This window comes from Streptosporangium canum (assembly GCF_900113865.1).
GTDB lineage: Bacteria > Actinomycetota > Actinomycetes > Streptosporangiales > Streptosporangiaceae > Streptosporangium > Streptosporangium canum.
This window is the reverse complement of sequence record NZ_FOQY01000052.1, coordinates 1-43,014: the sequence shown is the minus strand read 5'-3', so window position 1 is coordinate 43,014 and position 43,014 is coordinate 1. Positions and strand designations below refer to the sequence as shown.

Annotated in this window: 36 protein-coding genes and 2 pseudogenes; 24 read left to right on the top strand and 14 right to left on the bottom strand. The window is 69.2% G+C overall.

Annotated elements, in window-relative coordinates; all coding sequences use genetic code 11:
• Window positions 1-199 (bottom strand): annotated as a pseudogene (locus BM085_RS43975) (IS5/IS1182 family transposase); the annotation flags it as partial.
• A gap of 223 nt (window positions 200-422) precedes the next feature.
• Between BM085_RS43975 and BM085_RS43970 the strand changes: the two are divergent.
• From BM085_RS43970 to BM085_RS40095, 4 genes are all read left to right on the top strand, one after another.
• Window positions 423-623, top strand: a complete 201-nt coding sequence (locus tag BM085_RS43970) for a hypothetical protein (RefSeq protein WP_143121298.1) — start codon at window positions 423-425, stop codon at window positions 621-623.
• Between the two features lie 423 nt (window positions 624-1,046).
• Complete coding sequence (locus BM085_RS40105) at window positions 1,047-2,642, top strand: alkaline phosphatase D family protein (protein ID WP_093891991.1); 1,596 nt, start codon at window positions 1,047-1,049, stop codon at window positions 2,640-2,642.
• A 27-nt stretch (window positions 2,643-2,669) separates the two neighbouring features.
• The gene (locus tag BM085_RS40100) at window positions 2,670-3,047 is read left to right on the top strand and encodes a hypothetical protein (RefSeq protein ID WP_143121297.1); all 378 of its coding nucleotides are present in this window, start codon (window positions 2,670-2,672) and stop codon (window positions 3,045-3,047) included.
• A gap of 34 nt (window positions 3,048-3,081) precedes the next feature.
• Window positions 3,082-3,555 (top strand): galactose-binding domain-containing protein, encoded by a 474-nt coding sequence (locus BM085_RS40095; RefSeq protein ID WP_143121296.1) that lies wholly within the window; start codon window positions 3,082-3,084, stop codon window positions 3,553-3,555.
• A 172-nt stretch (window positions 3,556-3,727) separates the two neighbouring features.
• On the opposite strand, the gene BM085_RS40090 is transcribed toward BM085_RS40095, so the two are convergent.
• Together BM085_RS40090 and BM085_RS40085 are read right to left on the bottom strand one after the other, a co-directional pair.
• Window positions 3,728-3,910 carry a WD40 repeat domain-containing protein gene (locus tag BM085_RS40090; protein WP_093891988.1) on the bottom strand — a complete coding sequence of 61 codons (183 nt, stop codon included), beginning with the start codon at window positions 3,908-3,910 and terminating at the stop codon, window positions 3,728-3,730.
• A complete protein-coding gene (locus BM085_RS40085) occupies window positions 3,907-4,410 on the bottom strand; it encodes an ATP-binding protein (protein ID WP_093891987.1) in 504 nt (167 codons plus the stop codon). Before BM085_RS40085 ends, BM085_RS40090 begins: the two co-directional genes overlap by 4 nt.
• A 364-nt stretch (window positions 4,411-4,774) precedes the next feature.
• On the opposite strand from BM085_RS40085, the gene BM085_RS40080 reads away from it, so the two are divergent.
• Both BM085_RS40080 and BM085_RS40075 read left to right on the top strand, forming a co-directional pair.
• A complete protein-coding gene (locus BM085_RS40080; RefSeq protein WP_093891986.1) occupies window positions 4,775-5,668 on the top strand; it encodes a helix-turn-helix domain-containing protein in 894 nt (297 codons plus the stop codon).
• 14 nt (window positions 5,669-5,682) lie between these two features.
• Window positions 5,683-5,892: a DUF397 domain-containing protein gene (locus BM085_RS40075; RefSeq protein ID WP_093891985.1), complete on the top strand. Its 210-nt coding sequence runs from the start codon at window positions 5,683-5,685 to the stop codon at window positions 5,890-5,892.
• A gap of 167 nt (window positions 5,893-6,059) precedes the next feature.
• Here the strand turns inward: BM085_RS40075 and BM085_RS45575 are convergent, their stop codons facing one another.
• The 3 genes from BM085_RS45575 to BM085_RS43965 form a co-directional block, all read right to left on the bottom strand.
• Window positions 6,060-6,620, bottom strand: coding sequence for a phosphoribosyltransferase (locus BM085_RS45575; protein WP_218158968.1), 561 nt, complete (start codon window positions 6,618-6,620; stop codon window positions 6,060-6,062).
• Between the two features lie 175 nt (window positions 6,621-6,795).
• Window positions 6,796-7,716 carry a DNA-processing protein DprA gene (locus BM085_RS40065; RefSeq protein WP_093891995.1) on the bottom strand — a complete coding sequence of 307 codons (921 nt, stop codon included), beginning with the start codon at window positions 7,714-7,716 and terminating at the stop codon, window positions 6,796-6,798.
• A 120-nt stretch (window positions 7,717-7,836) separates the two neighbouring features.
• Window positions 7,837-8,220 carry a hypothetical protein gene (locus BM085_RS43965; RefSeq protein ID WP_143121295.1) on the bottom strand — a complete coding sequence of 128 codons (384 nt, stop codon included), beginning with the start codon at window positions 8,218-8,220 and terminating at the stop codon, window positions 7,837-7,839.
• A gap of 231 nt (window positions 8,221-8,451) precedes the next feature.
• On the opposite strand from BM085_RS43965, the gene pglX reads away from it, so the two are divergent.
• Window positions 8,452-11,571 (top strand): BREX-2 system adenine-specific DNA-methyltransferase PglX, encoded by a 3,120-nt coding sequence (gene pglX / locus BM085_RS40055; protein WP_093891983.1) that lies wholly within the window; start codon window positions 8,452-8,454, stop codon window positions 11,569-11,571.
• Between the two features lie 208 nt (window positions 11,572-11,779).
• Here pglX and BM085_RS43960 read toward each other — a convergent pair whose 3' ends face one another.
• Complete coding sequence (locus BM085_RS43960; RefSeq protein WP_143121293.1) at window positions 11,780-12,076, bottom strand: hypothetical protein; 297 nt, start codon at window positions 12,074-12,076, stop codon at window positions 11,780-11,782.
• Window positions 12,077-12,274: 198 nt separating this feature from the next.
• Here BM085_RS43960 and BM085_RS40050 point away from each other — a divergent pair, with 198 nt between their 5' ends.
• Window positions 12,275-13,906: a hypothetical protein gene (locus BM085_RS40050; RefSeq protein ID WP_093891982.1), complete on the top strand. Its 1,632-nt coding sequence runs from the start codon at window positions 12,275-12,277 to the stop codon at window positions 13,904-13,906.
• 13 nt (window positions 13,907-13,919) lie between these two features.
• On the opposite strand, the gene BM085_RS47095 is transcribed toward BM085_RS40050, so the two are convergent.
• Entirely contained in the window at window positions 13,920-15,989 is a 2,070-nt protein-coding gene (locus BM085_RS47095; protein WP_281249913.1) for a serine/threonine-protein kinase, read from the bottom strand.
• An 85-nt stretch (window positions 15,990-16,074) separates the two neighbouring features.
• Window positions 16,075-18,021, bottom strand: a pseudogene (locus BM085_RS40045) (protein kinase domain-containing protein); the annotation flags it as partial.
• Window positions 18,022-18,910: 889 nt separating this feature from the next.
• Between BM085_RS40045 and BM085_RS40035 the strand changes: the two are divergent.
• From BM085_RS40035 to BM085_RS40005, 7 genes are all read left to right on the top strand, one after another.
• A complete protein-coding gene (locus BM085_RS40035; protein WP_143121292.1) occupies window positions 18,911-20,329 on the top strand; it encodes a hypothetical protein in 1,419 nt (472 codons plus the stop codon).
• A gap of 126 nt (window positions 20,330-20,455) precedes the next feature.
• The gene (locus BM085_RS40030; RefSeq protein ID WP_093891978.1) at window positions 20,456-21,946 is read left to right on the top strand and encodes a hypothetical protein; all 1,491 of its coding nucleotides are present in this window, start codon (window positions 20,456-20,458) and stop codon (window positions 21,944-21,946) included.
• Between the two features lie 80 nt (window positions 21,947-22,026).
• Entirely contained in the window at window positions 22,027-22,992 is a 966-nt protein-coding gene (locus tag BM085_RS40025; protein ID WP_093891977.1) for a D-isomer specific 2-hydroxyacid dehydrogenase family protein, read from the top strand.
• 293 nt (window positions 22,993-23,285) lie between these two features.
• On the top strand, window positions 23,286-23,705 hold the full coding sequence (locus BM085_RS40020) for a PPOX class F420-dependent oxidoreductase (RefSeq protein ID WP_093891976.1): 420 nt from the start codon (window positions 23,286-23,288) through the stop codon (window positions 23,703-23,705).
• 338 nt (window positions 23,706-24,043) lie between these two features.
• Entirely contained in the window at window positions 24,044-24,451 is a 408-nt protein-coding gene (locus BM085_RS40015; protein WP_093891975.1) for a hypothetical protein, read from the top strand.
• Window positions 24,452-24,706: 255 nt separating this feature from the next.
• Complete coding sequence (locus BM085_RS40010) at window positions 24,707-26,533, top strand: hypothetical protein (RefSeq protein WP_093891974.1); 1,827 nt, start codon at window positions 24,707-24,709, stop codon at window positions 26,531-26,533.
• Window positions 26,530-27,234, top strand: a complete 705-nt coding sequence (locus BM085_RS40005) for a hypothetical protein (protein ID WP_093891973.1) — start codon at window positions 26,530-26,532, stop codon at window positions 27,232-27,234. Before BM085_RS40010 ends, BM085_RS40005 begins: the two co-directional genes overlap by 4 nt.
• Before the next feature lie 98 nt (window positions 27,235-27,332).
• Here the strand turns inward: BM085_RS40005 and BM085_RS40000 are convergent, their stop codons facing one another.
• Both BM085_RS40000 and BM085_RS39995 read right to left on the bottom strand, forming a co-directional pair.
• Entirely contained in the window at window positions 27,333-28,229 is an 897-nt protein-coding gene (locus tag BM085_RS40000) for a class I SAM-dependent methyltransferase (RefSeq protein ID WP_245789975.1), read from the bottom strand.
• A gap of 130 nt (window positions 28,230-28,359) precedes the next feature.
• Window positions 28,360-28,890: an EF-hand domain-containing protein gene (locus tag BM085_RS39995; RefSeq protein ID WP_093891971.1), complete on the bottom strand. Its 531-nt coding sequence runs from the start codon at window positions 28,888-28,890 to the stop codon at window positions 28,360-28,362.
• Between the two features lie 383 nt (window positions 28,891-29,273).
• Here BM085_RS39995 and BM085_RS39990 point away from each other — a divergent pair, with 383 nt between their 5' ends.
• The 6 genes from BM085_RS39990 (at window position 29,274) to BM085_RS39965 (ending at window position 36,473) form a co-directional block, all read left to right on the top strand.
• Entirely contained in the window at window positions 29,274-29,687 is a 414-nt protein-coding gene (locus tag BM085_RS39990) for an ATP-binding protein (RefSeq protein WP_093891970.1), read from the top strand.
• Between the two features lie 193 nt (window positions 29,688-29,880).
• Entirely contained in the window at window positions 29,881-30,648 is a 768-nt protein-coding gene (locus BM085_RS39985; protein ID WP_093891969.1) for a DeoR/GlpR family DNA-binding transcription regulator, read from the top strand.
• Window positions 30,649-30,752: 104 nt separating this feature from the next.
• Complete coding sequence (locus tag BM085_RS39980; protein ID WP_093891968.1) at window positions 30,753-32,333, top strand: amino acid permease; 1,581 nt, start codon at window positions 30,753-30,755, stop codon at window positions 32,331-32,333.
• Window positions 32,330-33,763: an FGGY family carbohydrate kinase gene (locus tag BM085_RS39975; RefSeq protein ID WP_093891967.1), complete on the top strand. Its 1,434-nt coding sequence runs from the start codon at window positions 32,330-32,332 to the stop codon at window positions 33,761-33,763. Before BM085_RS39980 ends, BM085_RS39975 begins: the two co-directional genes overlap by 4 nt.
• Entirely contained in the window at window positions 33,760-35,223 is a 1,464-nt protein-coding gene (locus tag BM085_RS39970) for an NAD(P)/FAD-dependent oxidoreductase (RefSeq protein ID WP_245789974.1), read from the top strand. The genes BM085_RS39975 and BM085_RS39970 overlap by 4 nt, the downstream gene beginning before the upstream one ends.
• Window positions 35,220-36,473 (top strand): NAD(P)/FAD-dependent oxidoreductase, encoded by a 1,254-nt coding sequence (locus BM085_RS39965; RefSeq protein ID WP_093891966.1) that lies wholly within the window; start codon window positions 35,220-35,222, stop codon window positions 36,471-36,473. Before BM085_RS39970 ends, BM085_RS39965 begins: the two co-directional genes overlap by 4 nt.
• 70 nt (window positions 36,474-36,543) lie before the next feature.
• On the opposite strand, the gene BM085_RS39960 is transcribed toward BM085_RS39965, so the two are convergent.
• Window positions 36,544-37,755 carry an amidohydrolase family protein gene (locus BM085_RS39960; protein WP_245789973.1) on the bottom strand — a complete coding sequence of 404 codons (1,212 nt, stop codon included), beginning with the start codon at window positions 37,753-37,755 and terminating at the stop codon, window positions 36,544-36,546.
• A 394-nt stretch (window positions 37,756-38,149) separates the two neighbouring features.
• Here BM085_RS39960 and BM085_RS39955 point away from each other — a divergent pair, with 394 nt between their 5' ends.
• Window positions 38,150-38,986 carry a dioxygenase family protein gene (locus BM085_RS39955; protein WP_093891965.1) on the top strand — a complete coding sequence of 279 codons (837 nt, stop codon included), beginning with the start codon at window positions 38,150-38,152 and terminating at the stop codon, window positions 38,984-38,986.
• Window positions 38,987-39,098: 112 nt separating this feature from the next.
• On the opposite strand, the gene BM085_RS39950 is transcribed toward BM085_RS39955, so the two are convergent.
• Window positions 39,099-39,941, bottom strand: a complete 843-nt coding sequence (locus BM085_RS39950; RefSeq protein ID WP_177245509.1) for an MBL fold metallo-hydrolase — start codon at window positions 39,939-39,941, stop codon at window positions 39,099-39,101.
• 67 nt (window positions 39,942-40,008) lie between these two features.
• Here BM085_RS39950 and BM085_RS39945 point away from each other — a divergent pair, with 67 nt between their 5' ends.
• Entirely contained in the window at window positions 40,009-40,671 is a 663-nt protein-coding gene (locus BM085_RS39945; RefSeq protein ID WP_093891964.1) for a TetR/AcrR family transcriptional regulator, read from the top strand.
• Window positions 40,672-40,760: 89 nt separating this feature from the next.
• Here the strand turns inward: BM085_RS39945 and BM085_RS39940 are convergent, their stop codons facing one another.
• Window positions 40,761-41,717 (bottom strand): TIGR03885 family FMN-dependent LLM class oxidoreductase, encoded by a 957-nt coding sequence (locus tag BM085_RS39940; RefSeq protein WP_093891963.1) that lies wholly within the window; start codon window positions 41,715-41,717, stop codon window positions 40,761-40,763.
• A 569-nt stretch (window positions 41,718-42,286) separates the two neighbouring features.
• Here BM085_RS39940 and BM085_RS45045 point away from each other — a divergent pair.
• Window positions 42,287-43,014, top strand: a 728-nt coding sequence (locus tag BM085_RS45045; protein ID WP_483883308.1) for a lysozyme family protein, incomplete at its 3' end; no start/stop codon positions are given.

Sequence of the window (43,014 nt, the reverse complement as noted above, 5' to 3'; positions counted from 1 at the left end):
AGACGCCGTGGTCGCGGCCGAGGGCGGCCCGGTCGGTACGGTCGCGAAACCAGCGCAGCCCCATCACCGCCTGCGCAAAACAGGTCAGCGCCCGAGAACCCGAGCGGGTGCCCAGGCGGCGGCGTTCGGCCGCCAGTAGCAGGGAGAGATGGCAAACCAGCTCCCGGGGGACGTCGAGCGTGGCACGATAGGTGATCACGTGGGGCTTTCTGGACCGAAGACGGCTTGTGGTGAGACCTCTTCTACCGAAAGCTCCACGCCTATTTCAGGGGCATCGCGATCCATCCCGATTCATGTCCGCCGGCACCCTTGTGACGGCATCAAGAGTAAAATGCCCGAACCGATCTTGCTGAGATCACCTCAATGACACCGCCGCTGTATCCATATCCGAAGGGGATGTAAATCCTCAGCCGGAGGATCTGGTGCCCAACCCGGGGCGCCAGGTGCTGGGGCAGACATTGGCAGAGGTCAGGGTATGGGTCGCCGTCCCGGAGGCCGCGCTCGACCCCGCGCACGGCCGGTTCACCGGACAGCCTGTGCGGGTGGGGCCGACGGTCCGGCGGTTCGCCGAGGACCTCACCGCCCGCCGCGTACGGCTCCGCCATGCGATTCCGAATCGATGACGGAGGGGAAGCAGGCGGATGCCGAGAGTGCCGTTTCCTCTGGAATGCGAAAGTGGCGCCGGACCCCCCGGTGAAATCGGGAGGACCGGCGCTTGCGCTTTCTCCAGCCACGTCTCCGATGCCTCCAGAAAATTGGCACGTTCCACGAACAGCGGCCACCACTGCTGACCTCTGTCCAGCCACTCGGTCACGATCCGCGGCAAGGAACGTTAAAACGATTTTTGTCATATCACCAAGATCTCGATACCCTTTACCGGCGCGTCCGGGAACGATCTTCAGGTCGACGCCAGTGACATGGTGGTCGCCGCCCACAGGCGCACGCGGCCGAAATCCCTTCGGCCGCAACCGCCTTGGACGCGTGTTCACGAACTCGCCTATTCCTATTGGGGATGTGGTCATCAGGTGTCGGTTTCATCTGACTTCATGAGATCAACCCAGGCCGGCCTCGCGGCTGCCGCCGCGACCAGACGCAGGTTCCTGACCGTGACCGGCACGGCCGCCGCCTTGGCCTTGACCGGCGCCCTTCCCGGCATCCGCAGCGCCCACGCGGCATCCGCGGTGAATGTGGACCGTCAACCCCTCTTCACCCTGGGGATCGCGTCCGGCGACCCGCTGCCCGACGCGGTGGTGATCTGGACGCGGCTGGCGCCGGAACCACTGGCGCCGTTCGGCGGGATGGACCAGCGCCCGGTAACGGTCCAGTGGCAGGTGGCCGAGGATGAGGCGTTCCACCGTGTCGTGCGCCGCGGCACTGCGACCGCCCGGCCTGAGTACTCCCACACCGTCCATGTCGATGTCCAGGGCCTGCGTCCGTGGCGGCACTACTTCTACCGTTTCCGGGTCGGGGGGCAGATCAGCCCCGTCGGCCGCACCCGTACCGCTCCGGCCCCCGGCGACGCCATCTCCGCGATGAGCTTCGCCTTCGCGTCCTGCCAGGCGTGGTTCGAGGGCTACTACACCGCCCTCGCCGACATGGCCCGCCGCGACCATGACGTGATCCTCTTTCTCGGTGACTACATCTACGAGTTCGGCGCCGACAAGGGCGTACGCCCCGACTCCGGGGACCCTCACGCCATGCGCCAGACGGTGACACTCGACGACTACCGGGAGCGGTACGCCCTGTACAAGATCGACCCGGATCTGCAGGCCGCGCATGCCGCCGCGCCCTGGATCGTCACGCTCGACGACCACGAAGTCGTCGACAACTGGGCCGACGAGGCGCACCCGAGCGCCCCGCCGGCAAGCTTTCTGGTCCGGCGCGCCAACGCCTTCAGGGCCTACTGGGAACACATGCCGCTGCGCCTGTCACAGCTGCCCAACGGGCCGGACATGCAGCTGTACCGGCGCCTGCGCTATGGCACCTTGGCTGAGTTCAGCATTCTCGACACCCGGCAGTACCGCTCGGACCAGGCGGGCGGCGACGGCGAGAAGCCGCCCAACCCAGGATCGCTGGACCCCAGCCGCACCATCACGGGCGAGGAGCAGGAGCGATGGCTGCTCGACGGGCTGGCCGCCTCCGGAACACGATGGAACGTCATCGGACAGCAGAACGCCATGGCCCAGCTCGACGTCAAGGCCGGGCCGGACATGGTGGTGCCGATGGACACCTGGGACGGTTACGTCGGCTCTCGTAACCGGGTGCTCGGCGGCGCCCACGAACGCGGCGTCAAGAACCTCGTCTCCTTGGGCGGAGACCTCCACCGCAGCGTGGCCTCCGACCTCAAACTCGACTTCGCCGACCCCGCATCGCCCACCGTGGGTACCGAGTTCGTCGGAACCTCCATCACCTCCGGGCTCGACGGTGCCGACCACGACCAGGTCGGCCTGACACTGCTCGCCGAGAACCCGCACATCAAATACCACAACTTCCAGCGAGGCTACGTCACCTGCACCGTGACCGAACAGGAGTGGACCGCGGACTACCGGGTGGCTGACCGTGTCACGACACCCGGAGGCACCGTGACGACCCGTGCGCAGCTCGTCGTCGAAGACGGCCGAGCCGGCATCCAGACCACCTGAGTCTCCGTAATGGACAGGATCTCCATCATGCTGAAGCAGCGCATCGCGCGGACCGCCCTGCCATCCCTGGCTCTGTGCACCGCCATGGTCACCGCGCTGGCCATGGCGTCTCCGGCGAACGGGGCCTCCGGCCGCTCGAAGCCGAAGGACCAGATCACCATGGCGGCCAATCCGGCCGCGCTCGACATCCTCCCGCTGCCATGCTTTTCCGGCAGCTTCCAGGCCACCATGACCAACACCGGACCACAGGCCCAGTTCGCCGATATGACACTGAGCGCCCAAAAGCCGATCACCCTGTCCCGGGACATCTTCTCCAGCTACCTTCCGGCCGCCGATCCCGACCAGCCGGTGAGCACTCCGGTCGAGGTTCGCGCCCCCCCGGGACACTCCACCGGGCACCTATGACGTCCTGCTGGCCATGAACAAGCAGGAGCTCCGCGTGCCGGTTCGGGTACAGGAGCCCCCGGCCAAGGGGCCCGGCGACAACGTGGCGCTGGGAGAGCAGGCATTCGCCTCATCCGCTCACGGTAATTTCCCGGTCTGCGGTGGTGTCGACGGGAACAAGGACCATGCCCAGTGGGGCACCCGCACCGGGTGGAACGACGCCACGCCGACGATCTTTCCCGACAGCTACGGGGTCCGTTTCCCAACGCCGCAGCGGATCGACCAGGTCGAGCTCCTGACCATAGACAGTGCGGGGTCCCCGGCCACTCGCTTCGGGGTGAAGGACTGGGACGTCCAGGTCCTCACGGACGGCCAGTGGCAGACGGTCGCCCAGGTACGTGGCAACACCGCTGGACTCGTGACCTCGCAGTTCGCCGCGACCACCGCCGAGGCCGTACAGGTCGTCATCTACGCCTCGAACGACGCCAGATACTCGCGCATCATGGAGTTGGAGGTCCGCGGAGCGTAACCCCGGGCTCGGCCGATTCAGGATCCTGGTCATACGAGTCCGAGGATTCCCGTCAAGGCCGTCCCGGCCGGCCCGGACCCTGTTCTCGGAATTACCGAGCCGGGTGCTGGGACCGGTCCGTGCCGTGTTCCCGGAAGCCGGTGAGCCGAGGATTTCCGGGAACACTGCCTTCTCAGAACTTCCCCGGATCACCTGGCCCGACCGGCAGGAAGATCGTCTGCTGGCTCTTGCGGGCGGCGGCCACGTCCCACACCAAGCCGACCATGTCCGACGTACTGGCGAGGGTTCTGCCGGCCGGGCTGAACGCCGCCGACCAGTTGATGTCGTCGTGGCCGCGCAGTGTGGCGGTGATCATATGGCTCGACCCTCGGGTGGCACCAGTGGGACCGCCAGGGTGCACCAGACGATCTTTCCGCCCGAGGTCGGGCGGTAGTAGCCCCAGCTCCGGGCGAGCAGGTCGACGAGGCAGAGGCCGCGTCCGCCCTCGTCGTCCGGATCGGGGACCCTGAGGACGGGCGGAGTACGGCAGGCGTCCCAGACGCGCAGCACGACCGCGTCTCCGACCGGGTAGAGATCCAGCCAGATGTGATCCGGACTCGCGTGCGCCACCGCCTCCATGATGGCGGGAGACTCCATCACGGCGGGGGATTCCGTGACGGCGTGCGGCGAGACGTGCGGGACGTGCGCCTTGATCGCGTTGGAGACCAGCTCGGAGACGACGAGCTGGGCCGTCTCGATCAGGTCGTCCCGCCGCCAGCCCTCCAGCACGCGCTGGACGTGCACGCGGGCGTAGTAGGGCGAGGTCGGGAAGACGGAGAGCTCCAGGTGGTGCTTTCCGGTGGTGACGTCGGTCATCGTTCACCCGCTCCTGGTCGGTGCGTCAGGCGTCAGGGCATAGGACCGGCACCGTTCGCAGACGGGGGCGGCTGCTCTCCCCGCACAGGGGGCGGCGGGGCACGGTGCCGGTCCTACGGGAGGTACGACCGGGGAGCGGCAGGGGGCTGCCGGGGGTCGTACCGCTTGCGCCGGGCGGACACCCGACAGGGGTGGGCCGCGTCGGGAGGGAAGCTCATCCGCCCGGCTGACTGGGGAAATCACGCGTTTCGCCATCCGGAAAGAACCCTTTCCGGAAAGCTTGACTCTGAGAGCATGCAGCATCACTCTCAGTGAATGCAAGGGCTACATTCGTAGTGACTACATCGTCCAGAAAGGTACGGAAATGCGGGATGAGCAGGGGATTGGTGGAAGTGTTCCTCGCCTGTCGAATCGGCGCCAGCCTCCCACCGTTCGCCTCCGTCGCCTGGCGGCCGAGCTGCGCCGTCTTCGCCAGCAGGCCGGGCTGTCCCAGGACGACGTCGCGGAGAAGACCAACGTCAACAGCGTCACGCTCTACCGGATCGAGACGGCCAAGACCAAGCCTCAGCTTCGAACCCTTATCGCCCTGCTCGACGCCTACGGGGTCACCGGCACCGAACGCGCCGACCTGGTGGCCTTGCAGAAGGAGGCCAAGCAGCGCGGTTGGCTGCACGGCCTCGAAGCCGACCTTCCCGACAAGTACAGCACCTACATCGGGCTGGAGGCCGAGGCCCGCAAGGCCATCAACTACGAGTCGCTGTTCATCCCCGGCCTGCTACAGACCGAGGACTACGCACGGGCGGTGGTCCGGGGCGTACTGCCGACCGCCACAGAAGCAGAGGTGGAGAGCTTCGTCACCGCGAGAATGCAACGCCAGGGCCTTCTGGAGAACGAGACACCCCTCCGGCTATGGGCGATCATCGACCAGGCGGCGCTGTGTCGAAAGGTTGGCAGCCAGGCCGTCATGCGCGACCAGCTTGCGCACCTCATCCAACAGGCCCAACGTCCGCACGTCACCGTCCAGGTGATCCCATTCACCGCCGGAGCCCACCCAGGCATGCCCGGGAGCTTCATCGTCTTGAAGTTCGACACGGGCGACCTCGACGTTATTCACATTGACAGCATGGCTGGTGATCTGTTTCTTGAGAAGGAGACGGATATCCAGCGTTATAACCAGATTTGCGAGCATCTCTGCGCGATAGCACTGAGCCCTGCCGACACGGTCGCGCTCATTGCATCCATGCGCGAAGATCGCTGAAGGAAGGAAACGGGATGCAGCAACCTGACCTCTCCCATGCGCGCTGGCGCAAGAGCAGCCTCAGCGGCAGCGGCCCGAGCTGTGTCGAAGTGGCGTTCGTCGACGACGCCGTCGCCGTCCGCGACACCAAGGACCGCGAGGGCGGCACACTCGTCTTCCCCCGTGACGAGTGGACGGCTTTCATCGGCGACATCAAGTCCGGCGGCCTCGACGGCCTTTCCTGATCGACAGGCCCTCTCCGGGCCATTGCCACCTTCCGGGAAGTGTCATCGCGTCGCGAAACGTGCACTTCCCGGGAGATGACCTGAGCCTTCTGCTACTTCGGGGATGGGACGTCCGCTTGCGTCTCTGTCGTCATCATCGCTCGAAACATCGTGAACAGTGCCAGCCGTCAATGCTTGTGGACCAAGCAGCTGTCCAACCGGAAGGGATGGTCTTTGATCGCCCGGAGGATCGGATTCCAGCCGTCCCATTCCGGGTTCGCATGCCGGCCCAGCACAACGACCGCGACCCTTTCGGCCCCCGCCCGCTTCAGCGCATACGCCACCGACTGGACGCGGGACCCCGTAGTCCAGGTGTCATCGAGCAAGAGCACGTGACCGCCCCCGAGGTCCCCATCCAACACGCTGAATCGGTCCTTGCGGAGCTCACGCACATGAGAAGGGATGTCCTGGTTGACGGAGAGACCAACCCACGGCAGCCCCGTCCGGTTCCCAAGCAGCGCCCGCAGCGGGTGCTCACCTGGTCGGCCCCGCGTGCTGGGCACCACCGCTACATGACTCCACCTGGTGACGTGAGCCGCCTCCGCGACACAGCCGAGATGGTCCCTGACGAAGAACAGCAGCAGGTTGAGCAGGCTTGTTTGAATCTCCGGCGACGGAACCTTCGCCTTGTAGGCGGCCAGGCCGTACGCGTGCTGGGTCCGCTTGACCGCATAGGAGATGGGCACCACGACATCGGCGACTCTGGCCTGGGCAGTCCTCAGATGTTGTTCACATTGATAGCAGCGGGTCCAGCGGGGATCTGCGGGACCGCAGCAGACGTAGCAGATCAAAGGTGCCGGCCTGAGTGGGTTGCGAAGGTAGTGAGCTTGCTGGGCGACACGTACGCGGACGAGATCCCAGGGGTCAACTGCTCCAGACAAGGTGGGGGGCCTCCGGAAGCGCATCAGGGCCGGTATGCAGATCAGAGATCACATGCTCCACGACCGAGAGTAGCTGGTTGAGGCTGGAAACCACATGAACACCGGGCTTTTGCGCGTATTCCCGCGCCCAGTCGTGCTCCAGAAGCTGATCAGGCATCACGACGGGGCGGCCGTGCTCAAGCGCCAGCCGGGCCTGGATGCGCGCCCCGCTTCTCCAGGGCGCCTCGACCACCACTGTGGCCGCCGCGTAACCGCTCATCACGGCGTTGCGCATCGGGAAACTCTGCTTGCTCGGCGGCGCGTCCGGCCAGAACTGGCTGATCACGGCCCCTTCGCCGGCGATCCGCTCCTGCAGGGCGCGGTTCTCGCTCGGGTAGAACCGGTTGATCCCTGTCCCGATCACGGCCACCGTACGACCACGCGCCTTGAGCGCCGCCGTGTGCGCAGCGGTGTCGATGCCCTTGGCCAGGCCACTGACCACGGTCACCCCGTTCAGGGCCAGCTCTCTGGCCACCGCGGAGGCGATCCGCAGACCCTGCTCGCTCGCCTGACGGGTGCCGACGACGGCGATCGCCCGCTGATCATCGATAAGAGTGCCCCGCGAGAACAGCAGCGGAGGCATCTGGTGAATGCTCCGCAACTGACTTGGATAGCCGGGATCGAAGCAGGCGTGAACATCGATGCCCGCGGCCTCCCATGCCTCCAGCGTCTCCTCCGCGTCCTCGATGGCGGACACCACGGGATCGGACACGGAGAACAACGTCTCCTGCAACCTGAGCCGGGATTCGAGCGCGGCCGTCGCACCGCCGGTTTCCAGCACCTCGAGAGCGATGTCCTGCCACTTGGCCCCGGGACGCTGCAGCAGCGCCACGAGAGCGGCACGTTCGCGCAGTTCCGGAACCATGCTCCCGATGCTACCGGTGAACGGGAGCACGGTCCCAGAACCTCACTTCTTCGGTTTTCAAAACATCTGTTCGAGTTTCAGCCGCCCGCAGGTGCCAAGCTCCCCACGCTCACCGGAGCATCACCCCGTGCCGTAGAAGGAGTTACCCAGGCGGCGCCGCTCGGATTCTGGGATATAGAGGTCAGGGAAGCCGTCGATCGTGATGAACTCGCTGAGCACAGACAGGTCGAGGTCCCAGTGAACGAGCTTTCGCTGCGCGTAAACGCGGTGGGCGCGCGACAGCTCGGCCTCGGCTTGATCTTGAGTCCAGCCGTTCACTTCTCTGAGCTTGGCGATCACCCGGTCGGTCTCGCCGTTGATCTCAGCGAGACCGATGTGCTGCACCCGGTGGCAGTCGGGGCAGAGCGCGATCAGCCGCTCCAGCCGTTGAATGTGGCGGCCTGCACGCGTCTCGAAAACCCACAGCTCATGACAGTCAGGCCGCCGGCTCCGACCATCCTCCATATAACAGAGCGCCTTGCAGACCTCACAGCGATTGCCCGCATGCGTACAGACAGGGATGCGTAGCTGATCCCAGTCAGCCCGGGAAAGGACGCCCCTCAGGTTGGACCCCCACGTGCTGGAAGGCAGCAAGTCAGCGCGGAGCCGCCCCTGCCTCAGGAGGGGGAGTCGCGAACCGGCCGCACGCGCACCGCCAGGATCGGTCGTGTCGAGAGAGGCGAGGCCGAGAGGCATGTGAGCCTCACGGTCGACCTGAAGCCCGTATTCCGCAATGAACCGATTGATGGGCCCCAGCTGGACGGCTTCACTGACCCCGAATGGGGCACAGAATTCCTCGGCGTCCTCTATCAGGACCTGTCCGAGACAGCCAGGAAGTCTTACGCTCTCATCCAGACGCCGATGTTCGTCGAAGAGTTCATCCTCGATCACACCCTTGATCCGGCGATGGAGCAGTTCGGTCTGGAGGGGCTCAGGCTGATCGACCCGGTATGCGGTTCCGGAACCTTCCTGCTCGGAGCATTCCGCCGGCTGCTGAACCGATGGAGGACAGCCGAGCCGAGCACCGACAACTGGGAGTTGATCCGGAGAGTCCTCGCGTCGATTCACGGCGTCGACCGGCACCCCTTCGCAGTGACGATCAGCCGGTTCCGGCTCCTCATCAGCGCGATGAAGGCAGCGGGAGCCGACAGGCTCCCCAACACCCTGGAGCTCCTCATGCCGGTCGCCACTGGCGACTCGCTCCTCGACGGCCGTAACGCGCCCAACCCCCGCCTCATGTCCATGAACGCTTCGGACGACGAGACGTACAGTCATTTCCCATCGGAAATCGGCCTGCTGGATGCTGGCAGCTATCACGTGGTCGTCGGCAACCCGCCATACATAACAGTCAAGAACAAAGCGGAGAACGAACGGTACCGCGAGGCTTACCCAAAGGTCTGTTCCGGGATGTACGCCCTGACAGTGCCGTTCGCGCAGCGGTTCTTCCAGTTCGCGCGCCCTGAGGATTCTTCCGGGCAGGGTGCGGGCTACATCGGCCAGCTGACCGCGAACAGCTTCATGAAGCGCGAGTTCGGCCGGAAACTGATCGAGGACTTCTTCCCGTCGGTCGACCTCACCAACGTGATCGACACCTCAGGGGCCTACATCCCCGGACACGGCACTCCGACCGTCATCCTGCTGGGAAGACAACGCCCCCCGCGCGGCGCCTCCCCTGTTGGCGCCGTCATTGGCATCCGGGGGGAGCCGGAGACTCCCGCAGATCCCGCAAGCGGACATGTGTGGCGGTCCATCGTGGATCAAGCCTCGGACCAGAACGGAAGCAACGGATGGACGCAGTTCCTGTGGCTGGACAGAAGCGTGCTGCGAACCTTCCCATGGAACCTCGCCGCCCCCACCACGACGGAGATCCTGCGGCGGATGGAGGGCGGCAGTCGGCTCGGAGACCGGGTGGCACGGATCGGCTACTTCGCCACCACCGGCTCCGATGACATCTTCACCGCGCCACCGGCCTCCTTCCGGAGAATCCATGTCGAAAAGCAACCCCTCGTCAAAGTGATCACCGGCTCCGAGGTGAGGGACTGGATCGTCCTGCCGGAAAGGGAGGCCTTCTTCCCCCGGCAGGACGCTCGGCAACCGGTGAACATCGAGCGGTTCCCGGAACATCTCGAACGACTCTGGCCCTACCGGACGGTCATGGGACACCGTATGAACCACTCCGGTGGCACCTACTTCAAGGCCGACCGCACGTGGTATGACTGGCATCACGTGACCGAGACGAGGGACGCCCACCCCTGGTCTATCGTCTTCCCCTGGGTCGCCACCCACACCCACTTCACCCTGCTGCGTGACCCTATTTTCCCTCTGCACTCTGCGCCGGTGATCAGGTTGCCGAAGATGGCCTGGGACGTCGACCACCAGCAACTGACCGCGCTACTCAACAGCTCCGCCGTCTGCTTCTGGCTCAAACAACACAGCCAGACCAAGGGACGGCCAGCCTCCGACCAGCCCGGAACAGGAACCGGCGAACCGTGGACCGCTTTCTATGAGTTCACCTCCACGCGCCTGGCGGACCTTCCGCTCCCCACCGACCGATGGTCGGCCGACCGATGGTCGATCCACGCGATGCGGTTGGACGACCTGGCCAACACTCTGATGGTGACCCTCCCTGCTGAGGTCATCCGGACCTGCCCGAAGCTGTCGCGGCAGGTACTGGCTGACGCCCGCGACCGGTGGGTGCGAACGAGAGAGACGATGATCGCGCTTCAGGAGGAGCTGGACTGGGAGATCTACGACCGATACGGCTTGCTGCCTGACACCGGCAAGATGATGACGGATGGAGAGCATGTCCCTCTCGTGAAGGCCGGTGAACGGGCCTTCGAAATCGTTCTGGCGAGAAAGGTCGCCGCGGGCACCGCCGCCACCACATGGTTCACACGCCACAACCTGAATCCGCTGACGGAGGTGCCGGGACACTGGCCATCCGTGTATCAGGAGATCGTGCATAGTCGCATCGACGCGATAGAGGCGGATCCCGCCCTGTGCGCCCTCGAGCAGCCGGAGTACAAGAGACGCTGGGCGAGCGAGGACTGGGACCACCTGCTGTTCGACGCCTTACGTGACTGGTTGCTCGACCGCTGCGAAACGCCCGAACTCTGGTACGAGCAACGGGACGGACTGCCTCACCCGCGCCCACTGACCATTCAGGAGCTATCGGATCTGCTCCAGGAGGATTCCGAGGTGCGTGAGGCCGCAAGCCTTTACGCTCCCGGCAAGCCCCTGAATAAGATCCTTCAGGATCTCGTCAGTGAGCACGAAGTTCCCTATCTCGCGGCGCTCCGCCTACGCGAGTCCGGGCTGCGTAAGCGTGCCGAATGGGAGAAGGTATGGGATCTTCAACGGGATGAGGACGAGCTGCGCCGCACAGGCAATGTCCATGCAGCCGACCAGCAGCGAGACTCCATTCCGGTGCCGCCCAAATATACGGCGAGTGATTTTCTGAAAGTCGCCTACTGGCGGCAACGCGGAAAATTCGACGTCCCCAACGAACGCTTCGTGTCCTACCCGGGGGTCGGCGATCGGGACAGTCCCCTGATCGGCTGGAGCGGATGGGAAAGCAGGGAGCGGGCTCACGTGTTGTGGCGTCTCGCCAACGAGTGGATCCCACCGAACAGTGAAGCCGTCGTCCCTCTCACAGCCGGTCTGTTCGAATTGTCACGCTGGCACAATCGTTCTCATTCCGATGACCAGCACTGGATTAAGACGTTCAACCGCGCCCTGGCTACGACGGATACCGAGGGCTTTCGGACATGGCGCCCGCCGAAGTCGAACCGGGGTCGGCCTCGGAAGAATTCATGATCACGCAGAGGCATCGCCCATCCGCCTCAGCAAGAAGCAGGGCTGGCGGGCAGCCCAACGGGACCTCAGCATCAAGAGCGGCGGCTTCGACGACCTCACCTGACCGGCGGAACCTGCCCACTGAGAAGGCGGCGGCGAGCATCCGCCCGAAGGCGTCGCCCTCGCTGTCGTGACTCAGGTACAACCCGCCGGTGTGTTCGTTGAGCTTCTACAGGTAGTCCTTCAGTTTCTTCTGGTCCTTCGTGTACGGCCCGGTCACCTTCTCGACCGCCGGCCGTGCGGCGGCCGGGTTGTTCCCCCGCGCGTACATCAGTCCGGCTGAGACCTTGCGAGAGTCCGCCATCCCCCATGCCGACGCCACCCCTGCCGGCCACTCGGCGGGGAACTCCCCCGCCGACAGCAAGGGCCCGGCACCAGAGTGGCCGGACGGATCCGGGCTCTGCATCGCGACCTTGATCGCATTCCCGATTAAATCGCCATAGACAAACACAAACTTATGCAACACCGGCTCGGACCCTACGCCGAGAAGAGCCGGGAGACGACGGGACTTCACCGAAATCTCGGTGGATCTCTGCGAGAGCGGGTATATTCGAGGAGTCGCGAAAGCGAGCACAAGCTAATCCGGGGCTTCATGCCCCTGAGGGCGCGGTCTTCGGACCGCGCCCTCTTTTTTCACCTCCCCCCGATCCGAGGTCGCTCCGCAATGAACGCGATCCCCGCCGGGCGTGACCCCCGATCCGGCTACTCCCGGCACGTCACGACCCGCATGCTCGACTTCACCAGCGCCACCACCCCGTGGACCCGCCGGCTGTGGGACGTCAGCTCCCTTCTCGCCTTGGAGGAGCTGCACGAGGCGGGTGTCTGGGTCGACCGCAGGGTCCTGTCGCAGGGGGCGGTCGACTGGCAGCGCCACGCCCTGGAGCGGTTCCTCGGCAACGACCCCGCGCTGGGCAGCCCGGCCTACCGGCGCGAGCTGCGGGAGTGCGTTACGACCACCCTGACGCTGGCCAGCGACGGCCGCCGCAAGCTTCGCCACCTCATCGACGTCGCCCGGCCCGGTTACCTGGACCGCTGGGCCGGCTGCGTCGCCGTCGACGACCCGCCCCGGCCCGAACTCGTCGCCAGAGCCGTCGCCTCCCACCTGCTCGACAGCGGGCACAGCCTCTTCGGGCTGCAGCGGTGGCTCCGCGACGGACGGCAGAGCCTCGCGGCCGTGGACCTGCTGACGGAGGCGGCGACGTTGCTCGCCACGCCCCCACACCGCTGGAGCGTCGTCGTCCCGTTCCACGCGCTGCACCGGCACGAGGAGCTGGCCGGGCACCTGCCCCACTGGCGGACGGCGGACGACACGTGGGCCATGATCGCCGAGGCGGGCCTCAAACCGCCGGAGCGGATCGTGGGCTCGCTGGCCTTCACCGTGGAGGCGCGCGACTCCGTCCGCGCGGTGGAGATCGCCTTCGACCTGGTCGAGCGGATGCAGGCCCGGGCCAGGTTCGCAGCCGGTGGGCCGGTGCTCCCGCTCGGAGAGGCCTACGTCGCCGGAGAGGCCAAGCCCCTCCCGCTGCAGCCGCCCGCCCGGGGAGCCCAGGTCCTCTCGCTGGCCGCCGAGCGCCAGCTCTACGTGGTCGGCGACGAGGTGCAGCGCTTCGGCGAGCACTCCAGGAGCACCGTCGACGACGCCCTGGAGATCGCCTCCGGGCTCAACCAGGGCCCTCTCGCCCCCGCGATCGCCGGAGGCTGGGCGGCACTGGAGTCACTGCTCACCGAGGCCCGCGACCCCGACGAGCGGGAGAAGGTGGTGGCCGCGGCCCGAGCGGCCGCCCTCGTCGCCGCCTCCTGGCCGCGTGCCGAGCTCACCGCGCTCTCCTACCGGATCCGCGAGGTGAAGGACGGTGACCTCGCCGCCCGCCTCGACGCCTGCGCCTCCAACCGGGAGCGGGCCGCGATGATCTCGGCTGAGCTGAGGAGCGGGGGCGCCCTCCCCCTCATCCGGTCCTGGCGGACCGGCAGCGACGCCGCCTGCGTCCTGCGCCTGCGTGAGCTGCTCACCGACGACCGGCGCGTGCTGGAGCGGGTGCGCGGCTACGTGGAGATGTCGCTGCGCCGGCTGTACCGCTGCCGCAACATCGTGCTGCACGGCGGCTCCACCGGGGGCGTCGCGCTCCCCGCCGCCCTCCGGGTGACCGCTCCGCTGGTCGGGGCGGCCCTCGACCGCCTCACCCACGCCCATCTGGTCACCGGGGTCGCGCCCATCGCCCTGGCCTCACGTGCCGAGACCGCCCTGCACATGGTCGGCGACGACCTCGGCCCGGACCTCTGCGACCTGCTCGAATGACCCCTGGCCTGGATTACGAGGCGGCGGAGCGGCGGTGGGCCTCGACCCACTTCGTGGAGATCCGCAGCGCGCCGAGGGCGCCGGGAGAGGGCCGGTCCTCGAGGTGCGGCATACCGCCGTGCTCGACGGGCAGCAGCAGCCACCGGGCGGCGGGCCGTGCGGTCGCCTTGTCCGCCAGGCGCTCCAGCACGCCCAGCCGGTCGTAGCGGGCCAGCGGCGCCGCCTCGACGACCAGCAGCGGCTGCGGATCCATGGCCAGCCGTTCCTCCAGTCCGGCCGCCGCGAGCGCGACGAGCCGCCTCAGGTTCGCGGCGTCCTGCGGGGCCGCGTCCGGGCGGTCGGAGCGGAGCACCAGCGACCAGTCCACGGTGAGCGAGTCGGCGGTCGTCCGCATCGCGGCGAGCAGTTCGGCGGTGACGTCGAGCACCTCGGCGCCGAACCGGGCGCTCAGCGCGGCGATGGCGTCGAGGTAGAGGCGGTAGTTCACGGCGAGCGTGACGAAGCCTCGTTCCCTCGACGACAGCGCCATGCGCCGCTCGAAGTCGGTGAACTCCCGGTCACCCGCGCTCCCGCTCGGGCTCGACCCCACCAGGCTCCTGGAGGAGGGGAGGATGGTGGGGAACATCCTGCGCGGCTCGTAGGTGCCCTGCTCCTGGGCGAAGACCAGTGGGACCCCGGCCTTCTTGAGGAGCGCGTTCAGCTCGGCCGGCTCCTTCCCCGGAGGACTCTCCGGGAACGCGCCGACCCTCGGGTAGCGGGCGCGGACCCGCGCCTTGAGCTGCTCGGGGTTCATGCCGTGGCGGACCACGCCGAGCGAGGACGCCATCTGCTCCAGGGCCAGGCGCGGGTCCAGCCCGTCGGGGTAGATCTCCCCGCGGCCGTTGGCGGCGGCTGTCCGCGAGGCCGCGGCGGCGAGCAGGGCCAGCCGCTCGGCGGGCAGCTCCGCCGCCCCCTGCGGCAGCCGTACCGTACGGAGCCTGGCCTCGGTGCGCGCGGCGGTGGGCAGCGGGGTCTCGGCGGCAAGCTGGTCGGCGGCCTTGCCCAGCCGTACGGCGTAGTCGAGCAGATCGGTGCCCGGCACGGCTTCGGGGTCGGTGGGCTTCTCCAGCGCGACGATCACCGACTCGTGGGAATGCCGCTGGAGGAGCCTGGCCTCCCCGCCGCGCTCGGTCTCGACCTCGACGGCGGCGCGGACCAGGCCGAGGGCCCGGCGCATCCACCGCTCTCCCGCGGCTTCGGGGCTGCGGGAGGCGAGCAGCGCCTCGGCGACGCCGGTCGCGGCGATCACGCCTCCGGCCTCCTCGACGATCTGCACGATCTCGTCGCGGACCTGGGTGAGACTTCTCCTGGGCCGCCACCCCTTGCGCGCCTTGGGAACGATCTGGCCGACTCGGCCCGCGGTGACTCCGGCCGCCCGTGCCAGCTCGGCGTTGCCCGGCCAGTCGGAGGCGGTCTCCTCCAGCCCGAGATAGAGCCGCAGCACCCGCGCCTCGGCGGAATCTCCGCGGAGGCTCTTCGGCACCAGGGAACCGAGCACCAAACCGACACCGCGGTCGGAGTCGCCCTGGAGATCGGCCACCTCGTGGGCCGCGGTGGCCGGTTGGAGCCGGCCGCGCCACTGCTTGGCCCTGCGCCGGATCTCCCGCTTGGTGGGGTCGGCCACTCCGGAGAGCCGGGAGAGCTCGAACGGCGAGCGGGCCAGCAGGTCCCGGACGGTCCTGACGTCGATGCGGTGCAGCGCGTCGACCGCGCGGGGGGTGAGACCCGACGAGGCGACGGCGGTGTCGAGGACCGCTCTGGCCGCCGTCTGGTCGAGCTCCTCGCCCGTCACCGGGTTGACGCTGGTCGGCGTGGCCGCGGCCGGTGGGACGGCCTCGAAAGCCGCCTGCCAGGCGATCCGCATCTCCTCGATCGACTCGTGCCTGGCCTTGACGTCACGCGAGAGCGCGCTGCGGAAGAAGGCGACCGGCCCGTCGCGGGCAGGTCCCGGCTCGAAGTCGCCGGGGTCGATCGTGACGTCTCCGTCGATCACCGCCGGGTGGCTGCCACCGGTGCCGTAGGTGGGGGTCCGGCCGGTGGCCATCTCGTAGAGGGTGACGGCCGCCGCGTAGCGCTCGGCCGCCGCGTCGTAGCGGCCGGTGGATCAGGTCGAAGAACGGGTCGAGGTAGGGCGGGGTGCCGACGCCGGTCTGCTCCAGCGGCGCCCGCGACAGGGAGAAGTCGAAGAGCGAGAGGTGCACCTCGCGGCTCTTGCCCCGCTCGCGGAAGGCGAGGTTGTCGGGCTTGAGGTCGCGGTGGTTGATCCCGGCGAGATCGAGCGCGGCGAGGATCTCCAGCAGGTCCCTGCCCCAGCGGCCGAGGAAGTCGAGCGAGAGCCGCCCCTCCCTGCGGATCATCGCCGCCAGGCTCTCCCGCCCGGCGTCCTCCAGGAGCAGCGCCGTACGGCCGCCGACGACCAGCGGTCCCTCCAGGCCGCGGGCGATTCGCGGCTCACGGGCCAGGTGCAGCACCTCGGACTCGTCCAGCAACCGCCGGCGAGCGCTGTCCTCGTCCAGTGCGACCTTCAGCACGGCCTGGCCGTGCTCGGGATCCCTGACGAGCAGAGCCAGTGCGGTGGACCCCTGACCGAGCCGCTGGACGACCTCGAACCGGCCCGGCTGCTCCCTGGTGCCGATCACCGCGCCGGGGGTCGCGTCCAGCGGGTCGACCCGCTGGGCGACCTCCTCCCGCAGGAGGAACTCCTGGATCAGGCTCTCCAGCTCCTGGACGAACCTCTCCGCCGACTCCGTCCGCAGGTCGACGTCGCCCGCCGTGGCGTTCCTGACCAGGTCGATCAACGTCTGCGACGCGCCGTCCAGCTCGACGCCGACGTCGAGGCCCCGCTCCCGGGTGAGTCGCTGCTGCAGTTCCTCGCCCGTGTCGGCGGGAGCGTTTCCCATGAAGATCAGAAACGACACGGAGCCGAGGCCGAAGACGTCGGCCAGAATCGGATCGGCGCCGGGGTCGTGGAGCGTCTCGGGGGCGAGGTATCCGTGGGCGGCCCGGTCGGTCAGTGCCTCGAGCGTCCGGGTGCCCGCGGCGTAGCTGCCGTATCCGGGAGAGCCCGGAGCCAGGCGCCCGGCGGTGTGCCAGTCGCGGACCCGCACGCCGTACCGGCCGTGGGCGAGGCTTCGCACGAAGACGGACAGCGGACTGAGCCTGCGGTGGACCAGCCTCCGGGAGTGCGCGTAGCGCAGCGTGTTGGCCAGCGTGCGGACCAGACGGATCCGCTGGTCGATGGAGAGCTCTGCCGCCTTCTGCATCAGGAAGTGGTCGAGCCGTACCTCGGTCGCGTCGTGGTCGAACACGACGGCGAGGCCGCGGTCGTGCTCGTAGAACTCGATGGCGCGGGCGATGCCCGGATGGTTGACGTTCTCCAGCGTGACGAACTCGCGCTTGGCGGCGCGGAGGGTCACGGCGCGCTCCTCCTCGGAGACGCTCCGGTCGACGAGGTAGAAGCGGACCCGCCGGACACTGTCCAGCATGGGGTGGCGGGCCAGGTAGTCCTGCCAGCCGGGCCCTTCGGCCAGGGGGGTGTCGGCCAGCTCCAGGTTGCCGACCCTGCGGTGCCGGACGCTGGGACGCACGCCCGCCTTGTCGATCAGCCGCGTCAGCTCGACCGAGCGTCTGCGGTCGACGGCGTTGCGGGGGTTGTCCGGTGTGACGGCCAGCCCGTCCGCGATGAGCTCGTCCAGACCCTCGGGGCCCTGGCCGTCGATCCGGTAGACGCCCTTCCTACCTCGGGCGGTGAGCCTGACCTCGGCCGTCGGCTGGTGGAGGACCACGCCCGCGTGCACGAACGGCAGGTCACGCCCGCCGGCGTCGATGAGGAGCTGCTTGAAGTGCTTGGCCTTGGTGTCGGCGAGGATGCGGGGGCTGTCCTCGGCCCTGCCGTTGTGGACCCAGGTCTGGTGATCGCCGACGATCCGGCCGGACCAGTGCTTGAGCTCCAGCAGGTGGATGCCGCCCTTGCCGATGACGAGGAGGTCGACCTCGTACTGGCGGCCGCTGCGGGTGGTGAAGGTGAAGTTGCTCCACACCCGGTAGGGATCCTCGTCATCGAGTCTGGCCTTGATCGCGGCGAGGCCGCCCCGCTCGAGGGTGTGCTCGGAAGGTGTGACCTCTACCCAGCGCTTGCTACGGACTCCACGCAGCCCTCCGTTCCTCGGCGCAGAGTCTAGTCCCGGAGGCGACTTTCCTTCCCGTGGTAATGCCCCCGGATCGCAACGGCCCGGAACCGGCCCAAGCGGCCGCCCACCGCGTCCCAGACGTTCTCGGCGGCGAGCGAGCCTCGGGCTTTCACGGCGAATATCGCCAGCCTTGATCGTTTACATGAGAAAGTGCCTTCGCAGGGAGCGCCCGCACCTCGGCGCACGGCTGCGCTTCACCGACCCGGGCGGGCACCGCTTCACCTGTTTCGCCACCAACACCAAGCAAGGTCAGCTCGCCGATCCGGCTCCGCATCGCCGCCCGATGGCCCTGGGCCACGCAGCTCATCACCGCCGTCACCCGCCTGCAAGCCCTGCCGGCGCCACCCTGACCAACGTCAAGCCGCCCCACCGACCAGGAAAGGACACCCACGGGTCCGTGGAACCCCGCTCACCCGGCGCGACAGCCGGGCCACCACGCTGACTAGGAAGAGAAATCACGCCTCAGCCAAATGCATTGGCCGACCACACGAAGATCACGAAAGATCGAGGTTAATCAACTGCACCTCGCCGAACAGCCCCCGATCTCACGAAATAGTGAAATACATCTAATATGATCTGAAAACGCTATATTTAGGAATCGAGGGCGTATCCGGGCAGCGCGAGAGTCTCGGTGTGACCAAGTGACACCCTTCACCACATCCCAGCTTCTCCGCTCTCCGCTCCCCGCCCTCCGCGGCATGCTGCATGACGGAGCCCGCAGAGCTGACAATCACCAGATATGACCATATGAAGAAAGATCGATACGGTTCTCGGCGTGTTGTGGAGATTCCGGATCTGGTGGGTGCTCGCCTTTGTCATGCCGGTGTGCGGGTTCGCCTACATGTGGGCTCAGCCCGCGCGCGGGTTCGGGATGTTTGGCTATATCCAGATGTGCCGGGGATATGAGTTCCATGACGCGGTGATGCCCTTCCTCTGGTCGGTCACCGCGCGGGTTCCGATGCTGTGGTACATGGGCCTCCCCGTCGTCGTCCTGAGCTTCGTCGCCTCGCTGGCCGCCGGCTGGTGCGAGCGGCCCCGGTGGGGGCGGGTGACCGGCCGGGTGATGGCCATGCTGCTGCTCGCCGCCTACGGGATCGCACCGGCGGCCTTCGCAGTGGACATGCTGATCGACCGGGGATGTTTCAGGACGTGGGGCGGCCGTGAGGGCGTGGAGATCTTCGTCCTGCCGAACGTGGCCCCGACGCTGACCGCCCTCTGCCTACTGCTGGCGGCCCGTCGGTGGCGGGAGCGCCGCGGAAGGCTCGTGCGCCGGACCGCGGTGGTGCTGGCACCGGCATGCCTGCTGCTGTTCCTGCCCGCCGCCGACCTGTCTCCCGGCCGCCTCACCTCCGCCGCGGAGTGCGGGCCGGCGCCCTCCTCGGCCGGCAGGGCGCGGGAGACCGGGGACCGGGCCTTCCTCTGCGCGGTACGGCGCACGACCCAGAAGCCGTTCAGCCGGATGCCCGACCGGGAACTGCTGGCCTACGGCCACCATCTGTGCGGGGTCCACATCCGCGCCGACGAGGCGGAGACCGCACGCCTCTGGGAGCGGAGCGGTGTCACGGTTCACGCGGTGGCAGGCGCTCTCATGACGATCTGCCCCAGCCTGGTGGCGACCGTACGCACGCAGGAGGAAGCCAGGAAGCTGGAGTCCGTCGTCCGGGAGGTCGAGGAAAGGCGTATGTGCGCGGAGGCGCCGCGGCACCGGCCGCTCGTCCCACCGGTCAAGGTGAGCAGGAAGCGGCTGTGGACCGACTACGGCGTGCTGGAGTCCTACGAGTACGCCGAGGGCGCCGAGGACCCCTTCGAAGACGGTCTGCTGGACATCACGCAGAAGAACGGGCTGGTGGCCACCCTGCCCGGCCACGCGATGGTGCGGGTCCACTCCGACTACCTCACCTGCGCGACCGCGGAGACCTACCGGCGACGGCCACCGGTGGAGACCAGGGGCTGGGATCACGTGGTGGAGGTCGGCTACCACAGCCCCGGCGGTGAGTTCGCGCTCGGCGACGCAATGGGCGGGAGCCGGCTGCCCAACCTGGCGTTCCTCGGCAAGGGCGACTACCGCATCCGGGTCCACTACCACGCGCCTCACTGGGAGGACGACTCCGACGACCCCCAGCAGCTCCTGATCATGGTGTTCCCGGGACGCGACAGCCGGACCGTCGTCCACCGCGAGCGGGTGAGGCGCTGACAGCCGACGCCACGATGCCTGCCAACCCAGAGCGCTTCGGTATCGACCTGAGACCACTTCCGTCTCCGCCATGGCGCCGAGAGGCGTCTCATGAAGTGAGGCCCCGCATCGAGCAGGTGAGGAATCATGGACGTTCTCGTGACGGTGGACGGCGACGACGACGAGCTCTCCCGCCGTCTGCTGGAGGATCTGCGCAGGACTGCCGCACATGAGAACAGGCTTCTGCCGCAGGTCGGCACCGCTGACGAGCAGGGCCGCGTCAGCGCCATGGACCGCACCCGTGAGTCGCTGCTCTTCTCCTTCGATCCCTCCGACATCCCCGCATTCGCTCATGCGATAGTCGTCTGGCTGCGTCATCAGACCGAATCCGGTTCTGCGCGGCCGGAACACGGCGTGGTCGTGAGCGTTTCCGCCAGGGGGAAGGAGATCAAGCTCTCCAGCACCGAGACGGTTTCGATCTCCGAACAGGCCCGGCGCATCGGTCAGCATCTCCGGACAGGGCAGGAAGGCGAACGGGAAGCTCTCTTCGAGAATCGGAAGAACCAGACACTCCAGTTGTATCGGGAGGACCCATCCCTACGGAAGCAGGAGTTGGAGCACTACCTGCTCCGGGCGCAGCAGCGGTATGAGCTGGCAATAGAGCTGGAGCGTGAGAGGGCGATCCAGGAGGAGCGGCAGCATGCGTTAGAGCATGAGCGTGAGAGCGCCGTCCGGGAGCAGCGGCAGCGTGCGTTAAAGCGTGAGAGCGAGCGCGCTGATCTGAGCGACCGGATGGAGATGCTTCGCATCCTCGTGGAGCGGGGACACCTGGACAGCCCCCTCACCGGAGCGGCCGAGGACATGCTCGCCGCCGTTGGGAAAGACTCCCGCGCGGAGGATTCCCTCCGGGAAGCACTGCGCACGCAGGCCGAGGCCATGGACGCGACTGCGGGCGCGGAACCGCCGAGGCAGGCGTGCGCTGTTCATGTGAGCGAGACCCAGGCGGGCCCGGCGGTGCGGGACGCGCTCGTCGACCTGGCCGCCGCGTTCGGATGGACGGCCGGACCCGACTCCAAGCCGATCATCGGATCCTTCTTCCAGCGGCTGACGATGTGGACCAGGGATGTGGCGACCTCGGCCACCACCAAGGAGATCGCCGAGGAGATCCGCCGTGGCGTCGAACTGGCCACCATCCACAGCCAGCAGGCCGACAATGACAGCCGGCAGGCGGAGGCCGTCGTCAAGCTGGTGCAGTCGCTGGAGGGCACCGACAAGGCGGTGATGCTCGTGGGCTCCATCCTGATCATGAAGGATGACGGCCGGCTCTCGGTCAGGACGCTGACCCGGCGGCAGCTCATGTTCCTCGATCGTCATGCCACCAGCGTCACCGACCCCGCCGCGGTCCTCCAGGCGCTGGACGAGTGCGCGCGCTCCCACCGCGCGGAGGCTCTGGAGCCTCCGCCCGTCGCGGCGTTTCGCGCGATCGAAGCCCGTCCGGACGACGATCTGTCTGCGACACCGCGATCCCCGCAGGAGCGGTGTCGGTCCGCACAGCCGCTTCACGCCGACCATCGTGCTCAAAAGGGGCCGACAAGTGTGTGGCCGCATCCGGGGAGTTCTGACGGGCCGGACCCGTGAGAACGGATAGATGCGCTGATGACGGGCACCGCGTACCCGGGTCGACCCCGGGCCGGGCGGTCGCGACAGAATGTGGCCTCATGGAAGCCCGTATCGCGATCGCCCCGTCCGCGGAGATCGGAGCGGCCTACGGCCGCGCCAACTCCCCCGGCCTCGACCTTCTCCGTGCCAACATCGAGAAGGCAGTGGCCGCCGGGGGCGGTGTCATCACGCCTCTGGACGAGGCCGACGGCCTGGTGTGGCTCATCCCCGGGGAGCCGGAGCAGCTCCGGCTGGCGCTGGACGGCCATCCCGGGATCGGGTGGGTGCAGTTCCCCTGGGCGGGGGTGGAGAAGTTCGCGACGGACGGCCTCTTCCGGCGTCCGGTGACCTTCACCTGCGCCAAGGGGTCGTTCGCCGGGCAGGTGAGCGAGCACGCGCTGATGTTGACGCTGGCCTGCCTGCGCAGTGTCGTACGGCAGGCGCGGACGCCGCACTGGTCTCCGGTCGATCCACGGTCCCTGCACGGCCGGCGGGTGACGATCCTGGGCGGCGGCGGCATCGCCACCGAGCTCGTCCGTCTCCTACAGCCTTTCGACTGCCATGTCCGGGTGATCCGCCGCAGGCCGGAGCAGGTCGAGGGCGCCAAGGAGACGCTGCCGCCCACGGCCCTGCACGCCGTACTCCCCGAGACCGACGTCCTGGTGCTGGCCCTCGCCCTCACCCCGGAGACCAGGCACGTCGTCGGCGCCGCCGAGCTGGCCCTGCTGCCGGCGGACGCCGTCGTGGTCAACGTCGCACGCGGCCCGCACATCGACACCGACGCGCTGGTCGAAGCCCTCCGGGACGGGACGATCTCCGCCGCCGGCCTGGACGTGACCGACCCCGAGCCGCTCCCCGAGGGACACCCCCTGTGGAGCGACCCCCGGGCCCTCATCACCTCACACTGCGCCGACTCCGCCGATTACGTCATGCGGATGCTCTGCGAACGGGTCGAACGGAACGTGCGCCACCTGCGGGAGGGCAGGCCGCTGGAAGGCCTGATCGACCCCGCCACGGGCTACTGACCACCCCGCCGGACCAAGAAAAGATCACTTCCGGGACGCGTCGGCTGCGAGCCGCGCCGGGTCGGCGGACCGGGATTCGCTCACGGTCCGAATGCGACCGGCATTCGGACCGGTGCTCCGCCGCGGGGCGACCGGCATTCGGACCTGTGCTCCGCCGTGGGGCGGACGGCGTGCGGAGGGGGTGCGGGGACCGGCGGCCACCCAGGTGTGACACCGTGGATGTACATCTCGCATCCCGTGAACCGCATGCGCCACCCCCACCGCAGGGGACGCCGACGCGAAGAGGAGAGATCATGTCGAAACCGCCGCTTCCCGAGGAAGCAGTCGCCATGCTGAAGAAGCCGAATCCCGCCGTCATCGCGACGCTCCGGTCCGACGGCCGGCCGGTGTCCACGGCCACCTGGTATCTCTGGGACGACGGCCGGATCCTGGTCAACATGGATGAGGGCCGCAAGCGGCTGAGCCACATACGCGACGATCCCCGGGTCACCCTCACCGTGCTCGACAAGGACGACTGGTACACGCACCTCAGCATCATCGGGCGCATCGCCGAAGTCCGCGACGACAAGGATCTGACCGACATCGACAGGCTGGCCCAGCAGTACCTCGGGAAGCCGTACCCGCGGCGGGACCGCGACCGGGTCAGCGCCTGGATCGAGATCGACAGCTGGCACGGCTGGGGCACGCTCAAGGACAACAGCCAGGTCGGCTGACGCCCACGCCCGCCCGACATCGACGGTTGAGATCGTTTCCGGCTGATCGAGGAGATCGGCCGCCGGCACGCCCGCGAGGCAGAGGCTCTGTGGAGCGCCCCGCCGTACGGCCTGGCGCGACAGCCGACCTCCCGGCAGGTCACAACGGATCACCTGACGAGGCTTCATCTTCCCCCTGAACAGGGCGGCCCCCTCGGCGGACCACCCCTCACGCTCACGCTGTTCCAGCCGGGCCTCCGGGGTCGCGCGCGTGCCCTATCTACGCGGAACTCCTCGCGCTGCTACGGTTCAAATGTCTTATTTGATCTTCGTTGAGGAGTGTGATCAGGATGCGAATCGTGAAGCTGGTAATGGCGGCCCTGACTTTGGCGGCCGCGGCGCTCGTGTCGACCGTTTCCGCAAGCCCGGCGCAGGCGGCCGATTGTTCGGGTTCGCTCATCGAGCACCTCCCCGTCGGATCACTCGGCTATCTGGACATCTACTACTCATCGTCGACAGGCAACAACTGCGCCCGTCTCAACTCCACCGGCTCGTCCTACGGCGAGTCCAAGTACATGAGCGTCCGGCTCAACGCCTGTAGCGCGAGCTCGACGTCGGTGTGCAACGTGCTCGACACCGACTCCGACAGCGGCTACTTCGAGTACTACGCCGGCCCCGTGACCGTGTACGGCAAGGGCCGTTGCCTCCGCGCGACCTACCAGATCAAGAGCATCAGCAAGATGACCCCCATCTTCCACTGCGGCTGACGGAATCCCCAGGTGCGGCACCGCGGTGCCGCACCTGGCACGCATCACACCGCACCTCACCACGACACCACCTCACCCAGCCACGCATCGGGGTTGACGACATGACGCCCCCTGGTCTCCACGGACGGGCAGCGCGCACAGGTCTCGTTCGTTGACAGGTGCGCCGGATGTCGAAATGATCACGCTTCCCGGCATATGAATCGGTCCATCCGGATTGCCCAACGACGGCCAGCAGTATCGAGGAGATGACATCGGGTGTCCGTGACGGACCAGGAGCTTGTCGCCGAGCTTCGCGAACTCGCCGACCACCCTCATCTGATGGCTCGCCAGGAGCAGCTACGCGATCTCGCGGACGCGATCGCCGACCCCGGCAAGGCCGAACGCTGGTGTGAGATCGACCTGTTCGCCGCCTTCTCCCCCGATGACACCATCCTCGTGGACGACGGACCGGCGGACACCACGCCCCAGCGGAGGAAACCGGGACGGCGTCGCGGGCTCGGCGCCGCCATCGGTCCCGCCCTCGTCTTCGTACCGATCTTCATCACGTGGCTCGGGCTGATGATGGCCACGGGCGCCTACGGCGACGTCCTCGAAGCCAACGGGATGGAAGCGGCTCGACGGCCTTTCCTCGAAATGTGGCAACAGGGCTTCGACGGCAGGCTGCCCGTGTTCTTCAAGTTCGACAACATCGCGCTCTGCACCCTCGCGGCCATCTTCTGCCTCATCCTCTGGACCGTCTTCGAGAACATCACGAGAAACACCAGAGAAGACGCCTCGGATCGGGACCTGGGGGTTCTCCGGGTCCGCCTCCGCGGGGCGATGACCCAGGCGAGTCTCGTGCTCAGCCAGGTCCGGCTCTCCTCTCCGGTCCGGTTCGGGGCCGAGCTCGGCAAGACGGCGGCCGACATCGGCTCCGTCGGCGCTACGGCGCGCAAGGTGCACACCGAGCTGGTCGAGGCGCTCACCCTGACCTTGGACGCCACGCGGAAGACCACGGACGCCCTGGCCGGCAGCGCGCTCGACGTGCGCGACGCCGTAGAACTCCTCGGCGGACGCCTGGCGACCATCAACAGCACCTGCGACGATCTCACCTCGGCGGTGTCGCGGGTCTCAGCCGTGATCGACAGCGCGGGATCCCGCACCGGCCAGGCCGTGACCAACGTCGGGAACCAGCTGTCGACGACCATCTCGCAGACCACCCTCGACCTGCGCCGTGCGTTCAACGACGAGTTCGTGCGATCCATGCGGTCGGTCCACAGCACCGTCTCCGGCCTGGACACCCAGGTCGGCAAGCTGGCCGACGCGACGGTGAGCATCGGCCACGCGGTCGACCGCGCGGCCGTCTCGATGGATTCCGTCGGCTCGTCGACGGAGAAGGCCGTCGACCTCCTCGGCGGGCGGGTCACCGACACCCTCGCCGGCGCGGCCGAGGATCTCCGCCGGACCTTCGGAAACACCAGTACGGAGATCCGGGAGGCTCTCGGAGACTGGTCGGCCACCGCAGGGGCCCACGCCTCCCGGATCGAACGCGTCTCCGACGCCTCGGGCAGGACGGTCGCCCTCATAGAGCAGACGCGGGACACGCTCGACCGGCTCCCCACCGCGCTCGCGAACGTTCTCGCCGACCTGCCGGCGAAGGATCTCACCGAGGGCGAGGTCACCGGCCTGCAGCAGGCGATCACGCGGCTGCGGCTCGTGGTCGACCGCGCGGCCGATGCCTTCGGGGCCCCTGCCTCCGGCGGCAGCCGCGACGACGGTCCGGCCCGGAGTCTCGGCGACAGCGGCGGCGACGGTCCCGAGGAGGCTCCACGCGGCGGAGGCCGCAGCGGTGAGGAGGCTCCACGCGGCGGAGGCCGCAGCGGTGAGGAGGCTCCACGCGGCGGAGGCCGCAGCGGTGAGGAGGCTCCACGCGGCGGTGGCCGCAGCACTTCCGGCGAGGCTCCATGCAGCGCCGGTGGCGGTTCCGGCGAGGCTCCCGGCGACGGTAGCGGCGGCGGAAACCGTAAAGGTGGAGGAAACCGTAAGGGCGGCGGAAACGGCCTCGGCGACGGCCTGAAGGCCCGTCAGAGGACCCCACGGTGACCCCCCGCCGCAGGACCTCCACCTCGACCCTGCTGGCCGGCTGGCTCTTCGCCGACCTGCTGCTCGGGCTCACGATCATCATGCTGGGAGCGCAGGCACCGCCTCTCTCGCCCGTCCGCCCTCTGGCGGACGCCACCCAGCCCCCGCCTGACCCCACTCAGCCCCGGCCGGAGGCCTCCCGGCCCCCGCCTGACCCCACCCGCCCCCAGCCGTCGGCCTCCCGGCCCCTGGCGGACGCCACCCGGCTCTCACCCGAGCCCGCCCCGTCTCCTGCGGAGGAGAGTCCCACCCCCGCCCGGCCGCCCAGTCCTTCGCCGGCTCCGTCTCCCTGCACCGGCCGTGTCGGAGGCGTCCGGGCGAAGCCGATCACGATCTCGTTCCAGGTCACCCCGGGCGCTCATGACGACATGCTGGCCGCACAGATCCGGCAAGAGCTGCGTAAGCACAGGGACCGCCTGGCCGGACAGCACGCCGGTATGGTTCTCACCTTCGCCGCCGACGGCGGCACCGGAGACGGCGTTCGCCTGGCCACGCGGGTCAACACGGCCATACGCGAGACGTACCCGCGCATTTTCGGGACGGCCGTGACGCGGAACTTCCACGACCTCGACGCACCGAGGGGATCGATCTCCATGGAGATCTACTCCGTGACCTACGGCTGCTCCTCCGGATCCGGAAACCCAGGATCACCTGATGAGTGAGCACCTCTCTTTCTCCGAGCCGAGCCTGCTCCGGCTGTTCACTTCCCCGAGCCCCGCGACGCTCATAACGTCTCCATCGCCGCGGAGGGGACACACCGTCAGATGTGCGTGCCGGGCTTGTTCGCGAACACCCAGCGATTGCTTGCCAGCGCGTCGTTCGGCTCAGGGCGTGGACCGCGACCGTGGTGGCGCGTGAAATCGAAGGGCGTGTGGATCGCGGTGGACCAGCCCCGCCCCCTCAAGTCGCCGACGGAGTCGGGACGCGGCTCCCCATCGAACAGGGCGAGCAGGTCGACGCCGATCTGCTGTCTGGCCGCGACATAGACGGGGCTGGCGCGGACCTCCGGAGACTCCGGCCCGAGCTTGACCTCGAAGGCCAGGGTGCTTCCGTCGGCGCTCAGGCGGTCCACGGTATCGATGAGACGCCGCTCGGCGTCCGGCGGGAGATAGAGCAGCAGCCCTTCGGCCAGCCACGCGGTCGGCACGGTCGGGTCGAAGCCCGTGCTCACCAGCGATCGGATCCAGTCGTCGCGCAGATCGACCGCGATCGGGCGGCGCGTGGCCGTCGGGACGGCGGCGAGGCCGTCGAGCACGTGGTGTTTGAACGCCAGGACGCCGTCGCGGTCGATCTCGTAGATGACCCGGCCCGGCGGCCAGTCGAGCCGGAAGGCTCGCGCGTCAAGGCCCGCGCCGAGCAGCACGACCTGCCGGGCGCCCGCGTGGGCGGAGCGGACGAGGAAGTCGTCGAGCACTCGGGTGCGCAGACCGAAATAGCGCCCCAGCCTGCCCCACAAGGGGTTCGCATCCCCGTCCGGCACCTCCGCCGGGCGGACCGGCCAGGCCGCGGACGCCCCGGCGGCACGCACGAAGTGCTCGGCGTAGGCGTCGCCGGCCAGGGCGTCGGGTCGGTGGGTCTCGATCGCCCGCGCGGCGGCGACCATGAGGGCGGTCAGTCCGACGCCGCCTTCGACACCGGTGTTCTGGGCACCTGGCACGCGTCCTCCTCTCCGGTTGGGGGCGCCCACGAGTCCGGGGCCCGTTCCCAGTCCGACGGCCAGTCCGATGACTGGTTCCATTTATCCTCCTTTGTCGGAGGCCGGACGTGTCAGGCTGCCATGATCCCGATCAGGCCGGCCCTCCAACCAGGTGATCGCCCGGAATTCCCACCTTCTCCGGGCTGTAATAGTCCTTGATGCCGGCGACCCAGACCGAGACCGTGATCTGGTCGGCGTCCGACGGCTCGAACGCGTCGAAGAGCGTGTCGATGTTCGCGCGCTCGAAGCCGATGGCCGTCATGAGCGCCACGAAGGCGCTCCGCTCGATGAGCCCGTCGCCGTCCGGGTCGCCCAGCGCGGCCAGCGCCTCGGCGAAGTCGGTGACCGCCCCGTCGAAACGCTCCGGGGAGAGTACGCACGCGGCGTACTCCTCGAAACTGATGCGGCCGTCGCGGTTGGCGTCCAGGCCGGCGGCCAGAGTCGTCCAATAACGCCGGAAAGCGGCCAGCATGGCGGCTTTGGCCGCGTCGTCGGAATCGGGAGACGCCGCGACGACACGGGTCGCCATGAGTTCGAAGTCCTCGGCTTCGAGATAGCCGGTGCCGTCGACGTCGAACAGGGCGAAGATGAGCTTCACTCGACCGATGGCTGCTTCGTGCATCTTCTATCACCTTTCTTTGGCTGCCGCTCACAATGAGGGCTGAAATAAGGCGTCCGACCGCACAAGATTATGCCAGACCATGACCCGCACACCTGCGACACGATTAACAGTTTGGGGCGACTTAATGCAATCAAGGGAACCAAAAGAATAAATGCCACGAGTCGTTAAATATCTCAATTATTCAGGCTATTTGCGTCGCCGCTCCAGTTGATCGTCCACCATCCTCCGGACGAGGCCGATGTCCTGGTGCGGGCCCTCGTGTCGGGCACGATGTGGCCCCGGCGGCTCGCCCGCGGGTGCGCCGGCACCGTAATCGTGGTGATTTCCTCAAGATTTGTACGGCCTGCGGGCATGGCCCGGCAAATCGTGGGGACGGTGACGCGATGGCATCGGAAATGCTGGGACATGTCGCACTTCCTGGAGACGTCGCGTCCGTTCCGCAGGCCCGGTTATACGTCCGCGACCTGCTGGGCGCCGTCGGTTCCAGCCACTTGGAGGAGGCCCTCCTCCTCGTCACCGAGCTCGTGACCAACTCGGTGCGGCACTCCGACTCCGGCCGCCGCCCCGACGGGCAGGTGGCGGTGGTCGTCACCGAGCGCGCCGAGGTGGTCCATGTCGATGTGATCGACCAGGGGTCGGCCAGCCGTACTCCCCGGGTCCACCAGGACGTCGACACGGACAGCGGCGGAGGCCGGGGGCTGTGGCTGGTGCGGGAGCTGGCCTCGGCGTGGGGATGGCACGACGATCCGGCGGGACGCGTGGTCTGGTTCCAGATGGCGAAACAGCCACCGGCGTGACCTGGGGTGCTTCACCGTCCCGGCTCCCCCGCGCAACCTCCACCGGGACACCCCGCGCCACCACCCCACCGTGAACTTGGTGAAGATTTGAGTAAAAAGTCCGGTTACCGCAGTCCGACATATTGACGCTCTAATCAACAGCCACGCATACTTCCCCTCATGGAAGCACAGAAGTCCACAGAAACGGGCAAGCATGCTGCCCGCTGAGCGGCATTCGCGGATCGGGGAGGCGCTGCGGGCCTCCCGTGTGGTCAGCACCGACGACCTCGCACGCGAGCTCGCCGTGTCGGCGGAGACGATCCGCCGTGACTTCGTCCTGCTCGAACGCCGGGGAAAGCTGGTGCGCGTCCATGGAGGCGCGACGATCGCGCTCGGGCAGGCCACCGGGGAGGAGACCCCGTTCGTCGAGCGGACCGGGACCGCCGCGGAGGCGAAGAAGCGCATCGGCCGCGCCGCGGCGGCGCTCCTCCATCCGGGCCAGACGATCGTGATCGATGTGGGGACCACCGCCGTCGACGTGGCCCGCGCCCTGCCGCTGGACTTCTCCGGGACCGTGGCCACCTGCTCCCTCCTGGTCGCGGCCGAGCTCTCCGAGCGGGCCGACGTCGAGATCCTCGTCTGCGGGGGCAGGCTCCGGGGAGGGGACCTCGCGCTCTCGAACTCGGTCGCCCAGGCGTTCTTCGCGGACCTGAACCCGGACATCGCGTTCCTCGGGTCCGGCGGCGTCGACGCCGTGGCCGGTCTGACCGACTACTACCTGGACGAGATCGCCGTGCGCAAAACGATCCTCAGGAACGCGGCCCGCTCGTACGTGCTCGCCGACTCCAGCAAGTTCGGCCGGGTCGCCCGCCATCGCGTCGCCGGCATGGACGAGTTCGACGGCCTCATCACGGAGGCCGAGCCTCCACCGAGCATCCGGGACGCCGTCACGGGCGAGGGCGGGGTGATCGTCCTGCCCTGAGGGACCCCCGATGGTTCGAGGAGCCGGGCGGCGCGGCAACGCCACCCGGCTCAGACCCCCCAGCCGATGCGCCATCTGACAGGAAACATAGGAGTTGGGAATCCATGTCCCAGTATTCACCACCCACCCCCGGCAATGAGAGCACCGCGGGCGTCGAGGAGTTCGGCTACAAGCAGGCGATGAAGCGCGGCACCGGCCGCTTCGCCTCGTTCGCCGTCGCGTTCGCCTTCGTCTCGATCGCCACCGGCATCTTCACCACCTACGGTTCGGTGCTGAACAGCTCCGGGCCGGCCGGCATCTGGACCTGGCCGATCGTGATCGTCGGCCAGCTGGCCGTCGCGTTCATCTTCGGGTCCCTGGCCGCGCGCATCCCGGTGACCGGATACTCCTACCAGTGGATGTCCCGGCTGGCGAACCCGGTGCTCGGGTGGATCATCGGCTGGATCTCGTTCACGTTCCTGGCGATCGTGGTCGTCGCGGTGGACTACACCATCGCCTCCACCGTGCTGCCCGTGCTGCTGCAGTACGAGGGGACGGCGCTGAACGCGTGGGTGATCACAGGGGTGGTCATCCTCTTCCAGGCCGTCCTGGTGGCGTTCTCCACCAAGTGGACCGAGCGGGTCAACAACTTCGCCGTGACCGCGGAGCTCATCGGCATGATCGCCCTCGTCCTGCTCCTGCTCGGCGTGGGGTTCGTCGCGAAGGAGGTCAACTTCGCGAACCTGTTCAGCACCGGAGCCGTCCCGGCCGACGGCTACCTCAGCTTCGGGACGCTCACCTCGGCGGGCCCGTGGATGCTGGGCTTCCTGCTCGGCGCGTTCACGATCGTCGGCTTCGAGTCGGCGGCCAACCTCGCGGAGGAGACGAAGGACCCGGCCCGCGTCGTCCCCCGCGCCATGTGGCAGGCGGTTCTCGCCTCCGGCGTGCTCGGGTTCCTGTTCCTCGTCGCCGTCACCCTGCTCGCCGGTGACCCGGTCGAGCTGGCGAAGTCGGCGACGCCGATCGCCGATGTGATCACCCGGGTGCTGGGCCCCGTCGTGGGTACGGCGCTGCTGGTGCTGGTGGTGATCGCGATCTTCGCCTGCGGCATGGTGATCCTCATGACCGGGGTGCGCCTGGTGTGGGCGATGTCCCGCGACGAGCGCTTCCCCGGCTGGCAGGCCTGGCGGAAGGTCTCGCCGCGGTTCGGCACGCCGCTGAACGCCACCGTGTTCATGTTCGTCATCGGCGAGCTGATCCTGGCGATCTTCTCCACCCGGACCGACGCCCTGTTCGGGCTGTTCGCCGCCGCCACCCTGCTGCCCGCGATCATCTACACGGGGACCGTCGTCATGTACGTGGTCAAGCGGAAGGCGCTGCCGCCGAGCAGGGGATTCGACCTGGGCCGGTGGGAGATCCCGGTGATCGTCGTCGCGATGGTCTGGCTGGTGTTCGAGCTGCTGCTCTTCCGCGACGCCTCGTTCGTGGACCCGTGGACCTACGTGCTGATCATGCTTGTCCTGGGCGCCGCCTACCTGGTGTACCTCCTGGTCACCCGCGGCGGGGCCAGGGGGCTGGCGATGCCGGACATGCATTCCATCGACGCGGAGCTGAACGCCGACGCCGCCAAGGGCGCCGGCGCGGCCACCGACGCCGCCAGGAGCACGGGGGCCGTCAACGACACGGACGGAGCGCACAGGCGGTGACGACGGTACTGGCGATAGACCAGGGGACATCCGGCACCAAGGCGGTCGTCGTCGACGGTGACGGCGGGGTGCTCGGCATCGCCGAGCTCCCCGTCCGCCCCACCTACCTGCCCGGAGGAGGAGTCGAGCAGAACCCCCGCGAACTGCTCGACTCGGTCCTCGACGCCGGCCGCGAGGCCGTCGCGCGGGCCGGTGCGCGGATCGACGCCGTCACGCTGGCGAACCAGGGCGAGACCGTGCTGGCGTGGGACCCCGTCACGGGCGACCCCCTCTCCCCCGCCATCGTGTGGCAGGATCGCCGGTCGGAGGGCATCTGCGCGGAGCTGGACGGGTTCAGGGACCGGATCGCCGACACCACCGGGCTGGTCCTGGACCCGTACTTCTCCGCCCCCAAGATGGCGTGGCTGCGCCGGAACGTGACGGGCGCAGGGGTGGTCACCACCTCGGACTCCTGGCTCGTCCACCATCTGACCGGGGAGTTCGTCACCGACGTCTCCACGGCCAGCCGATCGCTGGTGACGCGGCTCGGCGACGTCGAGTGGGACGCGGAGCTGCTCGAACTGTTCCAGCTCGGCGAGGAGCGCCTGCCCCGCATCGTCTCGTGCGACGAGGTGGTCGGCGGCACCTCCGCGTTCGGCGGGCACGTTCCCGTCGCCGGGCTCGTGGTCGACCAGCAGGCGGCGCTGCTCGCGGAGAACTGCCTGAGGGCCGGCGAGGCGAAATGCACCTTCGGCACCGGCGCGTTCCTGCTGGCCAACACCGGCACCTCCGCCACCCGCTCCACGGCGGGACTGGCCGCGTCGGTCGCCTGGCGCGTCCGGGGGGAGACCTCCTACTGCTTCGACGGCCAGGTCTACACGGCCGCCTCCGCCGTGCGGTGGCTGCAGGACCTCGGCTTCGTCCAGAGCGCGGCGGACCTCGACGCCGTCGCGGCCACGGACGCCGAAGGGGTGCTGTGCGTCCCGGCGCTGGCCGGCCTGGCCGCCCCCTGGTGGCGTCCCGACGCCAAGGCCGCGTTCACCGGGATGACGCTCTCCACCGGCCCGCGCCACCTCGTGCTCGCCGTACTGCAGGGGATCGCGGCGCAGGTCGCCGAGGTCGGCGAGCTCGTCGCCGCCGACCTCGGGCAGCCGTTGACCATGCTCCGCGTGGACGGCGGGCTCACCCGCAGCCGCGTTCTCATGCAGGCGGTCGCCGATCTGATGCAGATCCGGATCGACGTCTACCCCTCCCAGCACGCCACCCCGCTGGGTGCGGTGGCACTGGCCCGCGCCTCGCTCGACCCGTCGCTCTCCCTTGAGGACGCGGTGGACGCGTGGGAGCCCAGCACGACCTACGAACCTCGATGGTCTGCGGATCAGGCAGCCGACTTCCGTTCCCGCTGGGGAGAGGCCGTCGCCGCTGCCGTGACACGGGAAGGAGAGCGGTGAGCACCACGGGGGAGACGGCGGTGAGCACCACGGGGGAGACGATGGGCACCACGTTCGACGTGGCGGTGATCGGTGCCGGCATCGTCGGCTCGGCCATCGCCCGGAAACTGGCCGGATACGAGCTGAACGTCGCGCTGCTGGACGCGCGCGGCGACGTCGGCGACGGCACGAGCAAGGCGAACACCGCCATTCTGCACACCGGTTTCGACGCGACACCCGGCACGCTCGAATCCCGCCTGGTCCGTGAGGGTTACCGCCTGCTCTCCGACTACGCGGAGCGGACCGGCATCCCGGTCGAACACACCGGGGCCCTGCTGGTGGCCTGGACCGAGGAGGAGCTCGACGCCCTGCCGGCCCTGAAGGAGAAGGCGGAGCGGAACGGGTACGACAGGACGCGGATCGTCGGCCGCGACGAGGTGTACCGGCAGGTCCCCCACCTCGGGGAAGGGGCTCTGGGCGGGCTGACCGTTCCCGACGAGTCCATCATCTGCACCTGGACCACCAACCTCGCCCTGGCCACGGAAGCCGTGCTGCGCGGCGTGACGCTGCTGCTGAACCGGCGGGTGCGGTCGGTCGAGGAGCGCGGCGGCCGTACCGTGCTGCGCACCTCCGGCGGGGAGGTGAACGCCCGCTGGGTCGTCAACGCGGCCGGACTCGGCGCCGACGTCATCGACCGGCTGTTCGGCCACGACCGTTTCACCGTCACGCCGCGACGCGGCGAGCTGCTGGTCTACGACAAGCTCGCCCGCCCGCTGGTCGACAAGATCGTCCTTCCCGTGCCCACCGCACGGGGCAAGGGTGTCCTGATCAGTCCCACCGTCTACGGCAACGTCCTGCTCGGCCCCACCGCCGAGGACCTCACCGACCGCACCGACACCGGCACCTCGGAGAAGGGGCTGGAGTTCCTGCTGGGCAAGGGGGAGAAGCTGATGCCCGCCCTCCTGCGGGAGGAGGTCACGGCGGCCTACGCCGGCCTGCGGGCGGCGAGCGACCATCCGGACTACCTCATCGAGGCCGACGCGGGGCGACGCTACGTCCTGGTCGGCGGGATCCGCTCGACCGGTCTCACCTCCGGCATCGCCGTCGGCGAGCATGTCGCCGAGCTGATCGGGGAAGCCGGCCTGGCGCTCACGCCACGGAAGGACCTGCCGGAGCCGCCGCACATGCCCAACCTCGGGGAGGCCGGCCTCCGGCCGTACCAGGACGCCGCCCGGATCGCCGGCGACCCCGCCTACGGCAGGGTGGTCTGCTTCTGCGAGCGGGTGACCGCCGGCGAGATCCGCGACACCTTCCGGTCGCCGATCCCCCCGTCCGGCCTGGAGGGGCTCCGCCGCCGCACCCGGGCGATGAACGGGCGCTGCCAGGGATTCTTCTGCGGCGCCGAGGTCGGGAACCTGATGGACACCAAGGGCGGGAGCGCCTGCGAACAGCGCCACCCGTCGCCGGAGGCACAGCGATGACAACCGACATCACCACCCTCACCCCGGACGTCGTCATCGTCGGCGCGGGGCCGTCCGGGCTGAGCGCCGCCCGTGCGCTCGCGCCGAAGCTCGGCGGCGGCGTCCTCGTCCTCGACCGGGAGAGCACCGCCGGGGGCATCCCCCGGCACAGCGACCATCCCGGCTACGGGATCAGGGACATGCGGCGCTTCATGAGCGGGCCCGCCTACGCCCGGAGGCTCGTCGAGCAGGCCGAGGCCGCCGGTGCGACGATCCGTACGAACGCCACCGTGACGGGCTGGGCCGGTGATCGCGCGATCGAGGCCACCACCCCGGAGGGCCGCATCCGGGTCGAGGCGCGGGCCGTCGTCCTGGCCACCGGCGCCCGTGAGCGCCCACGCCCCGCCCGCCTCATCCCCGGCGACCGCGCCCGCGGCGTCTACACCACCGGGCACCTGCAGAACCTCGTCCACCTGCGGCACGGGAAGGTCGGCAGGAGGGCCGTCATCGTCGGCGCGGAGCTGGTCAGCTGGTCGGCCGCGCTGACCCTGCGCGAGGCCGGTTGCAGGACCGTCCTGATGACCACCGAGTATCCCCGGCCGGACTCCTACGCCCTCTTCAGCGTCCCCGGCAGGATCCTCTTCCGGACCAGGGTCGCCACCCGCACCCGCGTGAGGCGGATCATCGGCCGGCCGGAGCTCGAAGCGGTCGAGGTCGAGAACATCGACACCGGTGAGCGACGGGTCGTCGAGTGCGACACCCTCATCCTCACCGGCGACTGGATCCCCGACCACGAGCTCGCGCGTGCCGCGGGGATCACCCTGGACCCCGGCACGAAGGGCCCGCTGGTCGACAGCGCGCTCCGTACGGACCGGCCCGGCGTGTTCGCCGTGGGCAACATGCTGCACCCGGTCGACACCGCCGACATCGCGGCGATCGACGGCGCCCACGTGGCCCGTTCCGTCATCGCGTGGCTGAACGGCGAGAGCGTGCCGGCCGGGCAGGTGCGTCTCGTCGCCGACGCGCCCTTCCGGTGGGTGTCGCCGGAGATCCTGCGTCCCGGCGACCCCGTCCCGTCCCGGCGCCGCCTGCTGCTGTGGAGCGATCGTTACATCCCGTTCCCGCAGGTCGTCCTGCGGCAGGGCGGGAAGGTCGTCGCCCGCAGGCGCCTGTGGTGGCCGGCGGCTCCCGGCCGGGTGTTCCGCGTCCCGACGGGCATCCTCTCCGCGGTCGACCCCAAGGGCGGCACCGTGCACATCGGGACGCGGTGACGACGCCGGGGCTCGGCGGCCGGGGGGCGCCGATCAGGCGCGCGGCGATCGTCGCGGGCGTGGAGGCCGGTCACGCGTCCTCCCCGAGGCCGTAGACGCGGCGGGCGTTCTCCGCGCCGATCATCGTGGCGACCCGCACCGCCTGGGACTCGCTCCACTCCCCGTCCGCGACGAAGCCCGACAGGACCCGGGTCATCGCCCGCCGCCAGAGCAGGGCGCCCAGGTGGTGCAGCTCCGCTGGGCCCCAGGCGTCCGAGGAGAAGAGGATCTTGGCGAACGGCGCCGGCTCCAGGCTCTCGGCCACGACGGCCACGCTGCGCGCCCCGGTGTAGTTCACCCCCAGCCCGACGTCGAAATAGACGTTCGGATAGACGTGGGCGAGGAATCCGGCGTTGCGGTGGAACGGGTAGCAGTGCAGCAGGAGCAGCGGGACGGCCCGGCGCTCGGCGAGCTCGATGAACCCCCGCATCAGCAGCGGATCGGAGCGGCGCAGGTCGAGGTCGGGGTCTCCGTACCCGATGTGGAACTGCAGCGGCAGGCCCCGCTCGACGCCCTTCCAGATGAGGTGGCGCAGCAGCACCGGGTCGTCGACCCGGGTCCTCCCGCTCCGCTCGGCGGTCCGCAGCCAGCGGCCGGCCGCCGCCGTCACCTCGTCCGGGGTGGGCGGGCCGGGGTCGAAGTCGAGCCCGTGGCGGTAGGCGACGATCGTCTTCAGCCCGCGCGCCGTACGGCTGTGCTCCCAGAGGGCCTCCTCGAAGGCGGCGGCGAATCCGGCCGCGCCGGTCCCCCCGGCGGCGACCCGCTCGGCGACCGCCTCCAGCCGGACGACCTCGTCGGCGGGCCTGCCGGTGACGGCGGCCATCCGCGCCGGGCCGAGGATCTCGTCCCCCCGGTAGCCCGTCTCCACCAGGAAGTGGCCGATCCCACTGGCGGCGAGCAGGCGCCTGTTGACCTCCTCGGTGCCGAGCTCGGTACGGCGGGCGAGATAGGTCTCGGGGTCCGGATGCGGGTCGAGGCCGAGCGCGGGTGCGCAGTGCCGCAGGATGGCGAACCCGATCTGGGAGTCGAACTGGGTCATCCAGGCGGGCACCGGCCGGTCGGACTCGGTGATCAGCTCCTCGAACTCGCGCCGCGACACGTCCGCGGCCAGGGCGCCGTGAACGTGGTGGTCCACCAGCGGGATCGCCTCGATCGCCCGCTCCAGGGCTCCGGCCCGTCCTGAGGGATCGGCCCGCTTCGGGGATTCCGCCCGCTCCCGGGGGTCGAACGACTCAGTGGACATCGGTGATCCTCCGGCAGTGCTCGGTGTCGTCCGGGCTGCGCCGTACCCGCTCCGCGACGGACACGAACATCTCCGCCCCCTCTGTGGCATCGCGGCTGGTCACGTCATTCCATTCATGGCATGGACATTCGGTATGACGCGCCGGGAACCCTCTCCAGGAGGCTTCCACCTGCACCGTTACCAGCCAAAGTCCCATATCGCGAAGTTATGGAAACTTGAAGGGTATTCGGCCCCTCTTGTCCGATGTCAGCTTTGTTTCAGTCCAGGCTGCCGGGTTCCGGCCAGTTCCCCGCGGCGGTGTCGCACGGCGCCGGTTCCGACCGGCCGCACCGACGGCGCACGCGTTCGACAGGTTGTATCCAGGCACGTCCCCCCGGAGGCCAAGGAGGCCATTGTGGACGCCGAGAACACCCGCGACGACAACATCGAAGGCAAGGAATCCAGGGGCATCAGCCGCAAGACCCTGCTGAAGGCCGCCCTGATAGCCCCGGCGGCCCCGCTGCTGTTCGGGGCCCCCGCGCTGGCCCGCAACGCGCAGGGGACGGGCCGGCTGCTCGACCCCACGCCGTTCTGCGACGACGGCGACGACCCGACGATCGCCCAGACCGAGGGCCCCTACTTCAAGCCCAACTCGCCCCTGCGCAGCACGCTGACCGGCCCCGGCGTCCCGCTGACCGTCAGCGGCTACGTGTTCGGCCGGTCGTGCCAGCCGATCGCCAACGCGCTGCTGGACTTCTGGCAGGCGGACACCAACGGCGCCTACGACAACACCGGATACACCTTCCGCGGGCACCAGTTCAGCGACGCCCAGGGCGCGTTCAAGCTGACTACGATCGTGCCGGGCCTGTACCCGGGCCGCACCCGGCACATCCACGTCAAGGTCCAGGCCCCGAACCGGCCGGTCCTCACCACCCAGCTCTACTTTCCGAACGAGCCGCGCAACAACACCGACACCATCTTCCACCCGTCGCTGCTCATGAACGTGCGCACGGTCGGCTCGGGAAGGGAGGCGAGCTTCGACTTCGTGCTCAACATCGTCGGCACGCCGTCCCCCAGCCCGACGCCGACCACGACCACCCCGCCCCCGACCGGCACCTGGCGGGCCGGCACGAGCTACCGGGCCGGTGACCAGGTCACCTACGCCAACCTGAACTACCGGTGCCTGCAGGCGCACACCGCCTACGCCGGATGGGAGCCCCCGAACGTCCCGGCTCTCTGGCAGCGCGTCTGACGCACCCACCCGCCGCCGTGGACCGCGAGGACCGCGGCGGCGGCGACCTCACCGGACCTGCCGGCCATGGACACCCGCCCCGACCCGGCGGTGGACGACCCGCCCACGCGGGTCAGGCGGGTCGGGTACGCGGCGACAGGTGGCGCTGGAGCTCCCACGGGTCGTGGGCGCTGAAGACGCTCACCTCGTCGCCGTGCAGGCGGACCAGCTCACGCAGCCGGGCGTGGTTGCCCAGCCGTAGCGGCCGGTCGACCTCGGTGATCTGCTGCAGGATGTCCATGCCCGGATGGCCGTACGGGCGGTCGGGGTCGATCTCGCCGTGGAAGTAGTAGGCGTCGCCGCAGTGCAGCAGCCAGCGGTCGCCGTCGGGTACGGCTATCGCGCTGTGGCCGAGGGTGTGGCCGCCGAGCGGCACGAGAAGGATCTCCGCGTCCAGGCCCTTGAGCGGGCGGACCGCGTCGAAACCGAACCACGGGTCGCCCTGGGTGCCGGGGTAGGTCACCCAGTGCGGCCGGTGCGCCCAGTGGGCGGGCCGGTAGCGGACCCGGTCCTCCGGATGGTGGCCGGGAGCGGCCATCGCGGCGCGGTGCTCGGCCTCGCGCAGGTGGACCTGGGCCCAGGGGAAGTCGGGCAGGCCGCCGGCGTGGTCGAGGTCGAGGTGGCTCAGCACGATGTGCCGCACGTCCTCCGGCCGGAAGCCGAGCTCGGCCACCTGGTGCAGCGCGGTCTCCCGCACGTCGAGGACCGGCTGCGCCCGGCCGAGGAACTCCTGGCTGAGGGTCTCCTCCGGCCGCGCGACGTCGGGCGTGCCCAGCCCGGTCTCGACCAGGACGAGGCCGTCGCGGTCGGTCTCGACGAGCAGGCAGTGACAGACGGCGCGCGCGGGTGCCGGCGCGCTGCCGCCGACGGGGTCGATCTGGCGCATCGATCCGCAGTTGAGGTGGTGGATACGCACGACAGCTCCTTTAGCTAACGAACGTTCGGATGCAATTGGCGAACGATCGGTAGGTTAAACTGGTGTCATGAGCCCGCGCAAGTCAGCCGCCGAAACGGCCACCACCCGGACCAGGATCATCGAGTGCGCTCTCGCGCTGGCCTCGACCGACGGGCTCGAAGGGCTCACGATCGGCCGCCTGGCGACCGGCCTGGGGATGAGCAAGGCCGGGGTGATCGGCCACTTCGGCACGAAGGAGGCACTCCAGCTCGCCACGCTCGACGCCGCGGTCCAGGCGTTCCGCCTGCGGGTGCCGGCCAGGGTCGTGGGCGCCAGGCCGGGAGCCGAACGGCTGGCGCGCGTGTTCGAGGAGTGGGTCGGCTACATGCAGGACGGCGAGGCGCCGGGAGGGTGCTTCCTGACCTCGGTCGCCACCGAGTTCGACGGGCGTCCGGGCCTGGTCCGCGACGCCGTGCTCGCGGCGTTCTCCGACTGGTCCGCCTATGTCACAAGTGAGATACGCGCCGCCGTCGAGGCCGGAGAGCTTCCCGCGGAGACCGACGTCGACCAGCTCGCCTTCGAGCTGAACGGCGTCGCCCTGGCCGCCGACCAGGCCACCCGGCTCCACCGGGACCCGTCGGTCCCCTCCCGCGCCCGCTGGGCCATCGGCCGCCTGCTCACCCCCGGCGATCCGTACGGCCGGCAGGCGAGTCCTCTCGCGGAGGAGCGGACGGCGCCCTCACGCGGTTGACGACGGCCGCACGGCCCGCAGTGTGGCCGTGGCGTCGACCGGCAGCGGGCGACGGCGATCCGGCTTCCGCTCACGCCGCCGGAGAGGCGTCAGCGGAGTTGCGGGAGGACCTTGGCGCCGAAGGCGTCGATGTAGGCGCTCTGCTCCTGGCCGACGTGGTGCAGGTAGATCTCGTCGAAACCCAGCTCCGCGTAGTCGTTGATCCAGGCGGCGTGCCGGCCCAGGTCGGCGGAGACGTTGACCGACTCGGTCACCCGCGACGGGGGCACGTCCGCGGAGACGGCGTCGAAGAGTTCGGCGGTGTCGAGATCCCAGCTCACCGGCGGCCCGAAGACGTTGCTCCGCCACTGGTCGTGGGCGATCGCCAGGGCCTCCTGCTCGCTCTCGGCCCAGCTCAGGTGGACCTGGAGGGCGATCTTTCCCCGGCCGCCCGCGCCCCGGTATGCCTCCACGACCTCGCGCAGCGTCTCGATCGGGCGGTTGACGGTGATCAGCCCGTCGGCCCACTCCGCGCACCAGCCGGCGGTCTGGGCGCTCACCGCGGCTCCGACCAGCTTGGGCGGGACGTCCGGCCGGGTCCACAGGCGGGCACGGTCCACGGTCACCAGACCGTCGTGGCTGACCTCCTCCCCGGCCAGCAGCGCCCGGATGACGTCGACGCACTCCCGCAGGCGCGCCGTACGGACGTCCTTGCGCGGCCAGCGGTCACCGGTGATGTGCTCGTTGCTCGCCTCCCCGCTGCCCAGGGCGGCCCAGAACCGGCCGGGGAACATCGCCCCCAGCGTGCCGATCGCCTGGGCGATGATCGCGGGGTGGTAGCGCTGGCCCGGCGCGTTGACCACGCCGAACGGCAACTCCGTGGCCTGGAGGGCGGCACCCAGCCAGGACCAGGCGAAGCCGGAGTGCCCCTGCCGCTCGCTCCACGGGGAGAAGTGGTCCGACGACATCGCCGCCGCGAAGCCCGCCTGTTCCGCCCGCGTCACCGCTTTCAGCAGCTCGGCCGGGTGGATCTGCTCATGTGATGAGTGAAAGCCATAGGTCGCCATGACCTCCGGCTACCCGCGAGACGGGCGTCCACGCGGAAAGTCCCCCTTTGGAACGAGTCATTCAGGACGGCCCGCCCGAAACCAGCCATCCGGGACGGCCCACCCGGGGTCGCCCACCCCCGGGCCGCTCACCCCCGCCGCCGGGGAAGGGCCGCGCAGGCGTCCGGCGGCCTCCCGCGGACGGCGGACCGGGATGGCCGCCACGTGGACCGCGGCCCCGGCGACCGATCCGCGCGGCACCGGCAGACCATGATCGATGCGTGCGACACCGTCAGCCGGAGTCACGCATCGCAATTTCACAATGGCCGGAAGTGCCGGTCGGCGGCTCGCGAACATACGCCGGAACCAGACCGGAAAAGGCGTCGATCCCGGTGGAACGCGCCAACTGAACCGATGCTCCCCACCTGCACTCTCTCCTTCCCGGACCGCTTCCGGCGGTCGAGGGAGAAAATCTTCATCAGCCCTCCTCTTTTTGTCAAATGTCTTTACAGCGGCAGATATCATTCCTTACCGTGTCAAACCTCCGGGCTTTCCGATTTCCGGAAAGCTTCCCCCCTGGAGGAGGATTCATGGTTTCTGTCCAGGTACGCCGGTCGCGGCGCGTGGCGGTGACGTCGGCCGGCCTGCTGGTGGCCGTGCTGAGCGTGTTCAGCCCGCCGGCGAGCGCCGCTCCGGCCGACCCCATGGCCGACGCCTTCGCCGGCTCGGCCGCGACCTACGAGGTCCCCCGCGACCTGCTCGTCGCCCTCGCCTACGCCGAGACCCACCTCGACAACCACCACGGCGCCCCCAGCGCCAGCGGCGGCTACGGGGTGATGCACCTGGTCAGCAACCCCACCACCCACACCCTGGAACAGGCCGCCGAACTGACCGCCGCACCGGTGGAGACACTCAAGACCGACGACGCGGCCAACATCGCCGGCGGCGCCGCCCTCCTACGCGCCCACGCCGACCGGCTCGGACTGGACGCCACCGCCCGCAAGGACCCCGGCAAGTGGTACACCGCCGTGGCCCGATACGGCAACGCCACCTCCCCCGAGGTCGCCCGGCTGTATGCCGACACCGTCTACGACCTGCTCGCCCACGGCGTCAACACCGCCGCGCCCAACGGCACCGTGACCGTCGCACCGCAGGCCGTCACACCCGACCGCGGCGCCTACGCCCACACCCCCGACCTGAACGCCCCCCGCCTGGCCGCCGCCGTGGACTACCCGGCCGCCAAATGGGTGGCCGCCGGCTCCAGCAACTACACCGTCTCCAACCGGCCCACCAGCAACGCCATCGACCGCATCGTCAT

Coding starts and splice junctions, on each gene's coding strand:
- BM085_RS40105 (WP_093891991.1), top strand. CDS start 1,047: ATGAGATCAACCCAGGCCGGCCTCGCGGCTGCCGCCGCGACCAGACGC.
- BM085_RS40100 (WP_143121297.1), top strand. CDS start 2,670: ATGCTGAAGCAGCGCATCGCGCGGACCGCCCTGCCATCCCTGGCTCTG.
- BM085_RS40090 (WP_093891988.1), bottom strand. CDS start 3,910: ATGATCACCGCCACACTGCGCGGCCACGACGACATCAACTGGTCGGCG.
- BM085_RS40085 (WP_093891987.1), bottom strand. CDS start 4,410: ATGACCGACGTCACCACCGGAAAGCACCACCTGGAGCTCTCCGTCTTC.
- BM085_RS40080 (WP_093891986.1), top strand. CDS start 4,775: ATGCGGGATGAGCAGGGGATTGGTGGAAGTGTTCCTCGCCTGTCGAAT.
- BM085_RS40075 (WP_093891985.1), top strand. CDS start 5,683: ATGCAGCAACCTGACCTCTCCCATGCGCGCTGGCGCAAGAGCAGCCTC.
- BM085_RS40065 (WP_093891995.1), bottom strand. CDS start 7,716: ATGGTTCCGGAACTGCGCGAACGTGCCGCTCTCGTGGCGCTGCTGCAG.
- BM085_RS43965 (WP_143121295.1), bottom strand. CDS start 8,220: ATGGAGGATGGTCGGAGCCGGCGGCCTGACTGTCATGAGCTGTGGGTT.
- BM085_RS40050 (WP_093891982.1), top strand. CDS start 12,275: ATGAACGCGATCCCCGCCGGGCGTGACCCCCGATCCGGCTACTCCCGG.
- BM085_RS47095 (WP_281249913.1), bottom strand. CDS start 15,989: ATGGCCACCGGCCGGACCCCCACCTACGGCACCGGTGGCAGCCACCCG.
- BM085_RS40030 (WP_093891978.1), top strand. CDS start 20,456: ATGGACGTTCTCGTGACGGTGGACGGCGACGACGACGAGCTCTCCCGC.
- BM085_RS40025 (WP_093891977.1), top strand. CDS start 22,027: ATGGAAGCCCGTATCGCGATCGCCCCGTCCGCGGAGATCGGAGCGGCC.
- BM085_RS40020 (WP_093891976.1), top strand. CDS start 23,286: ATGTCGAAACCGCCGCTTCCCGAGGAAGCAGTCGCCATGCTGAAGAAG.
- BM085_RS39995 (WP_093891971.1), bottom strand. CDS start 28,890: ATGCACGAAGCAGCCATCGGTCGAGTGAAGCTCATCTTCGCCCTGTTC.
- BM085_RS39990 (WP_093891970.1), top strand. CDS start 29,274: ATGGCATCGGAAATGCTGGGACATGTCGCACTTCCTGGAGACGTCGCG.
- BM085_RS39985 (WP_093891969.1), top strand. CDS start 29,881: ATGCTGCCCGCTGAGCGGCATTCGCGGATCGGGGAGGCGCTGCGGGCC.
- BM085_RS39980 (WP_093891968.1), top strand. CDS start 30,753: ATGTCCCAGTATTCACCACCCACCCCCGGCAATGAGAGCACCGCGGGC.
- BM085_RS39965 (WP_093891966.1), top strand. CDS start 35,220: ATGACAACCGACATCACCACCCTCACCCCGGACGTCGTCATCGTCGGC.
- BM085_RS39960 (WP_245789973.1), bottom strand. CDS start 37,755: ATGTCCACTGAGTCGTTCGACCCCCGGGAGCGGGCGGAATCCCCGAAG.
- BM085_RS39945 (WP_093891964.1), top strand. CDS start 40,009: ATGAGCCCGCGCAAGTCAGCCGCCGAAACGGCCACCACCCGGACCAGG.
- BM085_RS39940 (WP_093891963.1), bottom strand. CDS start 41,717: ATGGCGACCTATGGCTTTCACTCATCACATGAGCAGATCCACCCGGCC.